This is a genomic window from Microbacterium caowuchunii (assembly GCF_008727755.1).
GTDB classification, from domain to species: domain Bacteria; phylum Actinomycetota; class Actinomycetes; order Actinomycetales; family Microbacteriaceae; genus Microbacterium; species Microbacterium caowuchunii.
The window spans coordinates 1134368-1190904 of the sequence record NZ_CP044231.1 but is presented as its reverse complement, the minus strand read 5'-3'; the positions used below and the strand labels follow the sequence as shown (position 1 = coordinate 1190904).

The window sequence follows — 56537 nt, the reverse complement described above, 5'->3', positions numbered from 1 at the left end:
CAGCACGGTCGCCACGACCGCCGCGGCCACCCCCACGGCGATCGCCTGGCGTCCGCGCAGCCGCGGCCACAGGAGGGCGAGGAAGGCGGCGGCCGCCGCGGCATCCAGCCCGTAGGCGCGCGGGTCCCCGAGGACGTCGCCGAGGAGCGCACCGAGCAGCGTCGAGAGGTTCCACCCCACGTAGATGCCGATACCGGTGACCCAGAACCCCCACGCCCGGGACCGTGGCGTGGGCTGCGCGAGCGCCACGGCAGTCGACTCATCGATCGTGAACATGGCCGCCGCGGCCTTGCGCCGGAAACCGCCGCCGACCACGGGCGACATCCGCATGCCGTAGGCGACGTTGCGCACGCCGAGGAGCGCCGCCGAGGCGATCGCCGCGGGCGCAGCGGCGAGTCCCCCGGAGGCGATCACCCCGACGAACGCGAACTGGGAGCCACCGGTGAACATCAGCAGACTCAGCACGCAGGTCTGCCAGATGTCCAGGCCCGAGGCGACGCCGAGTGCGCCGAAGGAGATGCCGTAGGCACTGGTCGCGAGCGCCACGGCCAGCCCCTGACGGACGGCACGCCGGTGCTCCGGATCCGGCCCGCGTCCCATCCTCCGAGGATATAGCGATCCGCCGCCCTCCCCCGCGAGGTGGGAGCGGACGGCGGATGCGCTACGGCCGGAGCCGAGGATCAGACGTTGGCGTCCTGGCGCTTGAGACGTGCCGTGGCGCGGCCGCGCTCGGTCGCGTCGAGGACGACCTTGCGGATGCGGACGACCTCGGGGGTGACCTCGACGCACTCGTCCTCGCGGGCGAACTCGAGGCTCTCCTCCAGCGACAGCTGCCGGGGCGGCGTCATCGACTCGAACGTGTCGGAGCTCGCTGCACGCATGTTCGTGAGCTTCTTCTCCTTGGTGATGTTCACGTCCATGTCGTCGGCGCGCGAGTTCTCGCCGATCACCATGCCCTCGTAGACCTCCTGCGTCGGCTGCACGAAGAACGACATGCGCTCCTGCAGGGCGATCATCGCGAAGGGGGTCACGACACCGGAACGGTCCGCGACGATGGATCCGTTCTGGCGGGTCACGATCGAGCCCGCCCAGGGCTCGTAGCCGTGCGAGATCGCGTTGGCGATACCGGTGCCACGGGTGGTCGTGAGGAACTCGGTACGGAAACCGATCAGGCCGCGCGAGGGGACGACGAACTCCATGCGCACCCAGCCGGTGCCGTGGTTCGTCATGTTGTCCATCCGGCCCTTCCGGGCGGCGAGGAGCTGCGTGATCGCACCGAGGTACTCCTCGGGGACGTCGATGGTGAGGTGCTCGAAGGGCTCGTACACCTTGCCGTCGATCTTCTTCGTGACCACCTGGGGCTTCCCGACGGTCAGCTCGAAGCCCTCACGACGCATGTTCTCGACCAGGATGGCGAGGGCGAGCTCGCCGCGACCCTGAACCTCCCACGCGTCGGGGCGTCCGATGTCGACGACCTTGAGCGAGACGTTTCCGATGAGCTCCCGGTCGAGGCGGTCCTTGACCATGCGGGCGGTGAGCTTGTGCCCCTTCACCTTGCCGACGAGCGGAGACGTGTTGGTGCCGATGGTCATCGAGATCGCGGGGTCGTCGACGTGGATCATCGGCAACGGACGGACGTCCTCCGGGTCGGCGATGGTCTCGCCGATCGTGATGTCCTCGAAGCCGGCGATCGCGACGATGTCACCGGGTCCGGCTTCTTCCGCGGGGTAGCGCTCGAGCGCACGGGTCTTCAGCAGTTCCGTGATGCGGGCGTTCTGGTGGGTGCCGTCGGCACGGACCCAGGCGACGGTCTGGCCCTTCTTCAGCGTGCCGTTGAAGACACGCAGGAGCGCGAGACGGCCGAGGAACGGGCTCGAGTCGAGGTTCGTGACCCAGGCCTGCAGCGGGGCGTCGTCGTCGTACGACGGTGCCGGCACGTGCTGGAGGATCGCCTCGAACAACGGCTCGAGGTCGTCGTTGTCGGGGAGCGAGCCGTCGGCGGGACGGTTGCGCGACGCCGCGCCCGCACGACCGCTGGCGTAGACGACGGGGACGTCGAGCAGCGCGTCGACGTCGAGGTCGGGGACATCGTCCTGAAGGTCGGAGGCGAGACCCAGCAGCAGATCCTGGCTCTCCTCCTCGACGGCGGCGATGCGCGCGTCGGGACGGTCGGTCTTGTTGACCAGCAGGATGACGGGCAGCTTCGCCTCGAGGGCCTTGCGCAGCACGAAACGGGTCTGCGGGAGCGGGCCCTCGCTCGCGTCGACGAGCAGGACCACGCCGTCGACCATGGACAGGCCGCGCTCGACCTCGCCGCCGAAGTCGGCGTGACCGGGGGTGTCGATCACGTTGATCGTGACCGGCACGTCGGAGTGCTTGCCGTTGTAGGTGATCGCCGTGTTCTTGGCGAGGATCGTGATGCCCTTCTCACGTTCCAGGTCGCTCGAGTCCATGGCGCGTTCTTCCATGTGCTCGTGCGAGCCGAACGACCCCGTCTGGCGCAGCATGGCGTCAACCAGGGTGGTCTTGCCATGATCAACGTGAGCGACGATCGCGACGTTTCGCAGATCGGAGCGGAGGGCGCGCGCCATACGGGGATTCCTTGCAGTGGAGGTTTTTTCCGGGATTCCGGACGGTCCACCCTACCGCAGGCGGCTGCGAGCACCCCGAGAGGACCCGATCGGGGTCCTCCCGGGTCCGTCCGCACGCACGGCAGCGGGCCCGGTGGATCGCTCCCCCGGGCCCGCTGCCGCCGTCTCGGACGGCCTACTTCATCCATCCCACGTTCTCGACGGGCTGCAGCCCGAACAGGTCGAGACCGGTGTAGGTCTCGGGCGTGAGGTTGGCGAGACCCTCCGTCGCCGCGGCGATCCACGGTCCGGCGTACAGGGGCAGGATGCCCCAGGTCTCGGCCATGATCTCCGACTCCAGCGCGATGCCGGCGGCGGTCTGCTCGTCCTGGGTGGGCAGCGCCGCGACCTCCGTCGCGATCCGCTCGTCGATCTCCGCGGTGCCGGTGCTGGACAGGTTCAGCCCGCTGTCGGAGCAGTAGAGCTGGCACATGTAGGCGACGCCGTACGGGTCGCTCGAGGAGAACCCGAGCATCACGAGATCCCAGTTCTTCGTGGTGAGGTCGCTGGAGAAGTCCTGCGACGGGCGGATGTCGATCTCGAGGTCGAGTCCGATCTCGGCCAGCTGCGACTGGACGACACGGGCACGCGCCTCGGTGATGGGATCGTCGCCGAACACCGGCAGCACGCCCGCGAGGCGGACGCCGTCCTTCTCCCGGACGTCGTCGTCACCCGCGACCCAGCCGGCGTCGTCCAGGAGCGCGTTGGCCGCATCCACGTCGTAGGACCAGCCCGCCTCGGTCAGCGCGTCCTCGTAGCCGTCCTGGAAGGGGAACAGCAGCAGCGAGCCGGAGTCGGGCTCGGTGTAGTTGAGGTTGTTCCACACGACGTCCTTGATCTGATCGCGGTTGATCGCCCTGAAGATCGCCTCGCGCACCTCCAGCTCGGAGAACTGCGGCTTCGTCGCGTCGATCTCGAGCAGGTTCGTCGAGGTGCGCTGCGAACGGTAGATCTCGATGCCGTCCATGTCCTCGACCTGTGCGAGGTTGTCGGCGGTCAGGTTGTCGGCGTAGTCGATCTCGCCGGCACGGAAGGCGTTGAGCATGGCCGTGTCGTCGAGCTGGCGGAACGTCACCGTCTCGAGAAGCGGAGCGTCGCCCCACCAGTTCTCGTTCGGCACGAAGGAGACCGTCCCGCCGTTCGCGTCGAACTCGTCGATCGTGAACGGCCCGGCGCCCCACTCGGGGTGCGGGTCGCCGAGGTAGCCCTCGTTGAAGATCTCCGGGGTGTTCACCGCGGGGTGCAGGATGTGCCAGAAGAGGCCGTCCGTCCAGGGATAGACCTGCGAGAAGGTCACGACCGCCTGGCGCTCGTCGTCGCCCTGGACGACGGACTCGATGAGCGAGTACCCGTCGGTGGTGTTGGGCACGTAGCCCTCGTCGATGGACCGGTTGGCGATCCAGGTCTGTTCGTAGGACTTCCATGTCATCGGCGTGCCGTCGTTCCACACGGCCTCCGGGTTGATCGTGTACGTGACCACGGTCTTGCCGTCGACTTCCTCCGTCGTCCAGTCGGTGAGGTAGTTCGGGTTCGCCGAGACCTCCCCCTCGGGGGACATGAGGATCGTCTGGGGGTTGTACCACTCCCAGATCCGGGCCGTGTCCACCGACCCGTCGGAGTGGTTGACGTTCAGCTGCGGGGTGATCTCGCTGATCGGGAAGGTGACGTCGCCGCCCTCCTGCAGGTCTTCCCTGGCCTGCGGGTTGTAGTCGGCACCCTCGATCGTGGTGGCCTCTCCACCTTCGCCGCCGCCGTCGGACGCGCCTCCGCCGCCACCGCCCGCGCATGCGGTGAGCGCGAGGGCGAGCACGGCTCCGCCGGCGAACAGCCCGACGATCTTTCGTTGCACTCTCATGGAGTGCTCCTTTCTCTCATGGTGTTGCTGTTCAGGGTCTGCGGCTGCCGGTAGTGGCAGGCGTTGGCGTGATCCGGGGAGGTGGCGACGAGGGCGGGGCGATCCTCGCGACACCGCACCCGGCGGGACTCGTCGAGCTCCTGATAGAGCGGGCATCGGGAGACGAAGGGGCAGCCGGGCGGGTCCTCGGTGGGGCTCGGCAGATCTCCGGTGAGCACGATCCGCTCGCGCGAGCGCTCCTTCTCGGGGTCCGGGATCGGGATCGCCGACAGTAGCGCCTGCGTGTACGGATGCTGGGGGTCGTCGAAGATGCCGTCCACATCCCCGTACTCCACGAAGGTGCCGAGGTACATCACTGCGACCCGGTCCGCGATGTGGCGGACGACCGAGAGGTCGTGGGCGACGAACAGGTAGGAGATGCCGAGCTTCATCTTCAGCTCGTCGAGCAGGTTGATCACACCCGCCTGGATCGACACGTCCAGCGCGGACACCGGCTCGTCGAGTACGACGACCCGGGGATTGGTCGCGAGTGCGCGGGCGATGCCGATGCGCTGGCGCTGCCCACCGGAGAAGGCCGAGGGGAACCGGTCGCTGTGCGCCGGGTCGAGGCCCACGAGTGCCATCAGTTCGTCGACGCGCTCGTCTACCTCGTGTCGCGGCGTGCCGATGGCCCGCAAGGGTTCGCCGATGATGTCGGCGACGGTCATGCGCGGGTCCAGCGAGCCGATCGGGTCCTGGAAGACGATCTGGATGTCCCTCCGGACGTCGCGGACGTCCTTGCCCCGCGAGATGTCCGAGACGCTGCGGCCGCCGAGCCGGATGTCGCCGTTCTCCTGGGGGACGAGATCCATGATCTCGAGCAGCGTGGTGGTCTTGCCCGACCCGGACTCGCCGACGATCGCCAGGGTCTCGCCCTCCCGGATGTCGAAGCTCACACCCCGCACCGCGTGCACGTCCCCCACCCGACGCTTGAACAGGGAGCCCTTCAGCAGCGGGAACGTCTTCTGGAGGTTGTCGACCTCGAGCGTGATGGGACGAGCCTCCCGGGGGATGCGGACCAGCTCGCTCTCGGGGATCACCGGCGGCAGGAACACCGGTGCCCCGTCGATCCGGCGGTTCGAGATCTCGTCCGCCCGGATGCACGCGGCGCGGTGCGCTCCCCCGCCGGTGGACACCGGGAGCAGCGCCGGTTCGGTCTGCCAGCAGGCGTCCACCCAGATCGGGCAACGCGGCGCGAACGGGCAGCGCTCGGGCACGTCGATGAGCATCGGCGGGTTGCCCTCGATGGGGATGAGCGGCGCCTTCTCCGACTTGTCGATGCGCGGGATGGCTCCGAGCAGGCCGATCGTGTACGGCATCCGCGGCTCGGCGAAGAGCTCGCCGACCACGGCCTGCTCGACCGGCTTGCCCGCGTACATGACGATCACGTCGTCAGCGGTGCCCGCGACGACCCCCATGTCGTGGGTGATCATGATGACCGCAGCGCCCGTCTCCTCCTTGGCCGTGCCGATGAGATCGAGGATCTGCGCCTGGATGGTCACGTCCAGCGCCGTCGTCGGCTCGTCCGCGATGATCAGCCGGGGATTGTTCGCCATCGCGATCGCGATGACGACGCGCTGGCGCATACCGCCGGAGAACTCGTGCGGGAACGCCTTGAGCCGGCGTGCGGGATGCGGGATGCCGACGAGCGTGAGCAGTTCCACCGCCCGCGCCTGCGCCGCACGGCGCGAGATCCGGTTGTGCGTCTGCAGCGCCTCGACGATCTGATCGCCGATCGTGAAGACCGGGGTGAGCGAGGTCAGCGGATCCTGGAAGATCATCGCCATCCCGTTCCCGCGGATCTGCGACATCTGCCGATCGGTCTTCCCGATCAGCTCCTCGCCGTCGAAGACGACGGATCCGGTGATGGTCGCGTTGTCGTCGAGCAGACCCATGACGGCGAGCGAGGTGACCGACTTTCCCGAGCCGGACTCGCCCACGATCCCGAGCGTGCGCCCGGGCAGGAGGTCGAAGGAGACTCCGCGCACGGCGTCTACCCGGCCGGCCTCGGAGGGGAAGCTGACGTTGAGGTCGCGAACGGACAGGACGGGGACGGTCATGCGCGTCCTCCCGCCGCGGAGGTCGGATCCAGCGCGTCGCGCAGTCCATCCGCGACGAGGGCCATCGACACGGTCAGCAGGGTGAGTGCGGCCGCGGGGAAGGCGAACAGCCACGGGGAGCTCGTGATCGTCGCGGAGCCGACGCCGATGAGCGAGCCGAGGGAGACATCGGGCGCCTTGACCCCGAACCCGAGGAAGGAGAGCCCGGTCTCCGCCTGCACCGCCGCGACGACACCCAGGGTGAAGTTGATGATCAGCAGCGACCCGATGTTCGGCAGCATGTGGCGCAGCACGATCCGGAACCCGCCGACGCCCATGTACCGCGCGGCGGCGATGTACTCGCGCTCACGGATCGACAGCGACAGCGTCCAGATCGTGCGTGCGGTGAAGAACCAGCTGACGAAGATCAGCATCACGGCGATGATGCGCCAGTCCCCGCCGGAGTCGTTGGAGATCATCGCCAGGACGAGGAAGGTCGGCACGACCATCAGGAAGTGGATCACGAGCAGCGCGAGCCGCTCGTACCAGCCGCCGAAGTACGCGGCCGTCGTCCCCACCAGAGCCGCCAGCACCGTCGTGCCGAGCGACACGGTCAGGGCGATCATGAGGGAGCGCTGCAACCCCACGACGACCTGGGCGTACAGGTCGTTCCCGGCGTTGTTCGTACCGAACCAGTGCTCGGCGGAGGGCGCGTCGCTCAGCGCGAGGAAGTCCAGCTCGACGTGGTCGTACTGCTGCGTGAACGGCCCGAGCAGGGCGAAGAGCACGATCAGTACGAAGACCACGGCCCCGGCGACCGCCGTGCGGTTCCGCGCGAAGCGGCGGCCGTACAGTTGCACCTTCGACAAGCGCTTGCGACGGGCGCGCGGCTCGTCCGGCTCGAGGGGCAGGTTGTCGCCGTGCTCGAGGGGATCGACCATCTCGGCTATGGACATCAGCTGACTCGCACTCTGGGATCGAGGATGACGACGGCGATGTCGGCCAGCAGTGCGCCGATCGCCGTCATGACAGCGCCGAAGGCCGCGATCGCGACCGTTCCGTACACGTCGTTCGTGGACAGGGTCTGGGTGAAGTACTGCCCCATGCCGCGCCATCCGAAGATGGACTCCGTCAGGATCGCGCCGGTGAAGATCGCCGGGACGGAGAAGGCGACCTGGGTGGTCACCGGGATGAGCGAGGTGCGCAGGGCGTGCCGGCGGATCGCCTGCTGCTTGGTCAGGCCCTTGGCCCGCGCCATCCGCACGTAGTCGGCCTTGATGTTGTCGAGCAGGAGCGAGCGCTGCAGGAAGTGGATCCCGGCGTATCCGACGAGCACGAGGGCGAGGGTGGGCAGGATCAGATGCTGGAGCGAGTCGACGAGGACGTTGAAGAACCCGCTCACGCCCGGGCTCGCGGCCCCGGTCACGTAGAAGATCCGCGCACCGAGCGCGCCGTTCACGCTGATGGCCATCAGCACGATGGCGAGCGCCGCCACCACGATGGGGACGTTGAGGGTGATGATCGAGGTCGCCGTGCCGATCCGGTCGGCGAGCTTGTACTGGCGAGATGCGGTGTAGACGCCCAGGGCTATACCGAGGACCGTGGTGATGACGGTGGCTCCGAGCACGAGTTCCGCACTGACCCAGATGCGGTAGGAGATCTGCTCGTTGATCGACTGGCCGACCGGGCTCACACCCCAGTCCCATCGCGTCACGATCCCGGAGAGCCACGTCCACCAGCGTTCGATGAGAGGCGTGGCGTCACTGAGGTTGCGCGGCGTGAGGAGCGCCTGGATCTGCGGTTCGCTGAGCGGCGGCCGTCGACCGACGTAGTTGCTGCGCGGGTCCAGGTACGCCCAGGCGAGGAAGAAGACGAGGTTCGTCGCGACGAAGATCATCGCCAGCCAGCCGGCCGTGCGGCGGGCGAGGTACTTGATCACGCGATCGTCCGGTGCAGGACGGGAACGGTCATCGGCGCGACTTCCGGGCGCGCAAGGACAGGGGGCACAACGTCATCGTGTGGGGCCTTCGGGGGGTGGGGGGGATGTGGCACCGGCGTCGCGGGACGCCGATACTGCCACGTTCCGTTCACCCGATCGGTGCGACCCTAGTCCTCCGGATCATCGTCGATCGGCGGGGGAACGTACAGTTTCCACGAACGTAACACTGCGGGCCCATTCCGCAAAGTGTTCGTCACATCCTGTGGATAACTCGCATTACGCTGAGCCGGACCCCGATACGATGACCGTTGCGACAACCGCGCCCAGAACGAGGACGAGCAGCGCGAGGAGCGCCGGGAGGTCCCAGCTGCGCGCGACGGGTCCCGCCGCCGCGTCCCCGTCGAGCGCCCGTTCCCAGTCCGCCCGGATCAGATCGAGGTCCCGGAGGGCGTTCGGCATCCGGTTCCCGTCGTCCCGTCCGGGCAGCCGACGCGAGCGTCCCGAGACCGGGCCGCCGAAGCACGTCACCCGACTGCCGTCCTTGGTCGTGACGATGAGCTGGTAGCGCAGGACGATGTCGTCCACCGCGCCCCAGGGCACGCGGGTGCGCCGCAGGAAGTTCTGCACCGTGATCCCGGACACGTCCGTCGTCACGGCGGAGGCGAAGAGCAGGACGTACACGGCCCAGAGCAGGAGCAGCACCCACGGGGCCAGCAGCAGCGTCGAGCCGATGCCGGCACGCACGAAGGCGTCTCCGAGGAGGGATGCCGCGACGACCGCCGAGATGATCACCCCGGCGGTCGCCGACGACGACCGATAGACCTTCCGCGTCAGAGCGCGCCTCCGAGCGGGATGGAGGCACCCGGGATGGCGTCCAGCAGACGCCGGGTGTACTGCTGGGACGGATTCGCGAAGATCTCGTCGACGGTCCCCTGCTCCACGATCCGGCCCCGCTCCATGACGGCGACCAGGTCGGCCACCACGCGGACGACCGCGAGGTCGTGCGTGATGAACAGGTACGTCAAGTCGAGCTCCGCCTGCAGCTCGGCGAGCAGCTGCAGGATCTGGTCCTGGACGAGCACGTCCAGGGCCGAGACCGCTTCGTCGAGAACGACGATGTCGGGCTTGAGCGCGAGCGCGCGGGCGATCGCGACGCGCTGGCGCTGGCCGCCGGAGAGTTCGTTCGGGTACCGCGTGGACAGCTCCTGCGGCAGCGAGACCTGGTCCAGCAGCTCGCGGACACGCGCCCGGCGGGATGACTGGTCGCCCACCTTGTGGATGTTCAGCGGCTCGGCGATCGTGTTCCCGATGTTGCGCATCGGGTCGAGAGAACCGTACGGGTCCTGGAACACCGGCTGCATCCGCCGGCGCAGCGCGAAGGCGTCCCGGTTGGACAGCTTGGCGATGTCCGTCCCGTCGATCTCGATGGAACCGGACGTCGGCTCCTCGAGCTTGAGCACCATCTTGGCGACGGTGGACTTGCCCGATCCGGACTCGCCCACGAGCGCGAGCGTCTTCCCCCGCGGGATCTCGAACGAGACCGCGTCGACGGCACGGAACGGCTCGCTGCGGAACCCGCCCTGGCGGATCTTGTACTCCTTGACGAGGTCCGTCACGCGGACGGTCGGAGCAAGACCGGCGAGGTCGTCCACCGTCTCGATGCCGCGCCGTTCGGCGCCCGCCTGGATGCGCTGGGACGCGATCGAGGGCGCTGCCGCGACGAGTCGCTGCGTGTACGGGTGCACCGGGTTCTGCAGGATCTCGCGGCTCGGCCCCGCCTCCACGATCTCGCCCTGCTGCATGACGATGATCTTCGACGCACGCTCGGCCGCAAGGCCGAGGTCGTGCGTGATCAGCAGCACGGCGGTGCCGCGCTCACGGGTGAGCGAGGCCATGTGATCGAGGATCACCCGCTGCACGGTCACGTCGAGAGCCGAGGTCGGCTCGTCGGCGATCAGGAGCTTGGGGTCGGCCGCCAGTCCGATGCCGATCAGGGCGCGCTGCCGCATCCCGCCGGAGAACTGGTGCGGGTACTGATGCAGACGCTTCTCGGCGTCGGCGAGACCGGCCTGCTTCAGCACCTCGATGGCGCGGGCGTTCACGTCCTGCCGGCCCGAGGCGATCCCGTTCGCCCGGATGGCTTCCTTGACCTGGAAGCCGATGCTCCACACCGGGTTCAGGTTGGACATGGGGTCCTGCGGGACGTACCCGATGTCCTGCCCGCGCACCTTCTCCATCTGACCGGGGGTCAGCTCGGTCAGTTCGCGCCCGTCGAGGGTGATGCTGCCGGAGGTGACGTGACCGGTCCCGGGGAGGAGGTTCACGACCGCGGAGGCGGTGGTGGACTTGCCCGATCCGGACTCCCCCACGATGGCGACGGTCTCGCCGGGGAAGACGTCCAGGTTCACTCCGTGCAGGACCTCACGGCTGCCCTCCTGCGTGTCGAAGGCGACACGCAGGTTGCGGATGCTCAGCAGCGGCTGTGCGGCGGTGCCACTCATCGGCGTGCCCTCGCTCTCGGGTCGAGGGCGTCACGGATGAGTTCGCCCAGCAGGATGAACGCGAGGACCGTGATGGTCAGCGCGATCGACGGGTAGATGAGGGCCATCGGCGCGACGCGCAGGGACTGCTGCGCCTGGCTGATGTCCGCCCCCCAGGACATGGTGCTCGATCCGAGACCCACGCCCAGGAACGCCAGGGTCGCCTCGGCGACGATCGCGGCGGCCAGGCTGAGGGTGGAGACCACCAGCAGCGGGGCGATGGCATTCGGGATGACGTGCGAGAGCAGGGTCTGGAAGCGCGACTGCCCGAGGGCACGCGATGCCGTCACGAAGTCCGCCTGTCTGACCCGGAGTACCTCGGCTCGCACGACGCGGGCGGTCGAGGCCCACGCGAAGCCACCGATGGCCAGGGCCAGAGTGAAGACGTTCCGGTAGTTCGCGAACACGCTCATCACGACCACGGCGGCCAGGATGTAGGGGATCGCGAAGAACATGTCGCCGATGCGGGAGAGCACCGAGTCCAGCCATCCGCCGTAGAAACCGGCGAGGGCGCCCATGATCAGTCCGATCGTGGAACCGATGAGGGTGGCCATCAGACCGACGGCCAGCGACGTGCGCGTGCCCCAGACGATGCGGGCCCAGATGTCGCAGCCCTGGAACGTGTAGCCGAGCGGGTGCCCGGCGGCCGGGCCCCCGTTGCTGTTCGCGAGCTGGCAGTCGCTGTTGGGCGGGGTGAGGGTGAACAGCGTCGGGAAGACCGCCATGAGCAGCACGACGAACACGATGAGCACCGACAACCAGAACGTCGGGCGCTTGCGGAGGTCGCGCCAGGCGTCGCCCCAGAGGCTCGCCGGCTTGGCGTCCACCTTGACGGCGTCGACCGTGACGACGGCCTCCTTGACGGGGGCGACGAAGTGCGTGGGCAGTTCGGAATTACTTGACATAGCGGATCCTCGGGTCGAGCAGACCGTAGAGCAGGTCGATGACCAGGTTGACCAGCACGTACAGGATGACGAACACGGTGACGAACGACACGATGGTCGGGCCTTCGTGACGCAGTGTCGCCTGGAAGAGGGTGTTGCCCACCCCCGGCACGTTGAAGATCGCCTCCGTCACCGTGGCGCCGACCAGCAGCACGCCGAAGTTCGTGGCGGAGTTCGTGATCACCGGGATGAGGGAGTTTCGCAGCACGTGCACCGGGATGACCCGTCGCCGGGACAGGCCCTTGCTGTAGGCGGTGCGCACCCAGTCCTGGTTGAGCGTGTCGATGACCGAGCCGCGCATGAGCCGCATACTCGTCGCGTAGAGACTGACGCCGAGGACGAGGGCCGGGAGCCACAGATCGCCCCAGTCGTTCTGGGACCCCACCGTGGGCTTGAACCAGCCCAGCTGGATCGCCAGGAAGTACTGCGCCAGGAAGGCGAGGACGAAGATCGGGATGGCGACGAACACCAGCGAGATCACGAGCGACACGTTGTCGAAGATCTTGCCCTTACGCAGCGCCGAGACGGTACCGATGATGATCGACAGCACGAACTCGATCGCGATCGCCATGACGGCGAGGCGCCCGGTGACCGGCAGCGTGCGCCCCAGGACGTCGTTGACCGACTGACCCGAGAACGTGACGCCCATGTCGCCCTGGAAGATGCCCAGGAGGTAGTAGAAGTACTGGACGATGAACGGCTGGTCCAGGTGGTACTGCGCCTCGAGCGCTGCCAGGATCGCCGGGCTCGGGGTCTTGTCGCCGAACAGGCCGAGGATGGGGTTGCCGGGCATGGCGAACACCAGGAAATAGATGAGCAGCGTCGACCCCAGGAAAACGGGGATCAACTGCAGGATGCGTCTGAGGATGTATCCGAGCATCCTCACTCCCTCCGATTACGGGATCCCTCCACGCGTTGGCGCGGGCGGGTATCCGTTGAGAGCATCGTGCCGTGTGTTCGACGCGGACGCGAGCTTTACATGGACAAGCCGCGAGGCGGTGACTGATCGTCACCGCCTCGCGGGTGCGATACTTCGGGATCAGCCCTTGGTGATCGCGTAGTAGAGCGGAACCGAGTTCCAGCCGAACTCGACGTTGTCGACGGTGTCGGCGAAGCCGCCGTTGACGTTCGAGTACCAGAGCGGGGTGGCCGGGAGGTCCTGCAGCAGGATCTCCTGAGCCGCCTGGAACTTGGCGTTCGCGTCACCGAGATCGGTGCTCGAGATGCCCTCGTTCAGCAGCGTGTCGAACTCGGGGTTCGAGTAGTCACCGTCGTTCGAGCCCGCGTTGGTCGCGTAGAGCGGTCCCAGGAAGTTGTACAGACCCGGGTAGTCGGCCTGCCATCCGGTGCGGAACGCGGTCTGGATGACGTCGGTCGTGACGTCGGTGCGCAGCGAGGCGAAGTCGACGTACGGGGCTCCGGACGCGTCGATGCCGAGCGTGTTCTTGATCGAGTTCGTGACCGCGTCGACCCAGGACTGGTGTCCACCGTCGGAGTTGTACGCGATCTGGAACGAACCGGTCCACGGCGAGATGGCGTCGGCCTGGGCCCACAGCTCCTTCGCCTTCTCCGGGTCGTACTCCAGGACCTCGGCACCGGTCAGGTCGTCCGACCAGCCGGCGATGACCGGGGAGGTGAAGTCGCTGGCGGGGGTGCGGGTGCCCTGGAAGATCGTCTCGGTGATCTCCGGACGGTTGATGGCCATCGACAGCGCCTGACGACGCAGCTGACCCTCTTCACCCGAGAAGTGCGCGAGGCGCTCCGGGATGGTGAAGGACTGGAAGATCGCGGCCGGCTGGTTCACGGCACGCTCGCCGAGGTCCGACTCGTAGGTCGCCAGTGCGGAGTCCGGGATGGCGTCGAGGACGTCCAGGTTGCCGGCGAGCAGGTCGGCGTACGCCGCATCCTGCGAGGCGTAGAAGATGATGTCGAGCCCGGCGTTCTGCGCTTCACGGCCGCCGGTGTAGTCCTCGTTCTTGACGAGGTTGATCTCGACGTCGTGCTTCCAGGCGTCGTCGGAGGCCAGCTTGTACGGGCCGTTACCGATGGGGCTCTCGCCGAACGCGTCCATGTCCTCGAACGCGACGTCGGGCAGCGGGTAGAAGGCGGAGTAGCCGAGACGCAGCGCGAAGTCCGACGCCGGCTTGTTCAGCGCGATCGTGAACGTGTATTCATCGATCTGCTCGAGGCCGGTGAGCTCCGAGTCCTCGTCCCAGCTGAAGCCCTCGATGTCCTCGAAGAAGTAGCTGGAGAGCTGCTCGTTCGACAGCAGCGCGCCGTAGTTCCACGCGTTGATGAAGTTGTCGGCAGTGACCTCTTCGCCGTTCGTGAACTTCTGGCCCTCCTTGAGGGTGACCTTGAGGTTCTGCGGGTCGACGACCTCGATCTCTTCGGCGACGTCGTTGACGGGCTCGCCCTCGGCGTCGTAGTAGATGAGGCCGGCGAAGATCTCATCGATGATCTTTCCGCCACCGGTCTCGTTGGTGTTGGTGGGGATCAACGGGTTCTGCGGCTCGGAACCGTTGGCCGTGATGACCGCGCCGGCGTCGCCGGTCGGTTCGGCGGACCCGCCGCTCGCGCAACCGGCGAGAGCAAGAGCCCCCACGCCGGCGAGCGCGACGCTCGAGAGAGCGATTTTGCTGCGCTTCACTATTCCTCCTGTGCAAGGGGTGGTGCGAGCATGACGAGACGAGTCGTCGTCATGTCGCGGATACGAGAACGATAGGCTCGCGATTCGCCATGGTCAAAACGGTTGATGGAATAGTTACATACCTTTTATGCCGGGCGGGCCACATCGAGCACATTGCTCAGGATCGGCGCCGACACGCTGCTCATCGCTCTGAAACCGAGTCCCAACGCGCCGGATACCCGGTCCCGCCAGCAGCGGGCAGGGCGGCCGCACCCGCGCCTCCCGCGAGCGACCAGGCCGGGTAACCGCGCAGGACCGCATCGGCGGTGGACGACGCGGGAACCCCTTCGACCGCATCCGACCACACGGTGAGCACCGGCAGATCGAACAGCGGGACGGTCCAGGCCTGGTCCGCGACGGCCGCGTCGAGCTCGGCGAGCAGCTCGGCACGCCGGGTCTCATCCCGCTCCGCGCCGAGCGCCGAAACCAGGGCATCCACCCGGTCGTCGGACCAGCCGTAGGCGTTCTGCGCGGCGGCGGTGTGGAATCCGGCGGCCAGGGCGATCGGCGCGGAGGGGTCGGCATCCCAGGCGAAGACCGCCGCGTCGTAGTCCTCGGGCCGATCGGTGAGCACCGTGGTCCACTCCGAGCGCACGACCGCCTCGACCGTGATGCCGGCCTCGGCCGCGGAGTCGGCGATGGTCTCCGCCGCCGCCGCACGGCGCGGGTCACCGGACGGCACCAGAATCCGCACGACGGGGTCGACCACCTTGGCGTCCGCCAGGAGACGCACGGCTCGGTCGATGTCCGGTTCCCCCGTGCGCAACGGGTCGGCCGGATCCGCGCGGTCGGATGCCGCGCCGGCCGTGTCGTCGGCGTCCTCTCCCGCATCGGGCGCCACCGGCGACGGCGCGCGGACCGCGGAGTCGCGCGGTTCCGCATCCGGGGCCAGGGGTGCCACGAGTTCGGCCAGCAGCGCGGCGCGGGGGACGGTGGCGAGGAAGGCCTCGCGGACCGCCTGCGCCGTTGCCACGTCGCCGCCGTACGCGGCGGGGTCGAACACGCCTCCCCCGGCGGTCTGCAGGTCGATGTGCTCGAACCCGGTTCCGACGTCGACGGAGTGTCCCCCCGCCCGCGCGGCGATGCCCACCAGCTCCTCCGTGGCCGCGGACGCGGCGATGTCCACCTCGCCCGAGACGACCGCGCGGACGCGCTCCCGCGGATCCGCGACGGCGCGGATGGTGAGGCGCTCGGCCACCGGGGACGGCCCCCAGGCGAAGTCGGTGTTGACGCGCAGGGTCACCTCCGTCCCCTCCTCGTCGATGTCGTCGATGACGTACGGCCCGGTGGTGACGCGGGCGGTCTCGGGCAGATCGCCGTCGAGGGCGTAGTCCTCCCGGAAGGCGCGGGAGACGGGTGCGAGCCAGTCCAGGTCGCCGTCCTGGACGGCGACGAGGAACGCGGACTTCGCCGCCTCGGGGTCTTCCGCCTCACCCGGGCGTCCGAGCATCGTGACGCCGTGCGCGGGTACCGCGGGAACGTCGAAGAGCGTCTCGGCATCCGCCACCGGCGAATCGAAGACCAGGGTGATGCTGCGGCGGTCGGCGCTGATCCTGGGCACCCGGCTGACGAGGTCCAGACCCCAGCCGACCCCGGCGCCGGTCCCCCAGCGCGTCCGCGGCAGGCCGTCGGCGTCCGTACCTCCGCCCGTGCGGTGCGTGGTGCCGGCCGCCCACGCCAGGAGGAGGTCCGCGGCGTCGACCGGTACGCCGTCGGACCATCGCACGTCACGGTTGATCGTGTAGGTCAGGGTGAGCGGGTCCTCGCCGTCTACGTGAACGCGACCGAACTCGGGCTGCGCGACCCTCTCCCCACCCGCATCCTGGCGCCAGAACCCGGCGCCGGTGAGGGCGGCCAGACCCGCGTCGGCGGCGGTGTCCTGTCCGAGGACCGCGGGGTTGAGGGACGTCACGGGGGCGGTCTGGGCGATGGTGAGCTCCGTGCCCGGGACGACCCGGTCGACGTGCTCGGGAACGCAGGCCGCGAGACCCACGGCGAGGGTCGCCGCCAGCACGATCGCCGCTGCTCTCGTGCGCACCCGCATCCGTCCTCCTCGGTACCCCGCTCGCGCGGCCTTCCGTCCGGAAGGCCTCCGACACCCTATGCGCTCCCCCTGAACGATCCCTCGTCCCGCTCGGCCGCCCCATGCGCTATGGCAGGCTGACGGGGTGACGACGTCCGCGCCCCGCCCTTTCGGCGTGTTCGACCCCTCCCCTGTGACCGGGCCAGCCCGCACGCGCGTGCGGTGGGAGATCTGGCTCGTGCTGGCGGTGTCGGTCGGCCAGTCGGCCCTCTACTCGGTGCTGTCGTTCATCCGGACGGTGCAGCGGTCGCTCGAAGAGGGACAGCCGGTCAGCAGCCAGCAGACGCAGCTGAACCCCAGCCGGGACTCCGCGGCCCTCTGGGACGCGCTGTACCAGTTCCTCTCCGTGTTCTTCTCCCTCGCCCTCGTGGCCCTCGTGGTGTACCTGCTCTGGGAGCCGGGCTCCAACGCGCTGCGCCGACTGGGCCTCGACTTCCGCCGATTCGGCGGCGACCTCGGCCGCGGCGTGCTCCTGGTGCTGGTGATCGGCGTGCCGGGGCTCGCCCTGTACGTCGCCGGGCGGCTGCTCGGGATCACTGTGGGGGTCGTCGCCTCGCCGCTCGACGCCGCCTGGTACACCGTTCCGCTCCTCGTGCTCGCGGCGGTGCGGGCGGGACTCATCGAAGAGGTGGTGTTCGTCGGATACCTCTTCGACCGGCTGCGCCGCCTCGGCTGGGGCTGGTGGACGATCATCCTGACCACCGCCGCCCTGCGCGGGGCCTATCACGCGTACCAGGGCATCGGTTCGGTGATCGGCAACGTCGTGATGGGGATCGTGTTCGGCTGGTGCTACCGCCGCTGGGGCCGCGTGATGCCGCTCGTGCTGGCGCACACGATCATCGACGTGCTGGCGTTCGTGGGCTATCCCCTCGCCGCCTCGCTCTTCCCCGACGTGTTCTAGCCCCGTCCCCGGTCTTCTTTCCCGCGAGACTGCATAGCCGGCACGAGACTGCGGCTGGTTACATCCGTCTCGTGGCGTGCGTGCAGTCTCGCGGGTGGGGCGGGCGGGGCGGGCGGGGCGGGGGCGGGGGCGGGGCGGGGCGGATCGTCTCCTGCACAGGCCGGGTGGGGCGGGCCGGCATCCACCGACGAGGGGAACGACACGCGCACGGACCGTCGACCGGCGCAGCATCGGCGAATGCCGCACCCCATCCCGTTGCATCCGCACACCGTCCCCGCGCTGGTCCCGAGCCCCGTGCCGCTCATCGGCCGGGACGACGTGCCGCGCCCCGACCTCGCCCTCCGACGCGGTGAGCTGATCCGCATCCGCCGCGGCGTGTACGCGCCGACCGCTACGTGGGCCGCCACCACGCCGTGGGAGCGTTACCTCACGCGCGTGCACGCGGTCGCCCTGACCGTGCCGGATGCGGTGTTCTCCCACGAGTCCGCGGCCGCCCTCCGCGGACTCCCGATCATCGGCGACCCCGGTGCCGTCCACGTGCTGCGGAGCACTCAGGGCACGTCCCGGGAGAATCGCGGTCTGCGCGTGCACACCTCGGCGGCGCCCGCGGACATCGAGCCCGTGGACGGCCTGCTGCTCACGGGTCTGGCCGAGACGGTCGTCGGCATCGCCCGTCTGCGGCATCCGGCATACGGATTGGCCGTGGCGGATGCCGCGCTGCGCGCCGCGGACACGCTCACGGTCGAGGCGCTCGTCGCGCACAACGAACTGGGCGCCTCGAGCCGTGGCCGTCGGAACGCCCGATGGGCGCTGCACCGGGCGACGGCGCTCGCGGAGACGACGCTCGAGTCGATCAGCCGCGCCGCGATCGAGTGGCTCGGTTTCGAGGATCCGGTCCTGCAGGCGGGGTTCGTCGCGGACGACGGCACGGTGGACCGGGCCGACTTCGCGTGGCCGTCCTGCGCGGTGGTGGGCGAGGCCGACGGAGCGCTCAAGTACGACGGGCGCTACGGCACCCCGGCAGAGGTGGTGCGGCGGGAGAAGCGTCGGGAAGACCGCATCCGGCGCGGCGTGGCCGGCTTCGCGCGCTGGGGTTGGACCGAGCTGCGGGATCCCTGGCAGCTGGATCGGATCCTGCGCGCGGCCGGAGTGCCCTGCGTCCGACCTGCGCAGACGACCCCGCTCTACACGCTGCAGTCGATGCTGGGCGCCCCGCACCGCTGACCCGCACGCCCCCGCTCGTCCCCCGCCCGTCCCCCCGCACCCCTCCCGCGAGACTGCACGCAAACCACGAAACAGACGTAACCAGACGCAGTCTCGTGCTGACTATGCAGTCTCGCGGGAAGAACACGGCCCGAGACCCGGGTGCACGGTCCGAGACCGGGACGCGGGGCGGGGCCGCGGGTCAGGCGAAGGCCTCGGGCGGCGGGCAGGCGCACACGAGGTTGCGGTCCCCGTAGGCGTTGTCGATCCGGCGCACCGGGGGCCAGTACTTGGTGCGCACGAGCGAGGGCACCGGGTAGACGGCCTCCTCGCGCGTGTACGGATGCGGCCACTCCCCCGCCACGACGGACTGCGCCGTGTGCGGCGCGTGCACGAGCGGGTTGTCGTCGGCCGGCCAGCGCCCGGCGGCAACGGCCAGGGCCTCCGCCTTGATCTGGATCATCGCCTCGATGAACCGCTCGATCTCGGGCAGGTCCTCGGACTCGGTCGGCTCGACCATGAGCGTGCCCGCGACCGGGAACGACATGGTGGGCGCGTGGAAGCCGTAGTCGATCAGGCGCTTGGCCACGTCGTCGACGGTGATCCCGGTCTCCTCCCGGAGGGGCCGCAGATCCAGGATGCACTCGTGCGCGACGAGCCCCGCCTCTCCGGCGTACAGCACCGGGTAGTGCTCCCGCAGCCGGAACGCGATGTAGTTCGCCGACAGCACGGCGGCACCGGTCGCCTCGCGCAGGCCCTCGAGACCCATCATCCGCACGTAGGCCCACGAGATCGGCAGGATGGACGCCGACCCGTAGGGCGCACCGGCGATGGGCCCGCCGTCGAAGATGTGACCGCCCGCGTGATCGGCGCGCTGCGCGAAGGGATGCGAGGGCAGGTAGGGCGCGAGATGCGCCTTGGCCCCGACCGGTCCGACGCCCGGCCCGCCCCCGCCGTGCGGGATGGCGAAGGTCTTGTGCAGGTTCAGGTGGGACACGTCGCCGCCGAGGTCGCCGAACCGGGCGACCCCGAGCAGGGCGTTGAGGTTGGCGCCGTCGATGTACACCTGTCCGCCGGCATCGTGCACGGCCTGGGTGATCTCCAGCACGTCGTGCTCGTACACCCCGTGCGTGGACGGGTAGGTGATCATGAGGGCGGCGAGGGATGCCGCGTGCGCGGCGATCTTCGCCCGGAGGTCGCCCAGGTCGACGTTCCCCGCCTCGTCGCAGGCGACGACCACGACCCGCATCCCGGCGAGCACCGCCGATGCCGCGTTCGTCCCGTGCGCGGACGACGGGATGAGGCAGACGGTGCGTTCGGTCTCGCCGTTCGCACGGTGGTATCCGCGGATCGCGAGGAGCCCGGCGAGCTCGCCCTGGGACCCCGCGTTCGGCTGCACCGAGACCGCGTCGTACCCGGTGACCTCGGCCAGCCACGTCTCGAGCTGCTCGATCATGGCGAGGTAGCCGTGCACATCCGCCTCGGGGGCGAAGGGATGCACGCGGGAGAACTCGGGCCAGGACACCGCCGCCATCTCGGTGGCCGCGTTCAGCTTCATCGTGCACGAGCCGAGCGGGATCATGCCCCGGTCGAGGGCGTAGTCGCGGTCGGCGAGCGTCTTCAGGTACCGCATCATGGCGGTCTCGGAGCGATGCTCCCGGAACACCGGATGCGTCAGATACTCGTCCTCCCGGCGAAGCGTCGGGGCGACCCCGGCGAGCACGGGAGCGCCGGCGGAGTCCAGCCGCGGCTCGCCCTCGCCGGTCTCCGAGCCGCCGAACGCCGCCACCACCGCAGAGAGGTCGGCGTCCGTCGTCGTCTCGTCCACCGAGATCCCGACGGTCGCCGCATCCGCCCAGAACAGCTGGTAGCCACGCGCCCGAGCCCGCTCGACGATGCGCTCCGCGGTCCCCGGGACGACCACGCGGATGGTGTCGAAGAACGCGTCGTGCCGCACCGTCAGCCCGTACGCGCGCAGTTCCGCGGCGAGCGCCTCGGCCTTGCGGGAGACGCCCTCCGCGATCGCGCGGAGGCCTTCCGCGCCGTGGTAGACGGCATACATCGCGGCCATCACGGCCAGCAGCACCTGCGCGGTGCAGATGTTCGAGGTGGCCTTCTCCCGGCGGATGTGCTGTTCACGGGTCTGCAGCGCGAGCCGGTAGGCCGGATGCCCGCTGGCGTCCTGGGAGACGCCGACCAGCCGGCCGGGCATCTGACGTTCCAGACCGCGGCGCACCGCGAGGTAGCCCGCGTGCGGCCCGCCGAAGCCGAGCGGCACGCCGAATCGCTGCGTCGTGCCGACGGCGATATCCGCACCCAGCGATCCCGGCGAGCGCAGCAGCGTCAGCGCCAGCAGGTCGGCGGCGACGACCGCGACTCCCGCCTGCTCCTGCACCTGCGCGATCACGACGGACGGGTCCCAGACCCGCCCGGATGCGGCCGGGTACTGCACGAAGACCCCGAACGCCTCGGTGTCCGCCGGGAGCCCGGCATCCGCGAGTGCCACCTCACGGAGCTCCACACCGACCGCGGCCGCGCGGTGCCGCAGGAGCGCCTTGGTCTGCGGCAGTGCGTCGGCGTCGACGACGAAGACGTCGGAGCGGGACGTGGCTGCACGGCGGGCGAGCAGCATGCCCTCCACCACGGCGGTCGGCTCGTCGAGCATGGACGCGTTCGCGGTGGCCAGCCCGGTGAGGTCGGTCACCATCGTCTGGAAGTTGATGAGCGCCTCGAGCCGGCCCTGCGAGATCTCCGGCTGGTAGGGCGTGTACGCCGTGTACCAGGACGGGTTCTCGAAGACGTTCCGGCTGATCACCGAGGGGGTGTGGGTCCCGTAGTAACCGAGACCGATCAGCGACGTCGCGGGACGGTTCGCGGCGGCCAGTTCCCGGAGCTCGGCGAGCGCTTCGGCCTCGGTGGCGGCCGGCGGCACGTCGCTGGTCGCCCGGGGCGTCGTGTGGATGGATGCGGGGACCGCCTGCGCGACGAGGGCGTCGACGCTGTCGTATCCGAGCGCGTCGAGCATGACCGCCTGCGCGGCGGCGTCCGTGCCGATGTGCCGGTCGGCGAAGCGGGCGCTCACGCGTCCTCCCCGGTGAGTGCGACGTACGCGGCGCGGTCCAGGAGGCCCGTGGGCTGGACGTCGCCGAGGTCCACCTTGACGAGCCATCCCGCCCCGTACGGGTCCGCGTTGACGATCGAGGGGTCGGCGTCGACGTCGCCGTTGACCTCGATGACCCGGCCGGACAGCGGCGCGTAGAGCTCGCCCACCGACTTGGTGGATTCGATCTCCCCGCAGACCGTTCCGGCGGCGAGTTCGGAGTCCGCCGCCGGGAGATCGACGAACACGACGTCGCCGAGCTTCTCGGCGGCGAAGTCCGTGATGCCGAAGGTCGCGACGGTGCCGTCGATGCGCACCCATTCGTGCTCGGCCGTGTACGAGAGAGCGCTGAGATCGGTCATTTCTTCCTCCGGTAGAAAGGCAGTGCGGTGACGGTGGTGGGGATGCGGGTGCCTCGCACGTCGATCGCGAGTTCGGTGCCGGGCTCGGCCAGGTCGGGACGGACGTACGCCATGGCGATGGGGTGCCCGAGGGTCGGGCTCAGGGCACCGCTGGTGATCTCGCCCACGGGCGTGCCGTCGGCGTCGACCACCGCGTAGCCGGCGCGGCCGGCGCGCCGCCCCTCTGCCACGAGTCCGACGAGCACGGGGGCGTCCGCGGCGGGCTCGGTGGCGTCCTTGCCGACGAAATCGTCCTTGTCCGCCGCGACGGTGCGACCGAGCCCCGCCTGCGCCGGCCGGATCCCGCGGCCGAGTTCGTGCCCGTAGAGGGGCATGCCCGCTTCCAGTCGCAGGGTGTCGCGGGCCGCGAGGCCGGCCGGTACGAGGCCGAGCGGCTCTCCCGCCGTGAGGAGGGCGTCCCACAAGGCGACCGCCCGGCGATCGGGGACCATCAGCTCGAAGCCGTCCTCGCCGGTGTACCCGGTGCGGGCGACGAGCACCCGCTCGCCGTCGAAGCCCGCGCTCGCCCAGGCGTAGGAGCCGAGTTCCGCGAGCGCCGGTTCGAACCCGTCCAGTCCTGGGGTCGCCTCCAGCACGGCGCGGGCGCGCGGTCCCTGCACGGCGATCAGGGCGAACTGATCGGAGACATCCTCGACGACGGCGATCCCGGACACGCCGGGGATGTGCGCGAACGAGGTCGCCCCGCCGTCCGCGTCCGAGCTCTCCCGGAAAGTGGCCGCGACCGGTGAACGCTGCGCCCGTTCCGCGAACGCCGTCGCGACGGCGTCGCGGTTGCCCGCGTTGGCGATCACGAGGAACCGGTCGTCCGCGATGCGGTACACGATGACGTCGTCGACGACACCCCCGTCCTCGGTGAGGACCAGCGAGTACTTCGCCTTGCCCACCCGCATCGTCGAGATGCGGCCGGCGAGCGCGTAGTCCAGGAAGGATGCCGCATCCGCACCGGTGACGAGGAACTCGCCCATGTGCGAGATGTCGAAGAGCCCGGCAGCGTCGCGCACGGCGTGATGCTCGGCGAGGTCCGAGGAGTACCGCACCGGCATCATCCAGCCGCCGAAGTCGGTGAAGGCCGCGCCGCGTTGCTCATGGCGTTCGCGAAGCGGGGTGTAACGGAGTTCGGTCATGAGTTCTCCCCGGATAGGTGCGGGCAGGCGGATGCCTGTAGAACTCCCCCTCTGTCATCGGCCTGAGAGTTTCACCGCATGATCCGGGCGAACGGATGCTGCGGTTTTCACCGTCGGCGGATCCCGGAGGATCGCTTTCCAGAGTGGCCCGACCGCGGCGGTACGCGTACCTGAGAGATTGGCGGGGAGGCTTGCTCCTTCGGTGCCCGGCACAGAAACTGCCGAGGCTCTCCCGCAACGATCGTGGGGCCGATGTTCACGTGTGGCGCCCAGCATAGCCGCCGGGGTGTCCGAACGCGATCAGTCCACGCAGGATCCGGTGGGCACGCTCTCGGAAAGGGTGGGCGCGGCATCCACCACCGGTCGCAGCGGAGCTGTCGTCATGGCGTACCCCACCTCCGTGCCGTCGTCGGCACGGGCGAACACGACCCCCACGACGTCGCCGGCGGCGTCCAGGAGCGGACCCCCGGAATTTCCGGGGCGCACGTCCGCGGCCAGCGCGTACACCTCGCGGAGCGCGGACGCAGAATCGTAGATGTCCGGCACGGGCACGACGCCGACGGAGAGCACCGACGCCGACCCCATCGTGAAGGGTCCGCCGTAGGGATATCCCTGCACGACACCCGATCCGCCCAGCGGCAGGTTCTCCCCCACCGCGAGGGCTCCCGCATCCAGGCCGTCCACGGCGATGACGGCGAGGTCGGTCCCCGCGTCGAAGTACACCACGCGTCCCTCCTGTGCGATGCGACCGGGCAGCTCCACGACGGGGGCCGCGACACCGGCGACCACGTGCGCATTGGTGACGACGCGGTCCGGGGCGACGACGAACCCGGTACCGGTCAGGCTGCGCCCGCAGGAGTAAGCGGTCCCGGCGATGCGGGCGACGGACTGGGCGGCCCCGCTGAGGGCGGGATCCGCCAGGTCGACCGGCGGCGACGCGGTGACGGACGGCAGCGCGTCGAAGAGCTCCCCGAGCCGCGGGAGGCCGTCGTCGATGACGATCGCGCGCACCTGCGCGAGCGCCTCGTCGACGGGGCGGGGCGTCACCGAGTCGATCGTGCGGAGCACGGTGGACGACCCCACCGCCTCCGAGACCACCGGCATACCGGTGGCGGCGACGGACTGCCCGACGAGCGAGAGGGCGAGACCCACGACGCCGACGTTCACGACCGCACCCAGCGCGCGGTCGAGCCATTTCAGGCGGATGCGGTCCGCACCCCGGCGCAGAGTCGAGCCCACGGCACCGCCGAGCGCCGCGCCGCCGAACAGCAGCACGGCGACGACGCCGAGGATGGCCCAGCCCCGCCACTCCGGCGCCTGCACGAGTCGACCGACCACGGGCACCAGCCACCACGCCGCGAGACCGCCCAGGGCGAGTCCGGCGATCGCACCGAGACTCGCCAGTAGCCCGCGACGGATCCCCTGTACCAGGGCGAGCACCAGCGCCAGCACGCACACTACGTCCAGCGCGATCGCGATCATTCCCGTCCTCCTCCGTTCAGCGTACGGGCCCGGCCTGGAGCCCCGCCGGGGCGCGGGACCCCGGTTGCGGTTCTGGTCAGGGTGACATTAAGATCGAGTCGAACTTAGAGTCACGATGACACGAACCCGAATCCCCGCCTCCGCCCCCGACGTCGAGTCCGACGTCACGCGGGTCGCCGTGTCCACCGTCATCTTCAGCCTCCGCCGCGATGCCGCGGACTGCCCGAGACTGGTACTGCCGCTCGTCCGCCGCACCCGCGACCCCTACGACGGCCTGTGGGCGCTGCCGGGCGGTTGGCTCGACATCGCCGAGAACCTCGACGACGCCGCCTCCCGCACGCTCGCCGAGACCACCGGGCTGACGCCGAGCTACCTGGAACAGCTCTACGCGTTCGGCGACGTCGCCCGCTCCCCCACCCGGGTCGTCTCGATCGTGTACTGGGCACTGCTGCGCGCGGACGAGGTCGACGCGCAGGTCGCCGCCCATGCCTCCGGCGGAGATGCGCCGGAGAACGTCGCCTGGTTCGAGGTCAACGATCTGCCCACGCTCGCCTTCGACCACAATCAGATCGTCGACTACGCCCTGTGGCGCCTGCGCAACAAGGCGGGCTACAGCAGGGTGGCGCACGGGCTCATGGCCGACACCTTCACCCTGGCGGAACTGCGCGAGGTCTACGAGGCGATCCTCGGCAGACGCCTCGACCCGGCGAACTTCCGCCGTCAGGTCGAGAACTCCGGGACCCTCGTGCGCACCGACTCCTTCCGCACCGGCAGCCACCGTCCGGCACGTCTGTACCGTCCGCACCGGGACGTCGAGCTGGCCGACCGCGGCCCCCTCGCCGCCACCTCATCCACGCACGAATCGAGCACGACATGAGCACTGTCTCGCTGACCCTGCAGCCCCGGCCGATCGATCCCTCGGTCGATCACGAGATCCAGGCGATCGTCGCCGGATCGGGCACCGGTTCGACCTGCAACACGGACCTCGCCGCGGGCCCCTGGGACTTCGACGCACGCCCCGGCTACGGCCCCGGCGCATCGATGGGCGACGTCATCCCCACCGGCGCGCCCCGCCAGCCGCAGCTCCCCCAGGAGTACCGCGACGCGTCGGACGAGGAGCTGGATGCCCGCATCCGTGCGGCGAAGCAGACGCTCGGGGACCGCGTCGTCGTGCTGGGGCACTTCTACCAGCGCGAGGAGGTCGTCCGGCACGCGGACTATGTGGGCGACTCCTTCCAGCTGGCCAACGCTGCGAAGTCCCGCCCCGACGCCGAGGCGATCGTCTTCTGCGGCGTGCACTTCATGGCGGAGACCGCCGACCTCCTCTCCGGAGCGGACCAGGCCGTGATCCTGCCGAACCTCGCCGCCGGCTGCTCGATGGCGGACATGGCCAGCATCGACCAGGTCGAGGAGTGCTGGGAGACCCTGGAAGACGTCTTCGGTGACATGGACACCCCGGATGCGGACGGGCTCCTCCCGGTCATCCCGGTCACCTACATGAACTCGTCCGCCGCGATCAAGGGCTTCGTCGGGCGCCACGGCGGCATCGTCTGCACCTCCTCGAACGCGCGCACGGTCCTGGAGTGGGCGTTCGCCCGTGGGCGTCGGGTGCTCTTCTTCCCCGACCAGCACCTGGGCCGCAACACCGCCAAGGCGATGGGCGTGCCGCTCGAGCAGATGCCCATGTGGAACCCCACCCGGCCCTACGGCGGAACCGACGAGGCGACCCTGCGCGACTCGCGCGTGATCCTCTGGCACGGGTTCTGCTCCGTGCACCGCCGGTTCACGGTCGACCAGATCACCCAGGCGCGCGCCGAGCACCCGGGCGTCGAGGTGATCGTGCACCCGGAGTGCCCCATGGACGTCGTCGACGCGGCTGACTCGGCCGGCTCCACCGACTTCATCCGGAAGGCCATCGCGGCGGCCACGGAGCCGACGACCTTCGCGATCGGCACCGAGATCAACCTGGTCCAGCGCCTCGCGGCGGAGCACCCCCAGCACGAGATCTTCTGCCTCGACCCGGTCGTCTGCCCCTGCTCCACGATGTACCGCATCCATCCCGGGTACCTGGCGTGGGTGCTCGAGGCCCTCGTGGCCGGCACGGTGCTCAACCGCATCACGGTCCCCTCGTCCGTCGCGGACCCGGCCCGCGTCGCGCTGGAGCGGATGCTGGCGGCAAAGCCCGCCGGGGCGCCCGCGTGACCAGGCACGTGGTGGTCGTCGGCAGCGGCATCGCCGGCCTCACCGCCGCCCTCCGCGCCGAGAGAAACGGCGCGGAGGTGACCCTGGTGACGAAGGGCGATCTCGACGAGACCGCCACCCGGTCCGCCCAGGGCGGCATCGCCGGGGTGCTGACGGCGTCCGACACCACCGCGGCGCATCTCGCCGACACACTCACCGCGGGGGCGGGCCTCGCCGACCCGGCGGCGGCCCGCATCCTGGTGGAGGAGGGCCCCGCCCGCATCCGTGACCTGATCGAGGCCGGCGTCCCGTTCGACCGCGACGACGACGGGAACCTGCGCCGGGGACTCGAGGGGGCGCACTCGCACCCCCGCATCCTGCACGCGGGCGGAGACGCCACCGGCGCCGCGATCGAGCGGACCCTGCTCGACGCGCTCGAGCGGAGCACGGTCACCGTCCTGGAGCACGCCTTCCTCCTCGACGTCGTCCTCGTGGACGGCCACGCCGCGGGAGTCGAGGTGCTCGTGTCGGGCGCACGGCGCACGATCACCGCGGACGCGGTCGTGCTCGCCACCGGTGGCGCCGGGCGGCTGTACCCGCACACCACGAACCCCGCGGTGGCCACCGGCGACGGCATCGCCGCCGCCCTCCGCGCCGGAGCCGCCGTCGCGGACCTCGAGTTCGTCCAGTTCCACCCGACCGTGCTCGCCGTGGGCGCCCCCTTCCTGATCTCCGAAGCGGTCCGCGGGGAGGGCGCCGTCCTCCGGGATGCGGATGGCCGGCGCTTCGCGCTCGACGCCCACCCGGACGGGGAGCTCGCCCCACGGGACGTCGTGGCGCGTGCCATCGCCGAGCAGGACGGCCCCGTCGTCCTGGACGCGACGGGCCTCGGCGCACCGGACACGGCCGCCTTCCTGGCCGCGCGGTTCCCCACCATCGACGCGGTCCTCCGCTCGCGCGGCCTCGACTGGTCGCGGGAACCCGTCCCGGTCACACCCGCGGCGCACTACATGATGGGCGGAGTCAGCACCGACCTCGCCGGCCGGACGACGGTGCCCCGGCTCTACGCCGTCGGCGAGACGGCCCGCACCGGCGTGCACGGCGCCAACCGCCTCGCCTCGAACTCGCTGCTGGAGGGGGCCGTGTTCGGCGCACGGGTGGGCGACGCCGTGCTCGCGGATGCGGGCACCCCCTGGGCCGGCCCTGCCGCCGGCACCCCGCTCGCCGCCGTCGAACCGTCCGCGCCGGACGCTCCCCCGTTCACCCGGGCGGCGCTGCAGCAGCTCATGTGGGACCACGCCGGTCTCGTCCGGGACGAGTCCGGCCTCGCCCGCGCCACTGCCGTCCTCGCCGCCTGGTCCCGCTCCGGCACCGACCGGCCGGTCGACGTCGCCGCCCGCGAGGACGCCAATCTGCTGCGCGTCGCCGTCGAGGTCGTCGCCGCGGCCCGCCGCCGCCGCGGGTCGGTCGGCGCCCACGTCCGGCGTGATGAGACCCCGTCCGTTCCGGAGATGCAGGAGGCAACCGCATGCTGACCCGTGCCACCATCGACCGTGTCGTCGCATCCGCCCTCGAGGAGGACGCCCCCTGGGGCGACCTGACGAGCGCATCGCTCATCCCGGCCGCAGCGCTCGCGAGCGCCGAGCTGATCGCCCGGGAACCGGGCGTCTTCTCCGGCGGCGAGGTCTTCGCGGCCGCGTTCCGGCTCGTCGACCCCGACGTGCGCGTCGACGTCCTGGTGGACGACGGCGACCGCTTCGCCGCGGGTGACCGGCTCGCCGTCGTGGACGGCCCCGCACGGTCCGTCCTCACCGCGGAACGCGTCGGACTCAACTTCGTGCAGCGGATGTCCGGCATCGCCACGCTCACCGCCGCGTACGTCGCCGAGGTCGCGCACACCGGCGCACGGATCGCGGACACGCGCAAGACCACCCCGGGGCTGCGCGCGTTCGAACGCCACGCCGTCGTCTCCGGCGGCGGGCACAACCATCGGTTCTCGCTCTCGGATGCCGTGATGGCCAAGGACAACCATCTGGCGGTGCTCACCGCATCCGGGCTCTCGGTGACCCAGGCCCTCGAAGCGGCGATCGCCCGCCTGCCGCACACCACCCACGTGGAGGTGGAGGTCGACCGGCTCGACCAGATCGAGGCCGTGCTGGCGGCGGGCGTGGACACGATCATGCTCGACAACTTCTCCCTCGATGACCTGCGCCGCGGCGTCGAGCAGATCGCCGGACGGGCCATGATCGACGCGTCCGGGGGCGTGAACCTGGACACGGTGCGCCGGATCGCGGAGACGGGCGTGGACGTCATCTCGGTCGGCGCGCTCACCCACGCGGCGCGGGGACTGGACCTCGGGCTCGACGTCCGGGTGGCGCTCCCCGACGTGGCCTGACATGGCCCTGCGCTATTTCGACAACGCCGCGACGACCGCCGTGCGGCCCGAGGTGCTGGAGGCGATGCTGCCGTACTGGACCCAGGTCTACGGCAATCCCTCCAGCCACCACGAGATCGGCGAGCAGGCGGCGCACGCCCTCGCCGACGCCCGGGCCCGCGTGGCCGCGGTCCTCGGTTTCCGCACCGGCGACGTCGTCTTCACCTCCGGCGGCACGGAGGGCAACAACCTGGCGGTGAAGGGCATCGCCGTGGCCGCGCTGCTCGGCCGGGGCGCACGGCACGTGATCACGACGCCGATCGAGCACGAGTCCATCCTCGGATCGGTCGCCGCCCTGGAGCGGGTGCACGGCTTCGAGGCGAGCGTCGTCCCCGTCGACGGGACCGGCACGGTGGATCCGGAGGCCGTGTCCGCGGCGCTCCGCGAGGACACCGCTCTGATCAGCGTCGGGTACGCCAACAACGAGATCGGGACGGTACAGGACGTCCGCGCCATCGCGGCGCACGCCAGGGCCCGTCGCGTGCCGCTGCACGTCGATGCCGTGCAGGCGGCGGGCTGGCTGCCGCTGACGGATCTCGGGGCCGACGCGCTCACCATCGCCGGGCACAAGCTCGGCGCTCCCAAGGGCGTCGGGGCGGTGGCCGTGCGCGGACGCATCCCCCTGGAGCCGCTCCTGCACGGCGGAGGGCAGGAACGCGGCCGCCGCAGCGGCACCGAGAACGTCGCGGGCGCCGTGGGACTCGCTGTCGCCCTGGAGCTCGCCGAGGCCGAGCGGGTCGAGTCCGCCCGCCGCGTGGCCGTCCTCCGCGACGCGTTCGTCGAGCGGGTCCTCGCCCGGGTCCCCTCCGCCCGCCTGACCGGGCACCCCACCATGCGCCTGCCCGGCACGGCGAGCTTCACCTTCGCGGGCACCTCCGGGGAGGCGGTCCTGCTGGAACTGGAACGGCGCGGCGTCGTCTCCTCCAGCGGCTCGGCGTGCGCCGCCGGCAGCGACGAGCCCTCGCACGTGCTCACCGCGGTGGGGATCGATGCCGCCCTCGCGCAGACGGCCGTGCGCTTCACGTTCCCGCACGATCTGGACGCCGCCCTGGACGACGTCGCGGACGCGGTCGCCGCCGCCGTGACCGTCCTACAATCAGGCGCATGAGCTCCCCCGCCCTCGTCACCGTCATCGTCCCCGGCTTCGATGTCGCCGCCTGGGCGGGCGAGGCTCTCGACTCCCTCCGCGCGCAGACCCTCACCGGGTGGGAGGCGATGCTCGTCGACGACGCCTCCACGGACGAGACCGGCACGCTGTTCGAGGCGGCGGCCGCCGCCGACCCGCGTTTCCGGGTGATCCGGCAGGACCGGCGCAGGGGTCTCGGCGCCGCCCGCAACGCAGGTCTCGCGTCGGTGACGACGCCTTTCGTCGCCTTCCTGGATGCCGACGACGTCCTGCTCCCGACGGCGCTCGCACGCATGGTGCAGGTGCTGGACGAATCCGGCAGCGATTTCGTCGCGGGCGCGTACACCCGGCTGCGCCCGGACGGGACCGGCGGATACGTGGCCGGTGCCGTGCAGCCGTGGGTGTCGGCCGCGACCGCGCCCGAACGCCGCGGCCTCACGATCGACGAGCACCCGGACGCCACCGCCAACGTCGTGGCCTGGTCGAAGGTGAGCCGCACCGCGTTCTGGGAGCACGCGGGCCTCCGGTTCCCCGAGGGCCGTCTGTACGAGGACCAGATCGTCGCGCAGCTGATGTACGCCCGCGCCCGCCGCTTCGACGTCATCCCGGATGTCATCGTGCAGTGGCGCGAACGAGCCGACGGCTCCTCGATCACACAGCACGAGGAGCGCTTGGACGTGCTCCGCGACTGCCTGGACGCCATGGACGAAGGCCTGCGCGTGCTCGACGGCACCGATCACCCCCGCGCCGCGCGCGCACGGATCGGCCAGATGCTGCGGATGGACGTGCCCCGGCTCGCCCGGATCGCCGCGTCCCATCCGGACGACGCGTACCGCCGCGCGGTCGGGGTGTTCGCCCGCACCCTGTGGGAGCACCCTCAGGCCGTACGCGCGGACGTGCCTGCGGACGCCCTGCCGCTCCTGGCGGCCGCGCGCCTGTGGTGAGACCGCGTTCCGGTCCGCCGGGTCAGAGCTCCGCCTCATCGGCGGCGACGCGTGCCGACGCGAGCTGCTCGGCGGCCAGGTCCGCGTAGAGCCCGCCCGCGGCGAGGAGCTCGCGGTGGGTGCCGCTCTCGACGATGCGGCCGCCCTCCAGGACGTGGATGGCGTCCGCGCCGATGACGGTCGACAGACGGTGCGCGACGGTGATGGTCGTGCGGCCGCGCGCGGCCGTGTCGAGCGCCGCCTGCACCAGCCGCTCCGAGACGGTGTCCAGCGCCGAGGTCGCCTCATCCAGCAGCAGCACCGGAGGGTCCTTCAGCAGCACGCGAGCGATCGCGATCCGCTGCTTCTCGCCGCCGGAGAGCCGATAGCCGCGCTCGCCCACGATCGTGTCGTAGCCGTGCTCGAACTGCTCGATGACGTGGTGGATGTTGGCGGCGCGGCAGGCTGCGACGATCTCCTCCTCATCCGCGTCCGGCTTGGCGTAACGCAGGTTCTCGCGCACCGAGGCGTGGAACAGGTAGGTCTCCTGGGAGACGATGCCGACACGGTCCACGATCGAGGCCACGGTCAGGTCACGGACATCCGCACCGGCGAACAGTACGGCGCCCGCATCCGCTTCGTACATGCGCGGGACGAGGTACAGCACGGTCGTCTTGCCCGCGCCGCTCGGGCCCACCAGGGCGATGTGCTCCCCCGGCTGGGCGGTGAACGACACCCCGTCCAGCGTCGGGCGCGAGTCCGCCGGCGCCCCCGGGTAGCGGAACGACACGTCGCGCAGCTCCACGCGGCCGAGCGGACCGGGGGCATCGGCGACGTCCATCGCCCCTTCGCGGTCGGTGATCGCCGGGCGCAGGTCGAGGTACTCGAAGATGCGGGAGAACACCGCGGCCGATGTCTGCAGGTCCAGGGCCACCCGCATGAGTCCCATGAGGGGCTGGAGCAGACGGGCCTGGACGGTCGTGAAGGCGACGATCGTGCCCGCGGTGATCGTGTCGTCGACGCCGCCGGCGAGGAAGAGCCCGGAGACGAGGTAGATGACCGCGGGGACGCTGGCGACGATGACCCCGACGACCGCGAAGAACCCCTGACCGCTCATCGCCTGACGCACCTGCAGGCGCACCTGCGTCACGTTCTCGGCCCGGTACCGCCGCGACTCGTCCCCCTGACGGTTGAAGGACTTCGACAGCAGGATCCCCGAGACGCTGAGGCTCTCCTGGGTGATGGCGGACAGCTCGGAGAGGGATTCCTGGGTCTGGCCCGCGATCCGCGCGCGCACCTGTCCCACCCGCCGCTGGATGAGAGCGAGGATCGGCATCATGAACACGGCGATGAGGGTCAGGCGCCAGTCGATCAGGATCATGGCGACGAGCGAGGCCATCACCGTCACCGTGTTGCCCAGGATGCTCGTCACGGTATTGGTCAGCACGTCCGAGACCGCGCCCACGTCGTTCTGCAGCCGGGACTGGATCGCTCCGGTCTTCGTGCGGGTGAAGAACCCGAGCTCCATGGCCTGGAGGTGCTCGAACAGGCGCACCCGGAGATCGCCCGTGACGTTGTTGCCGACCGTCGAGGTCAACCACGTCTGGAGCACCTGCAGTCCCGCGGAGAAGAAGAACAGGGCGATCATGATGCCGACCAGCCGGGCGAGCAGGGGGACGTCCGCCGATCCCCCGCCGACGGGGAACAGGGCGTCGTCGAAGACGCGCTGCACGATGAGGGGCGGGATGACGGCGATCGCGGCGCCGAGGACGACGAGCCCCGCCGTGAGCGCCAGCCGGGTGCGGTACGGCCGGAAGAGCGCCGCGACGCGCCGCCCGAGGTCGTCGATGCGAGGGGCGCGTGCGTTCTCGGCCCGCTGCGCCGACGCGTCCCCGCGTCGGAACGCGGGGGGACGGTGACCTCCGGCCGGCATGCTCACCCGATCAGCCTAGATCCGCCCGAGAGGGGTGGACCTCGCTATTGTGGGGGCATGACGTCGACGCCGGAAAACAACGACCCCCTGCGCAATGAGGCCCTCGAGGATCTGAAGAAGCAGGACATCGACTCACTGATCACGCCCGACGAGATCGTCTTCCAGCAGATCAGCGAACCTGAGCCGACCGACCCGATCGGTTCCGAGGAGTGGCCCGGAGCGCCGGAGAAGCACCACCGCCACGAGAAGTGACACCGGGGCGCTCCCGCCCCTTCTGCCCTGACCTTCACGACGCCGTGTCCGTTCCGGATGCGGCGTCGTGCGTTTTCCCTCGCCTGGCCGGATCGTTCCGCCGGATCGGGAATACTGCGGCCACACCGTCCGTTGCGTTCCTCGTTCGCCGGTCTCGGCAGCCATCCCCGTCCCCCACCCCTGACAAGGAGACGACGTGCCCGCCGATGCCGTCATGACCGGTTCCGTCCCGGTCCACACATCCTCGAATCCGGTCCCCCGCAACGACGACCGGGTCATCTGGTTGCTGCTCGCCGCCGCGTTCGTCGCGATCCTCAACGAGACCACGATGGGCGTCGCGATCCCGCACCTCATCACGGATCTGAGCATCGACGCGGTCCTCGCCCAGTGGCTGACGACCGCGTTCATGCTGACGATGGCCGTCATCATCCCCATCACCGGGTTCCTCCTGCAGCGCCTCACCACGCGTGCGGTGTTCGTCCTGGCGATGTCGCTGTTCACCGGGGGAACGCTCATCGCGTTCCTGGCGCCCGGCTTCGAGGTGCTGCTGGTCGCCCGAGTCGTCCAGGCCTCCGGCACGGCGATCATGATGCCGCTGCTCATGACGACCGTGATGACCCTGGTGGCGCCGCGTTCACGCGGACGGATGATGGGCCGGATCAGCATCGTGATGGCGCTCGCCCCCGCGATCGGCCCGACGCTCTCCGGTTTCATCCTGGACACGTTCAGCTGGCGCTGGATCTTCGGCGTCGTGCTTCCCATCGCCGTGGTCGCACTCGCGGTCGGTGCGCGCTGGATCCACAACGTCGGCACGCTGCGGAAGGCGCGGGTGGACGCCCTGTCGATCGTGCTGTCCGCCTTCGGTTTCGGTGGCGTCGTGTACGGTCTCAGCCAGATCGGCGGCGGCTCCTCGCACGGCGGAGGCGCGGCCGCCGAGGCCGCCGCGTCCACGCTCGCCACCATGACGCTGTGGATCTCGCTCTCCGTCGGCATCGTCTCGCTCGCCCTGTTCGTCTGGCGTCAGCTCTCCCTGCAGAAGCGGGACGACGCGCTGCTGGATCTGCGCGTGTTCCGTTCCGCGAACTTCTCGATCTCGGTCGCCCACTTCGCCGTCATGTCCCTCGCGTTCTTCGGCACGCTGACGGTGCTCCCGCTGTTCGCACAGAACGCGATGGGTCTCAGCCCGCTGGAGACCGGCCTCATCGTGCTGCCCGGATCCGTGCTCATGGGTCTGGCCGGTCCCGTGATCGGTCGCATCTACGACTGGCGCGGACCGCGGATCACCCTGCTCCCCGGGTCGATCATCGTCGTGGTGGTGCTGTGGCTGCTCACCACGCTGACCGCCGACACCCCGGTCTGGGAGCTCCTGGCCCTGCAGACCGTGCTGTCGCTGGGCCTCGCGATGTCCTTCACCCCGCTGTTCACGGCGTCACTGGGCTCCCTGGAGCCGCGCTTCTACTCGCACGGCAGCGCGATCGTGAGCACGGTCCAGCAGGTGGCCGGCGCGGCCGGGATCGCGGTCATGATCACGATCATGAACGCCGGGTTCGTCGCGGGCGCCGCCACGGAGCAGGCCGCCTGGGCGGCCGGGGCACGCAACGCGTTCCTGTTCGCCGGCATCGTCGCCATCCCGACGATCCTCGGCGCGATCCTCATCAAGAAGCCGGCCGACGGTCCCGACGAACTGCCCATGGCGCACTGACCGAGGGGCACCGGGACTGTCAATCCCGCAGCCGCGGTCGTGACCGTCGCATAACGTGGCGGTCATGACCGACCTCACCGACAAGAAGATCGCTTTCCTGGCAACCCACGGCTACGAAGACAGCGAGCTCCGGTCCCCGTGGGACGCGGTGCGCCTGGCGGGTGCCACACCCGTCATGGTCGCTCCGTCGAGCGGGCGGATCGAGGGCAAGGACGGCCATCTGCACGATGTCGACGTCGTGACCGCCGAAGCGGTCGCGGACGACTACGACGCCCTGGTGCTCCCGGGCGGCGTGGTCAACGCCGACCACCTGCGGATGGACGAAGCGGCCGTCGCCTTCGCCAAGGAGTTCTTCGCGCAGCACAAACCGGTCGGCGCGATCTGCCACGCCGCATGGACCCTCATCGAGGCAGGGGTGGTCGAGGGCCGCACCCTGACCAGCTACCCGAGCCTCAAGACGGATCTCGTCAACGCCGGCGCCACCTGGGTGGACGAAGAGGTCGTCGTGGACGAGGGACTCGTGTCCAGCCGCACGCCGGACGACCTCCCCGCCTTCAACGCGAAGGTCATCGAAGAGGTCGCAGAAGGACGCCACGCGGGCCAGACCGCCTGATCGACGACAGTGCCGCGCGGCGCGGACCTCGCGCGTCGTGGACCACCGGTCCGAGGACGCGCGAGGACTCTCGCTACGGGGTCAGTTGCCGCCGCAGGCGGTGCCGCCGCAGCATCCGCCCGTGCTCTCGGCGATGACGGGAAGGACGCTCTCCCCTTCGGCGGGGGCGGGCTGGAGCTGGATGGGCTGCGAGGTAGTCATGCCGCCATGCTATGCCCGGACGCGCCCGCCCGGCTCCGCCCCGCGCGCTTTCCGGCCTACTTCCCGCGGCCGAGCGGCTCGGGGGACGGCGATAGGGTGACAGCGTGATCGCACGCACCCTGACCGACGACGCAGTTCTCCGCGTCGCCCGCCCCGGAGACCAGAACGGCATCCTCGCCTGCATCACGGCCCTCGCCGTGTACGAGCGGGAACCGGATGCGGTCGAGAACACCGCGGAGGCGATCGCCGAGACCCTCTTCGGCGCGGAGCCGCGCGCCTTCGCGCACGTCGTCGAACGCGACGGCGTGATCGTGGGCATCGCGATCTGGTTCCTCACCTACTCGACCTGGACGGGTCGGCACGGCATCTGGCTGGAAGACCTGTTCGTCGACGAGGACCAGCGCGGACGGGGTTACGGCAAGGCGCTGATCGCCTCGCTCGCCGAAGTGTGCGTCGAACGCGGGTACAGCCGCCTGGAGTGGACGGTCCTGGACTGGAACGCACCGTCCATCGCGTTCTACCGCAGCATCGGCGCGGTGCCGATGAGCGAATGGACGACGCAACGCCTCGTGGGCGCCGAGCTCACGGCCCTCGCCACCGCGGTGTAGCGCTCCCGGCACGCGGGCCCTTCCCCCTGGGCTCGCGAGCCCTGCCGCCGCCGTCTCCTGCGCCGCGCGAGGGACTTCCGCGAGGCGGAAGATCACCCCGCCGGCGCTTGTTTTCGGCAAACCGAAACTATAGGTTTTCGGTATGCCGAAGTCCTCCACCTTCCCGTGGCCTGCGGCGGTGGGACTGGGACTGAGCTCCCTGCTCCTGACCGGATGCGCGTCCTCCGTCTCCTCCGCCTCGGATGACGAGCGTCCGGTCGTGCTGACGACGTTCACGGTGCTTGCGGACATCGCCCAGAACGTCGCCGGCGACCACCTCGTGGTCGAATCCATCACCAAGGCGGGCGCGGAGATCCACGGCTACGAGCCGACGCCGGGAGACATCCGCAGGGCCGCGGGCGCCGACCTCATGCTCGACAACGGCCTGGACCTCGAGCTGTGGTTCTCCCAGTTCGTGGAGACGGTGGATGTCCCGCACGTGGTCGTCTCCGATGGTGTCGAGCCGATCGACATCGCCGCTGACGCCTACACCGGAAAGCCCAACCCGCACGCCTGGATGAGCCCGGCGAACGTGCAGATCTACGTGGACAACATGGTGGATGCCTTCAGCGAGCTCGACCCGGAGCACGCGGACGACTTCGCCGCCAACGGCACCGCCTACCAGCAGGAGCTGCAGGCGATCCAGGACGAACTGGTCGCGGAGCTGGAGACGCTCCCGGACAACGAACGCGCGCTCGTCACCTGCGAAGGTGCGTTCTCCTACCTCGCCCGCGATGCCGGCCTCACCGAGGTGTACATCTGGCCGGTCAACGCCGAGCAGCAGGCGACGCCGCAGCAGATCGCCGCGGTGATCGAATACGTGGACGAGAACCGCGTACCCGCCGTGTTCTGCGAGTCCACCGTGTCCGACAAGCCCATTCAGCAGGTGGTGGATGCGACGGATGCCGACTTCGGCGGCGTGCTCTACGTCGACTCGCTCTCCGAGGCGGACGGTCCCGTCCCCACCTACCTCGACCTCATCCGGTACGACACCGACACGATCATCGCCGCGCTGACCGGACGACGATGACCGCGGCGATCGATGTGCAGGGCGTCACGGTCCGCTACGGCGACGTGACGGCACTCGAGCAGGTCTCGCTGCGCGTCGAGCCGGGGCGGGTGACGGGCCTCATCGGGATGAACGGATCGGGGAAGTCCACGCTGTTCAAGACCGTCATCGGGATGCTGCGCCCGCAGGAGGGCCGCGTGCTGGTGGAAGGCCGCACGCCGACCGCTGCCCGGAAGGGTGGCGCGGTGGGCTACGTCCCGCAGAGTGAGGACGTGGACTGGGCGTTCCCGGTATCGGTCTGGGATGTCGTGATGATGGGCCGGTACGGCGGGCTGGGACCCACCCGTCGCCCGCGCGCAGCGGATCGGGCGGCGGTCGCGGAGGCACTCGAGCGCGTCGAGCTCACCGACTTCGCGGACCGGCAGATCGGACAGCTCTCCGGCGGCCAGCGCAAACGCGCCTTCGTCGCCCGCGGGATCGCTCAGGACGCGCGCGTGCTCCTGCTCGACGAGCCGTTCGCCGGCGTCGATCTGCGCTCCGAGGCGACGATCTCCCGGCTGCTGCGCGAACTCGCCGACGACGGTCGCGCCGTCCTCGTCTCCACCCACGATCTGCATGCGCTGCCGCAGCTCGCCGACGAGGCGATCCTGCTCCTGCGCCGCGTGGTGTTCCAGGGCGCCGTGGCGGAGGCGCTCGATCCCGCGAACCTCGCGCGGGCGTTCGGTCTCGACGTGCTCGGCAGAGAGGAGTCCGCATGAGCATCCTCGATCTCCTCCTCGAGCCGTTGCAGTACGAGTTCATGCAGCGCGCCCTCGCCGCCACGGTGATCGCCGCCGTGGTCTGCGCCCTCCTCTCCTGCTGGCTGGTGCTGATCGGCTGGTCGCTGATGGGGGACGCCGTCTCGCATGCGGTCCTGCCTGGCGTGGTCATCGCCTACGCCCTGGGGGCGCCGTTCGCGATCGGCGCCCTCGTCTTCGGGGTGCTCGCCGTGGCGCTCATCGGCCTCGTCACGGGGACGAGCCGGGTGAAGGAGGATGCCGCGATCGGCATCGTCTTCACGACGCTCTTCGCCCTCGGCCTCGTGCTCATCTCGGTGACCCCCAGCCAGACCGACCTGAACCACATCATCTTCGGCAACATCCTCGGGGTCTCCCCCGCAGACCTGCTGCAGATGGGCATCCTCGCCGCGGTGGCCTTCGCCGTGCTGCTCGTGAAGCGGCGGGACCTGACGCTGTACGCGTTCGATCCCACGCACGCCTTCGCGATGGGTCTGTCGCCGCGGATGCTGAGTGCGCTGCTCCTCGGCGTCCTCGCACTCACCGCGGTGGTCGCCCTGCAGGTGGTGGGGGTGGTGCTCGTGGTCGCGATGCTCATCATCCCCGGCGCCACGGCGTACCTGCTGACGGATCGATTCGGACGGATGCTGATCATCGCGCCCGTGATCTCCGCCACGTGCTCCGTCCTCGGGATCTACCTCAGCTACTGGGTGGATGCCTCATCGGGCGGCCTCGTGGTGCTCGTCCAGGGCGTGGTCTTCGCTCTCGTCTACCTGTTCAGCCCCCGCCAAGGGGTGATCGGCAAGCGCCTGCGCCGCCGGTCGAGGGAGGGAGTCTAGCCTCCCGATACCGCGCCGGTCGAGCACCTGCGCGGAAGGGATCCACTGAACGATTCTGGGGACTCCCCCCGTCGATCAGAGGAGACGACATGTACTTCCACGTCCAGCAGCTCATCAACGAAATCGAGCAGGACGAGCCGGATCCGGCAGCCGCGAACGCGCTCCAGGAGGGCCTGGGCGGACAGTTCGGCGAGATGCGGACGATGATGCAGTACCTCTTCCAGAGCATCAACTTCCGCGGCCCCTCCGCCAAGCCCTACAAGGACCTCATCCAGGGCATCGGCACCGAGGAGATCAGCCACGTCGAGCTCATCGGGACGACCATCGCCCGCCTCCTCGACGGCTCGCCGCGCTACAACGGCAAGCCGACGGACCCGGTCGACAAGCCGGGCTCCGGTGGCGCCACTCCGCTGGAGATCGCGACCCACGAGAGCAACATCCACCACTATCTCGTCGGCGCCCAGGGCGCACTCCCCGTGGACGCGGCCGGGAACCCGTGGCTGGGCAGCTACGTCTACAACTCCGGGAACCTCGTCCTCGACCTGCTCTACAACCTGATGCTCGAGTCCACGGGGCGCCTGCAGAAATGCCGCCTGTACGAGATGACGGACAACAAGACGGCGCGCAGCACGATCTCCTATCTCATCGTCCGAGACCAGGCGCACGAGAACGCCTACGCCAAGGCTCTGGAGACGCTCGGGGTCAACTGGCGCACGGCGCTGCCGATCCCGAAGACCAACGCGGAGAAGTTCCCCGAGGTCGCTCGGCTGGTCGAGATGGGGCTGCAGAGCAAGCAGTACTCGTTCGATCTCACCAACCTCTCCGAGGCCGGCAAGATCTTCCAGGGCATGTCCCCCTCGAACGACGGCACGCAGCTCGACGCGAGCCAGCAGGCGCCGGAGGGCGTGCCGATGACGATCGCACCGGAGCGGTTCGAGGAGTTCGCGCCGGGCGCGGACCCCGAGCTGCGTGCGCTGATCGAGGCGACGGCTGAGATGGAGATGGCGGACATCGAGGCCACCTTCGGCCGGATGTAGCGCTCCCCCGCTGCGGGTCACCGAGGGCCGCGACCCTGGGTGACCCGCAGCGCTGTCAGGTGCGGCCCGAGCCCGTACTGCCGTCGTCCGCGGTCTGCGGCCCGTCGTTGTCCACCGCGGTCTGCGGAGCGTCCTTGGCCGGCCCCACCCCGAACGGGACGCCCGCTTCCGGGTGGTTCATGTCGAAGGCGGGGCGCTCGCTCCGGATGCGCGGGATCGAGGTGAAGTTGTGCCGCGGCGGCGGGCAGGACGTCGCCCACTCGAGCGACGCCCCGTAACCCCACGGGTCGTTCACCGTGATCTTCGGGGCCTTCCGGGCAGTGATCCAGACGTTCAGCAGGAACGGGATCATCGACGCCGCCAGGATCATCGACCCGAAGGTGGACACCTGGTTCTGCCACGTCCATCCGTCCTCGGCCGAGTACGTGGCATAGCGACGCGGCATACCGTCCGCACCCAGCCAGTGCTGGATGAGGAACGTCATGTGGAAGCCGATGAACAGCAGCCAGAAATGGATGTAGCCGAGGCGCTCGTTCAGCATCCGTCCCGTCCACTTCGGCCACCAGAAGTAGAACCCGGCGAACATCGCGAACACCACCGTGCCGAACACGACGTAGTGGAAGTGCGCGACCACGAAGTACGAGTCGGTCACGTGGAAGTCCAGCGGAGGCGACGCGAGGATGACGCCGGTCAGACCACCGAAGACGAACGAGACCAGGAACCCGAGCGCGAACACCATCGGGGGCTCGAAGGTCACGGACCCTCGCCAGAGCGTGCCGATCCAGTTGAAGATCTTCACCCCTGTCGGCACCGCGATCAGCATCGTCATCAGGGCGAAGAACGGCAGGAGCACCGCGCCGGTCGCGTACATGTGATGCGCCCAGACCGCCACCGAGAGGACGGCGATCGCGATCGTCGCATAGACCAGGGTCTTGTACCCGAAGATCGGCTTGCGGCTGAACACCGGGAAGATCTCCGAGACGATACCGAAGAACGGCAGCGCGATGATGTACACCTCGGGGTGACCGAAGAACCAGAACAGGTGCTGCCAGAGCAGCACGCCACCGTTCTGCGGGTCGTAGATGTGCGCACCCAGTACCCGGTCCGCGGCCGCAGCGAACAGGGCCGCTGCCAGCACCGGGAACGCGAGCAGGATCAGGATGCCGGTCACGAGGGTGTTCCAGGTGAAGATCGGCATCCGCCACATCGTCATGCCGGGAGCGCGCATCGTGATGATCGTGGTGATGAAGTTCACCGCACCGAGGATCGTCCCGAAACCGCTCATCCCGAGGCCCAGCATCCAGAAGTTGCCGCCCACGCTCGGGGTGAAGGTGAAGCTCGCCAGGGGCTGGTACGCGGTCCAGCCGAAGCCCGCAGCCCCTTCCGGCGTCAGGTATCCCGCTACCGCGATGAGGGAACCGAACAGGAAGAGCCAGAAGGACAGCGCGTTCAGGCGCGGGAACGCGACGTCCGGCGCCCCGATCTGCAGAGGCATGATGGCGTTCGCGAACCCTGCGAACAGCGGCGTCGCGAACATCAGCAGCATGATCGTGCCGTGCATCGTGAACAGCTGGTTGTACTGCTCCTTCGTCGGGACGATCTGCATCCCCGGCTCGAACAGCTCCGACCGGATGATGAGGGCGAGGACGCCGCCGAAGAGGAAGAACACCAACGCGGCGATGATGTACATGTACCCGATCGTCTTGTGATCGGTGGACGTCAGCCAGCGGACGAGCAGGTTGCCCTTCTGCTCGACGCGCGTCGAGCTCAGCAGCGCCGCCTGCCGTGGCGGCATGGTGCGGGTCATCTCCGACGTGCCTCCCGAGCCGGCGTCCGGTGCGGTCATTTCGTCCCCTCTCGCAGACCCGAGCCCGTCGACCCGTGGCCTCGTGCGGCACCGTAATGAGCGGGGATGCCGCACCGATACGGGCTTGCTCCGCGGCGCCGGAGGAGGTATGCGGTCCGCGTGCGGACCGAGGGACGAGCACGGGGGCATCGCGAGCTCCTCGGAAGTCAACCCCCATCCCCGCGAGCCGATCGTTTCCGACAATCTCCTCGCGGTCTCAGCGTCGCGATGCAGGAGGGAGGCCCGTGTGTCGAACGATCGCCGCTCTCGCGCGGCCGAGCAGCACACCCAGTTGATCGGCGTCGGCCCCGGGGCCTGGTGCGTGTGCGACGCCAGCGTGCCGGAGAACGACGCCCGTAGGCTGATCGCCTACCTCGAACGCGTCGACGGTCACGTCGAGGTGGTGTGGGTGCACGAGAGGCGCCCCCCGGCCCGGTTCGAGAGTCTGACCTTCGCCTTCGACGCCGTGCGTGACGTGCTCACCGGGATGCGATCGTGAGTACTCCCTCGAGCGGGCAGGAGGACTCCGCCTTGAGGCAGCCCGCCGGTGACAACGGAGTCACTGGCGGGTCTCCCAGCGATCCGCCTGCGGCGCCGGTGCCTCCTCGGGTTGCGTCTCGGGCGGGTGCATGAGTCGGGACGCCAGGCGCCCCAGCTCCTCCACCACGGCAGCATTGTCGGGCCCGTCGATCTCAGAATTGGTGGTCCGGGTGAGCAGGGGCGTGCTGGGCGTGAGCAGGAAGGTCACATCGACCAGGCTGCCGTGTTCGTCGAGAGCACGAAGCGTGACGACATCGCTCCGACCGGCGTCGGCGAGCGCACGGGCATACTCCATGAGCGCATCCGCTGCGTCATCCCCCATCAGATGGGGCTTCTCTGCGTAGACGATGTGTTTCACGCGGACACCCTCTCGGCTGTGCTGCCCCGGACACAGACCCTTGACATCCGGCGGTCCGATGGGCGACCTTCGAGGAGGACGCGGATGTTTCGCACGCGCCCGAACGTAACGGGACCGTTTGGGTCAGCGGGCGCACTCCGGGAACTCCGGCAGCTTGATCCGGAGCGGACGAGCGAGGAGGCCCGGTGGGCAAGTTCCTTTTCGAACAGCAGCTCAGAGTGGATTTCGACGACCGTCTGCTCGCGCACCTGGAACGCGTGATCACCGCCAAACTGCGCCGCGGTGAATCCTTCACCTTCACGTGGAAGGACGACGCGAGCATCGGCGACGGCAGGACGACGATCTGGCTGCATCCGCGCTCGGTCATCATCTTCAAATTCCACGGAAGTCGGCGGCCGCTGCTCAACAAGGCGTGGCTGGAGGCGCTGAGCTACACCGCGAACGGACCCAACGGGCTGTACGTCGTCCCGGAGCCTCCCCCGCAGACCTCAGGAACGGAGACCCTCTCGTGAAGCGCATCGACCTCGTCTACGGGGGGCGCGACTACTCCGTCAGCGGACGTGAGCTCGCCGATCTGCAACAGGAGATCGAGTCCGCGCTGACCTCGTCCGGCGGTGGCTGGCTGCGGGTCAACGTGGGTGAGGGTGCGCCCCGAACGACCTATCTGCTGGTCTCCCCCGGCGTCCCCCTCAGCCTGATCCCGATCGACTCCGGCGCAGCCTGAGCCGGTGAACGCGCCGGCCGGGACGGACGATCAGGACGAGACGATGGCATCCACGATCTTCTCATCCCCCTTGTTGACCGCCTTGACCACGGCGTCGTAGTCGCCCTTGTCGAGGGCTTTCGCCACGTTCCTGGTTGCTCCCGCGAAGGCCTTGTCGACGCGGTCGAGGTAGACGTCGTCGACGACCGCGACGATGGCGGACGACCCGGCGGGAAGCCATTCCTCGGCGTCGACGCCGATGCCCCGCTCCTCGGATCGCTTCTCGATCTCGGCGAGGCCGGCACCCAGACCCGCGCCGAGAGCCGTCGTCAGACCGGCGACGATGACGCCCGAGGCCAGGAGAGGCGCCGCGAAGAGCCCGACGACCAGGCCCGCGACCGCACCGATGCCCGTGCCATACGCGACGATCCTCCCCCCGTGCTCGTGCACGGTGACCTTTCCGTCCGGATCGCGCGAGAGCACGATCGCCGCGACGACCCGCAGGTCGTCCTCCGCCTTCATGGCCGTGAAATCGGTCTGCGCGGACTCCTGGTCGTCGTACGAGGCGACGAGCAGGGAGTAGTCGGGATCAGTCATCGGTGGGCACCTTTCTGTTGCTGCCACCCTTTGCCACCGGTCGGAGGTCCACTAGGGCTGGAGGTCCCCTGCCCCTCGCCCGACTCGCACCCGGCGATCCGGCACGCGGCATACGCAGGCGCACCCTGAGACAATGGACCCGGCCCGCGGACGCTCCCGGGGCGGCGCAGCTCCTCGGGATCCTCTCCCGGCCGCAGCGCGCGGACCGAAGGAAGGCACCTGTGAACATCACCCTGCTCAAGCGGTTCGTCGTCGCCGCCGAGGAGTTGCACTTCCCGCGTGCGGCCGATGCCCTCGGCATCCCCCTCGCGTCGCTCTACTCCGCGATCGAGAAGCTGGAGGCTCAGGTCGGCCACCCGCTCTTCGCCCGCGAGGGCGGCAAGACGCGCCTGACACCCGCCGGGACGCTGCTGCTCGACGAGGCGAGGGAGCAGATCGCCGCAGCCCCGGCACCCCCTGCCAAGCCGGTCGTGCCGGCCGGGGGCAAGGCCAAGGCATCCAAGGGAAAAGGACGCACTCCGGTGGTGAAGGGCCAGCCGAAGCCGTACAAGAAGCGCCAGGGCAGATAGCGGCGGCAGCCCGCCCGGGAGGCCGCTCAGCCGCCTTCCGGCGGCAGGAAGGCGTCGAACTCGACCTCGACCAGTTGCCCGGGATAGGCGAGCACCGTGACCCCGACGAGCGTGGCGGCGACGTCGACGCCCGCCAGCAGGCGCGCGAACGCCGTCCATGCCGCGAACAGCTCACCCCGGTCCGCGGTCGCGACGGAGATGCGCGCCCGGATGACGTCGGAGAGCTCCCCGCCGGCCTCGGCCAGAGCCGCCGAGGCGAGCTCCACCACTCGTTCCAGCTGCCCGGTCACATCCCCCGGATGCAGCAGCGCACCCTCCGCGTCGATCGGCGACAGGCCCGCGAGCACCACCATCCGGCCGGCCTCCGGCAGCACCACGCCGTGGATGTAGGGCGTGTCCCCGAGGGCCGGGGTACGGAACGGGCGGACGGATGCGGTCATCGGTGGCCTCTCGGTCGGGTGGCTACCTCTCCGGGATACCACCCTGACAGCTCGGGCAGTACTGCGCTTCCGTACCGCCGAAGGCGATGTCCGCGATCGTTCCACCACAGTCCGGGCATGCCTCGCCACCGCGTCCGTGTACAGCCATCGCGGCTGTCTTCGCCGCCTTCATGTCCGCCAGCGGAACGCTGCGGCGCGCGGTGACCGCCTGGCGGATGACCCCGGTGGTGGCCGCGTAGAGACGGTCCAGGGTCCGGTCGTCCAGCGCCGACGCATGGACGGTCGGCGCGATGCGTGCGGCGTGGAGGATCTCGTCCGAGTAGGCGTTGCCGATGCCGGCCAGCGATTCCTGCTCCTGCAGGATCGCTTTGACCTGCTTGCGACGGCCCCGGACCGCGCGCGCGAAGTCCCCACGCGTGAAGCTGGCGTCGGCGGGATCCGGGCCGAGCTTGGCGACGCCCGGGACGTCCGACACAGCCGGCACGACCCACACCCCCAGCGACCGGAACGACCCGCTGTCCACGAGGTCGAAACCGGCTCCGTCCTCCATCGCGAGCCGCGCCACCACCTCCGGCCCGTCGGGCTCCGTCGGCAGGAGATCATGCCAGAGCACCCATCCGTGCCGTCCCAGACTGCACACCACATGGCTGTGGCCGGCGTCGATGTCGATGTACTTGCCGAACCGGAGCACCCCGTTCACCCTCGCCCCCGCGGGGTCCGCCGCGGTGACCGCCTTCCGGACCCGACGGTCGCGCACATCGAACGATCGGATGCGCCCGCCCAGCATCCGTTCCGCGAGGAAATCGACGACGGCCTGCACCTCGGGCGACTCCGGCATGCGTGCATCCTGGCACGGGACACGGCGCAGCGATACGGTCCCGGGGGCACGGGACCGCGGTACGGCCGCCCCCCGCTTCAGGAAAGGGAGAGGAACATCTTCTCGAGCTCGGCCAGCGATGGCCCCTCTGCGGTGTCGCCGGGCTCGACGAGGCAGTCCCGCATCGCGGACGCGATGATCTGGAACCCGGCCTTGTCGAGCGCCGAGCTGACCGCTGACAGCTGTGTGACCACGGAACGGCAGTCGCCCCCCGCTTCGACGGCGGTGATCACACCCGCCAGCTGGCCCTGTGCCCTCTTGAGTCGGTTGAGGATCTTCCGCTGGGTCTCCTCGTCTGTGCCCGCCACGTCTCTCCCTGGATGTCGGCTGATCGCTTCAGCATACCCCCTAGGGTATCCTGAACATACCCCACCGGGTATCGACCAAGGAGAATCACGATGTGCCGATCGGCGACATGCAAGACCTGCGGGAAGACGACCTGGGCGGGCTGCGGCCAGCACGTCGAGTCGGTGCGCCGCACCGTTCCCGCTGCGCAGTGGTGCGGGGGGCATCCGCAGGCGGCGAAGCAGGCCGGATTCTTCTCGCGACTGTTCCAGCGATGAGCGCCGTGGACCCGCGCAAGGTCGTCATCGTCGGCGGAGTCGCGGGCGGCATGTCCGCCGCCACGCGCCTGCGGCGCCTCGACGAGTCCGCTCGGATCGTCGTCTTCGAACGCGGCCCGGAGGTCTCGTACGCGAACTGCGGACTGCCCTACTTCGTCGGCGGTGAGATCACGGACCGCTCCGCGCTGCTCCTGCAGACTCCCGCGTCCCTGCACCGACGCTTCCGCCTCGACGTGCACGTGCGCCACGAGGTCGTGCGCATCGACACGGTCGCCAAGACGCTCGAGGTCGCCGACCTCGACAGCGGCGCGCGCCGCACCGAGTCCTACGACACGCTGGTCCTCGCCCCGGGGGCGCGACCCCGGCGCAACGAGCCGGATTCGCCCATCCGGACGCTGAGCCTGCGCACCGTCGCGGATGCCGATGAGATCCACGCCGCGCTAGGCCGGACCGGGATCCCGGTCGTCGTGATCGGTGGCGGGTACACCGGCCTGGAGGCCGTGGAGAACCTGGTCGCCCGCGGCGCGCGGGTCACCCTCGTGCAACGCGGTCCGCACCTGTTGTCCCCCCTCGATGCGGAGATGGCCGGTCCGGTCGCGGCGGCCGTCCGTGCGCACGGGGTGGACGTGCGCCTGAACTGCCGGGTCGACCGGATCGAGGAGGGAGAGGTCGTCCTCACCGACGGAACGGGGATCCGGAGCGAGCTCATCGTCGACGCGTCCGGCGTCGTTCCCGAGACCGCCCTGGCCGCGGATGCGGGGCTGCGCATCGGCGAGACCGGCGGGATCTGGGTGGACGAGACGTGTCGCACGAGCGACCCCGATGTGTTCGCCGTCGGGGACGGTGCGGAGAAGTCGGACCTCGTCGGCGGCGACGCGGCCCTCGTCACGATGGCCGGGCTGGCGAACCGCCACGGCCGGATGGTCGCCGATCTGATCGCCGGCAGGCGCGCGTCCGCCCGTCCGGCGCTCGGCACCGGCATCGTGAAGGTCTTCGACATCGTGGCCGCGAAGGTCGGCTGGAGCGAGAAGCAGCTCCGGAGCGCCGGCCGGGACCACTACGTGGTGCATGTGCATCCCGGCTCGCACGCCGGCTACTATCCGGGAGCCGAGACCCTGTCCATGAAGCTGCTCGCCGAGCCGGGTTCCGATCGGATCCTCGGCGCCCAGATCGTCGGCCGCGACGGCGTCGACAAACGGATCGACGTGATCGCGACGGCGATGCACGCGGGGCTCCCCGCCGCGGAGCTCGCGCAGCTCGAGCTCGCCTACGCGCCGCAGTTCGGCTCCGCGAAGGATGCGGTGAACATCCTCGGCTACGTCGCGGAGAACACGCGCACGGGCACGACACCCTCGGTGCAGTGGCACGAACTGGATGACGCTCTCGCCGCCGGCGCGACGCTCGTCGATGTGCGCAGCCCGGAGGAGTTCGCCGCCGGCGCCATCCCGGGATCCGTCAACGTGCCACTGGACGAACTGCGCGAGCGCTCCGGCGAGCTTCCCGACGGAGCGATCGTCGTGCACTGCCAGGTGGGCCTGCGCGGACACATCGCCACGCGCCTGCTCACCCAGCGCGGATTCGACGTGCGGAACCTCGACGGCGGCTACCGCACCTGGATCGCCGGTACCGCGGCCGCCGCTTAGGCCGGTGCGCAGGGGTGGTCGGATTCCGCCGTCAGGGCCTACCCTTGCCGCATGGCGACGCTCGACGACGTGGTCCGGATCGCCGAGTCCCTTCCGGACGTGACGATGAAGCCCGCGTGGGGGAACCGGATGTGGCGCGTGCACGGCAGGGGGTTCGTCTGGGAGCGCCCGCTGAACCGCACCGATCGCGCCGCGCTCGGTGATACGGCCCCGGAGGGCGAGATCGCGGCGGTGCGCGTCGACCACGAGCTCACCAAGATCGCGCTCGTGGAGTCCGAGCCGGACCGGTTCTTCACCATCCCGCACTTCGACGGGTACGACGCGGTCCTGATCCGCCTCGACGCGATCGACGTCCCGCAGCTGCGCGAGCTCATCGTGGATGCGTGGCTCGACCGGGCGCCCACCCGGCTGGCGGAGGCATACCGGGGCGAGCACCCGGCCCCGGGCGATCAGCCCGCCTGAACGCGTGCCGGGGTGTCGCCTACAGCTCCGTGACGAGGCCCGCGTCGACGTGCCAATCGCGGTCGGTCCGGACCGTCGCCAGCATCCGCCGATCGTGCGTCACCAGCAGGAGCGTCCCGTCGTAGGTCTCGAGGGCCTGCTCGAGCTGCTCGATCGCGGGAAGATCGAGGTGGTTGGTGGGCTCGTCGAGCACGAGCAGGTTGACGCCTCGCGCCTGCAGGAGGGCGAGGCCGGCGCGCGTGCGCTCGCCAGGAGAGAGCTCGTCGACCGGACGGTTCACGTGGTCGGCTTTCAGACCGAACTTCGCCAGCAGGGTCCGGACCTCGCCGGAGGCCATGTCGGGCACGAGCGCCTCGAACGCGTCGGCCAGCGGTCCGGACCCGGTCAGCAGCGAACGGGCCTGATCGACCTCGCCGACCTGGACGCTGGCACCGAGACTCGCCGTGCCCTCATCAGGATCCTGCCGGCCGAGCAGTCCCCGGAGGAGGGTGGATTTGCCCGCGCCGTTCGGTCCGGTGATGCCGATCCGCTCCCCGGCGTTCACCTGCAGCGACACCGGCCCGAGAGTGAACGACCCCTGCCGGAACACGGCGCCGCTGAGGGTCGAGACGACGGAGCTCGAGCGCGGCGCTTGACCGATCGTGAACTGGAGCTGCCACTCCTTGCGCGGCTCGTCGACCTCCTCGAGCCGCGCGATGCGGCTCTCCATCTGACGCACCTTCTGCGCCTGCTTCTCGCTCGACTCGGTCGACGCCTTGCGCCGGATCTTGTCGTTGTCGGGCGACTTCTTCATCGCGTTGCGCACGCCCTGGCTGGACCACTCGCGTTGCGTGCGGGCGCGCCCGACCAGGTCGGCCTTCTTGTCGGCGAACTCGTCGTACTTCTCGCGCGCCTGCCGGCGCAGCGTGGCCCGCTCCTCGAGATACGCGTCGTAGCCGCCCCCGAACACACGGTTGGCACCCTGAACCAGATCGAGTTCCAGCACGCGGGTCACGCAGCGGGCGAGGAACTCACGATCGTGGCTGACGAGCACCACTCCCCCGCGGAGCCCACGGACGAACGTCTCCAGCCGCTCGAGGCCGTCGAGGTCCAGGTCGTTGGTCGGTTCGTCGAGGAGCACGATGTCGAAGCGCGAGAGCAGGAGGGCGGCGAGGCCGACCCGGGCGGCCTGCCCGCCGGAGAGGCCGGACATGAGGGCCTCCTCCGGCGGCGTCCCGCCGAGGTCGAGACCGAGGTCCGCCAGCACCACCGGCAGCCGCTCGTCGAGGTCGGCCGCACCGCTGGCGAGCCAGCGGTCGAGCGCCGTGGAGTACACGTCCGCGGGATCCGTCCCCGGTGCTGCCAGGGACGGATCGCCGAGCGCTGTGGCGGCCGCGTCCATCTCGGCGGTCGCCTGGGCGCACCCGGTGCGGCGCGCGATGTACCCCGCGACGCTCTCCCCTTCCCGGCGCTCGTGCTCCTGGGGCAGCCAGCCGACGAACGCGTCCGACGGAGCGAGCGTGACGGACCCGCTCTGCGGTTCGTCGACCCCCGCGAGCAGGCGGAGCAGCGTGGACTTGCCCGCCCCGTTCGCGCCGACGACCCCGACGACGTCGCCCGGCGCGACCGTCAGATCCAGCGAGTCGAAGAGCGTGCGGTGGCCGTACCCGCCGGCGAGTCCCTGGGCGACGAGTGTTGCGGTCATCCGTCCATCCTCCCACCGACCGGAACCGGATCCTGCCGCGCACCCGGCGCCGGCCACGCCCCCCGGTGCGGAGACGCTCGGTACGCACGGCATCTTCCCAAGCCCGGTCCGGCGGTGCTTGAATGACCGGGTTCAGCGGAGGGCTGCGAAGCGGCGGCCCTGCGGCACGACCGGCTCTCGTCCCCCAGGCCGACCGTCTCGAGCGCGAGAGCCGCCACAGAGACAAGGATCCCCCACCGTGCTCAACCTCCCACGATCAGCGACCGGCACCGCGCTCATCAGCGCCGCCGCGCTGGCCCTGGTCGCGACATCCGTCGCACCGGCCGTCGCCGATGACCATCTGAACCTCCCCGGAGAGCCCACGATCACCCTGCCGATCAACGACAGCGAGGCCGGCGGCACCTATGACCAGGACTTCGTCCAGGCATACGGGGGCACCACGCCCGACGGAACGCCCGTCTACATCTACGTTCCGGCGGGCACACCGCTCGACGGCCGCGCGCCGACCGGGGTCTCGAGCCTCGACCCGGCGTTCGACCCCACGCCGGGGGACGAGTTCGTCCCCTGCGCCGACGCCGGCGCGGACGACTACACGATCACACAGGCGCAGATCGATTACATGGGCGACCAGCTCTCGAACCAGATCGTGGCGGTGGACGAGGAGCACTTCGGCCTCATGGACGCCGCGGACCCGGAAGAGCCCGCGAGCGACTCCCTCGTCATGGTCGTCTACAACGTCCAGGACGCGAACTACTACGACTGTGCGGAGACGAGCTACACCGCCGGGTACTTCGCCCCGGACTACGTCGATTCGGCCGGCATGAACGTGATCGTCATCGACGCGATGGACTGGGCGAACCGGGTGGGGCCCGCGGACTCCGAATGGAACGACGACGACCCGGAGAACGACCAGCCGACCCTCTACGAAGGCGTGATCGCGCACGAGCTGGAGCACCTGCTGCACAACTACAGCGACCCGGGCGAGCTGTCCTGGGTGGACGAGGGTCTCGCCGACTTCGCCGTGTTCCTCAACGGCTACGACATCGGCGGTTCGCACCTGACCTACCACCAGGTCTACTACGCGGACACCTCGCTGACCCGCTGGGCGGGCGGCCTGCAGAACTACGGTGCCGCGTACACGTACTTCCAGTACCTCTGGGAGCAGGCGGGCGGGAACGGCGACGGAACCTTCACCCCCGACCTGCAGTACGACGGCGCGGGCGGCGACCTGCTGATCAAGCTGATCTTCGAGAACGAAGCGGACGGCATGGACGGCGTGCAGGCCGCGATCGACGCGTTCAACGGGCAGACGGGTGCCGGGCTCCGGTCGGCGCAGGAGCTCTTCCAGGACTGGGCCGTGGCCGTGTACCTCGACGACGAGGACTCCGACCGCTTCGACATCAAGGCGGCCGACTTCGGGGATCCGGCGTTCACGAGCTGGACGATCGACATCGCCGACGACCTGTTCTGGAGCGGGCGCGGCTCGAACCAGGGCGCGCAGCCGCCGGCGAAGTGGGAGAAGAGGACGAACGGGCAGAGCTCCGTGGCGGTCCCCTTCGGCATCCAGGTGGAACGGTTCCGCAACCCCGGTCCGACCGTGACGGTCGACCTCGACGGCGAGGACGCCACCCAGGTGGTGCCCCACAGCGGCGACACGCAGTGGTACGCGGGCTACGAGAGCCAGGCGGACAACGTGCTCGACGTGGACGTGTCGGGGACGGCGAGCTCCCTCGACTTCTGGACGTGGCACTTCATCGAGGAGGGCTGGGACTACGGGTTCGTGGAGGCTCTGGTCGACGGCGAGTGGGTCACCGTGCCGCTCGTCGACGACGCGGGCACGGTCGTCACGAGCGATGAGGACCCGCACGGGGCCAACCCCACCGGCAACGGATTGACCGGCACCTCGGGCGGCGAGTACTTCGTGGACGAGCCGGAGTACGTGCACTACACCGCGCAGCTTCCTGCGGGCGCCACGGACGTGCAGTTCCGGTACTCGACGGATGCCGCTTACCTCGACACCGGGTGGTTCGTGGATGACGTGACGGTGAACGGCGCCCCGGCCACGGTGTCGTCGGACGACGGCGAGTGGGTCGAGACGAACGGACTCCAGGACAACAACTGGACGTTGCAGATCGTGGCGACCTGCGACCTGACGCCCGGTGTCGATTCGCCGTTCGAGATCAGCGACGGCGCGGGCAACTACGTCTACCGCCTCGAGGGTGACGCGATCTCCCAGCCGGGGTTCAACACCAAGTGCGCGAACGGCAACCAGCGGGACTTCGCGACGCTGGTGTCGAACCTGCCCAGCGGTGACCTCGCGTTCCTCGACGCGGGATACGCGCTGGGGGTGAAGAACACCGGCAACGGCAAGAAGAAGTAGGTCCGTCCAGCCGAGCGGCGGTCCGCGCCAGGGGCGCGGGCCGCCGCTCGCGTCTCGGCCCCTCAGCGCGCCCGTACGGCTGCGGCGTCCAGTGCGGCTACCGCGGCTCGGCGGCCCTCGGCGATCAGCCGCGGCACGTCGGACATCATCCACTGCGCCATCCCGCCCATCTCCGGCTGGATGAGGATGACGGACGGGTCGGCGACGAGGTCGGCGGTCCGGGTGACGGTGCGCATCATCCGGACGTTCTCCCACTTCGCGTGCAGGCGCACGACGATAACGCGCTCGGCGCCGAGCTCGCGGGCCGCGGCGACCGGAACGTTGTCCACCATCCCTCCGTCCGCCAGCAGCCGTCCGTCCACCCGCACCGGCGGCAGGAGCCCGGGAACAGCGATCGAGGAACGCAGCGCGACGCTCAACGGTCCCCGGTCGAGCGTCACCCCCCGCCTCGTCCGGAGGTCCGTGGCGTAGGCGCCGAAGCGTCGCGGCAGGTCCTCGATCAACGGGTCCGTTCCGAGCGCACGGCCGACCGCGTCGGTCACGACACGCGTGTCCAGGAGTCCCCACCGCGGCGCCCAGGACCACCGCGCGATCGCGCTCCACCGGAAGCCGCGTACGGCGCGCTCGATCTCCGCCGCGCCGACCCCCGCGGCGTAGGCGGCGGCGATCAGCGCACCGGAACTCGTCCCCGTGGCGATCCCGGGATGGATGCCGCGTTCCTCGAGCACCTGCAGCACGCCCACGTGCGCGGCACCGAACGCACCGCCGCCGCCGAGCGTGAGACCGAGAGTCCGGTCGTCTCCGGTCGTATCGAACCCCGCACGGACATCGCTCATGCCGCTCCCCCCTGCTCGCCTACCCCGGAAGTGACGCTAGCAGGGGGCGTTGATGCGCCGGCTGGGCGCTTCCGCTGCGCGGGCTGGGAACCGCGCCGCGGCGGTCGGTGCGATGCGAGCTCAGAACTCCACCCAGACGATGTCGCCGAACTCCGACCGCAGCCGCTCACGGATCTCCACCAGCTCCGGCCACTCCCACATGAACGCGATCTTCGCCGCGACGCGACTTTCGCCGGGGTCGGACGGACGGGGCTCCGCGACGAAGGCGGTGAACACCTCGGCGAAGTCCTCGCCCACGTTCGTCGCGGCGTACTCACTGACGAAGTCCTCCTCGTGGTCGGCGTAGAAAGCGGCCGTGACCGCATCGTCCGCCTCCTGATAGGCCGGCGCCTCCTCTCCGTAGGAGGCCCAGAAGCGCGCATGGAAGGCGGCCAGGTACCCCCCGTCCTCGGCGCACGGGGCCGACGCCGGCCGGGCGAGGCAATCGCCCGACTCATCCGTCTGCCCCGGCCCCATCGACAACAGATGGGCGTACTCGTGGATGAGCGTCAGCAGCAGCAGCTCCTCGTCCTCGGCAGCCGACAGGTTGACCGCCAGATTCCACAGCTCCGGATCCTCCTCGCTCTCCACCACCCAGGCGAGCAGGTCGGAGTCCGGGTCGTCACCGACCTTGTACCAGAGGATCCGCTCGGCGGCGTAGGCGGGGGTGACGACGCGGCGGAAGAGATCCCACACCTCCGCGTCGAGACCGGCCGCCGCGGGCACCAGCTCACCGGCCGTGTCCACCTCGTACACGGTGAGTTCACCGAGATCCTCGTCCTGCTCGATGCGGGGCACGTCCGGGCTCGACGGATCCTGCTCCAGGAGCGCGCAACCGGACAGGGCGATCACCAGGGCGATGACACCGGCGAGCGCGGAGGCGATGCGGGACGGGACGGTTCGGGACATCTGTGCACACTATCCGTGCGCGGACGCAGCGTCCGCGGTCATCCTCCGGCCGCGAAGGCGCGGCGCAGATACTTCGGCGCTTGCACACGCCATCCCTCGGTGACGAGCTCGGCGAGATGATCCTGGTCGATCGCGGCCATCCGGAAGGCGACCTTCGGCTCCCCCCAGCTGGTCGTCGTGCGCAAGAACACCTCCGGCTGCATCTCGACGAGTGCCAGGGCGTCGACGCGATCGGCCACCTTCACACCCACGACGAGTTCGGCCGCGATGATCGCCCGCGTGTCGGCCGGGATGCTCGGCCACGGATGGCACTCCCACGCGTACAGCTTGTTGCGCACGAACCACGCCGCTCCGCCCGTCGTCTCCCGCTCCTCGCTGCCGGGGAGTCCAGCGGCGATGCGGCGGACGTCGTCGAGAACGGGCATGGCGCCAGCCTAGGCCGCGCACGCGACACGGTCCGGTGGGGATCCCCGGAGCGGGGTCGGAGGCTCAGTCCCAGCCCAGGTAGTCCTCGATCGCTCCGGCCGTCTCGACGGGGTCGGTCATCACGAACAGATGCCCGTGCCCTTCGATGCGGCTCGAGCTCACCCGCTCCGGTGCCAGGTCCCGCAGGGCGTCGCCGTTGGCGGGCGGCATCACCTGGTCGTCCGATCCCTGGATGATGAGCACCGGGAGGCCTGCGGGCAGTGGCGCCCACGCCTGCTCCGGCGTCGCGGCCAGAGCCGCGCGCTGCATCGGCATCACGGCACGGTCGCGGGTGCCGGAGAACAGCCGCCACGCCAGTTCGAGGTCGTCCGCGTCCCCGGCCAGCACGCGCATCGCCTCGAGTCCGTCGGCGTCGTCCGTATCCGAGAACGCGGTACGCAGTGCCTGCGTCGCGTCCTCGCTCATCGGTCCGGCCGCCGCGACGCCGAGGAGCAGGACTCCGCTCACCCGCCCCGCGTGGTCGTGCGCCACGGTGCGTGCGACGGCACCGCCGAAGCCATGCCCGCCGACCCAGGATTCGGCGGGCAGGCCGATCCGGTCCATCACCTCGACGACGTCCTGCGCCAGATCGTGCATCGTGACCGGCGCCTCGTCACCGGACGGGCGGCGGTTGCCGATGCGGACCACCCGGAACCCCTCCTCGACCAGGACGCTGGCCAGCATCCCCAGGGAGGCGATGTTCAAGCCCTCCGCGGGCAGGAGCACCACGGTGAACCCCTCCCCCTGATCGAGGTACGGGATGGCGCGGCGGTCGGGTTCAAAGATCTCGAGCTTCGTCACCGAACCAGCGTATAAGCCCGCTGCCGTCCGCATTCTCAGCGGAACACCGGCTGAGGTCCGCCGCCCGGGCCCGCAGGACCGCGCGAACTCCGCGCACCGCAGCCACGGCATCCCCCGCGCGTCAGCGCGTCAGCACCGCCATCGACGCAGCGCCCTCAGCGC

General features: G+C 70.1%; 52 protein-coding genes and 2 riboswitches (1 of these 54 cut by a window edge). Of the genes, 24 read left to right on the top strand and 28 right to left on the bottom strand.

Features of this window, described 5'->3' with window-relative positions:
* The 12 genes from F6J84_RS05630 to F6J84_RS05575 all read right to left on the bottom strand — a co-directional run.
* Window positions 1–600, bottom strand: the 5' portion of a protein-coding gene (locus F6J84_RS05630; RefSeq protein ID WP_150972082.1) for an AzlC family ABC transporter permease. Its footprint begins 117 nt before the window's first position; only the first 600 of its 717 coding nucleotides appear in the window; the start codon lies at window positions 598–600; its stop codon lies beyond the left edge, outside the window.
* Window positions 601–680: 80 nt separating this feature from the next.
* Window positions 681–2591, bottom strand: coding sequence for a translational GTPase TypA (gene typA, locus F6J84_RS05625; RefSeq protein WP_150972080.1), 1911 nt, complete (start codon window positions 2589–2591; stop codon window positions 681–683).
* A 175-nt stretch (window positions 2592–2766) separates the two neighbouring features.
* Window positions 2767–4485, bottom strand: coding sequence for an ABC transporter family substrate-binding protein (locus tag F6J84_RS05620; RefSeq protein WP_150972077.1), 1719 nt, complete (start codon window positions 4483–4485; stop codon window positions 2767–2769).
* A complete protein-coding gene (locus F6J84_RS05615; RefSeq protein ID WP_150972075.1) occupies window positions 4482–6584 on the bottom strand; it encodes an ABC transporter ATP-binding protein in 2103 nt (700 codons plus the stop codon). Before F6J84_RS05615 ends, F6J84_RS05620 begins: the two co-directional genes overlap by 4 nt.
* Window positions 6581–7519 carry an ABC transporter permease gene (locus F6J84_RS05610; protein WP_238702607.1) on the bottom strand — a complete coding sequence of 313 codons (939 nt, stop codon included), beginning with the start codon at window positions 7517–7519 and terminating at the stop codon, window positions 6581–6583. Before F6J84_RS05610 ends, F6J84_RS05615 begins: the two co-directional genes overlap by 4 nt.
* Window positions 7519–8502 carry an ABC transporter permease gene (locus F6J84_RS05605; protein ID WP_150972073.1) on the bottom strand — a complete coding sequence of 328 codons (984 nt, stop codon included), beginning with the start codon at window positions 8500–8502 and terminating at the stop codon, window positions 7519–7521. Before F6J84_RS05605 ends, F6J84_RS05610 begins: the two co-directional genes overlap by 1 nt.
* A 276-nt stretch (window positions 8503–8778) precedes the next feature.
* Complete coding sequence (locus tag F6J84_RS05600; protein WP_150972070.1) at window positions 8779–9294, bottom strand: PH domain-containing protein; 516 nt, start codon at window positions 9292–9294, stop codon at window positions 8779–8781.
* Between the two features lie 38 nt (window positions 9295–9332).
* On the bottom strand, window positions 9333–11003 hold the full coding sequence (locus F6J84_RS05595) for a dipeptide ABC transporter ATP-binding protein (protein ID WP_150972068.1): 1671 nt from the start codon (window positions 11001–11003) through the stop codon (window positions 9333–9335).
* Window positions 11000–11947 (bottom strand): ABC transporter permease, encoded by a 948-nt coding sequence (locus F6J84_RS05590; protein WP_150972065.1) that lies wholly within the window; start codon window positions 11945–11947, stop codon window positions 11000–11002. Before F6J84_RS05590 ends, F6J84_RS05595 begins: the two co-directional genes overlap by 4 nt.
* Complete coding sequence (locus tag F6J84_RS05585; protein WP_150892121.1) at window positions 11937–12866, bottom strand: ABC transporter permease; 930 nt, start codon at window positions 12864–12866, stop codon at window positions 11937–11939. The genes F6J84_RS05590 and F6J84_RS05585 overlap by 11 nt, the downstream gene beginning before the upstream one ends.
* A 159-nt stretch (window positions 12867–13025) precedes the next feature.
* Window positions 13026–14636 carry a peptide ABC transporter substrate-binding protein gene (locus tag F6J84_RS05580; protein ID WP_150972063.1) on the bottom strand — a complete coding sequence of 537 codons (1611 nt, stop codon included), beginning with the start codon at window positions 14634–14636 and terminating at the stop codon, window positions 13026–13028.
* Between the two features lie 181 nt (window positions 14637–14817).
* Entirely contained in the window at window positions 14818–16719 is a 1902-nt protein-coding gene (locus tag F6J84_RS05575; RefSeq protein WP_150972061.1) for an ABC transporter substrate-binding protein, read from the bottom strand.
* A gap of 124 nt (window positions 16720–16843) precedes the next feature.
* On the opposite strand from F6J84_RS05575, the gene F6J84_RS05570 reads away from it, so the two are divergent.
* Window positions 16844–17659 (top strand): CPBP family intramembrane glutamic endopeptidase, encoded by an 816-nt coding sequence (locus F6J84_RS05570; protein WP_420846177.1) that lies wholly within the window; start codon window positions 16844–16846, stop codon window positions 17657–17659.
* Window positions 17660–17896: 237 nt separating this feature from the next.
* On the top strand, window positions 17897–18883 hold the full coding sequence (locus F6J84_RS05560; protein ID WP_150972057.1) for a hypothetical protein: 987 nt from the start codon (window positions 17897–17899) through the stop codon (window positions 18881–18883).
* Between the two features lie 181 nt (window positions 18884–19064).
* Here the strand turns inward: F6J84_RS05560 and gcvP are convergent, their stop codons facing one another.
* The 4 genes from gcvP to F6J84_RS05540 all read right to left on the bottom strand — a co-directional run bounded on the left by gcvP (window position 19065) and on the right by F6J84_RS05540 (window position 24990).
* A complete protein-coding gene (gene gcvP / locus F6J84_RS05555) occupies window positions 19065–21944 on the bottom strand; it encodes an aminomethyl-transferring glycine dehydrogenase (protein WP_275094029.1) in 2880 nt (959 codons plus the stop codon).
* Window positions 21941–22324, bottom strand: a complete 384-nt coding sequence (gene gcvH, locus F6J84_RS05550; protein WP_150972053.1) for a glycine cleavage system protein GcvH — start codon at window positions 22322–22324, stop codon at window positions 21941–21943. Before gcvH ends, gcvP begins: the two co-directional genes overlap by 4 nt.
* Window positions 22321–23508, bottom strand: a complete 1188-nt coding sequence (locus F6J84_RS05545) for a glycine cleavage system aminomethyltransferase GcvT (protein WP_150972050.1) — start codon at window positions 23506–23508, stop codon at window positions 22321–22323. Before F6J84_RS05545 ends, gcvH begins: the two co-directional genes overlap by 4 nt.
* A 41-nt stretch (window positions 23509–23549) precedes the next feature.
* A riboswitch (glycine riboswitch) is annotated at window positions 23550–23656 on the bottom strand.
* Window positions 23657–23753, bottom strand: a riboswitch (glycine riboswitch). It abuts the riboswitch before it with no gap.
* Window positions 23754–23808: 55 nt separating this feature from the next.
* Window positions 23809–24990 carry a MarP family serine protease gene (locus F6J84_RS05540; RefSeq protein WP_150972048.1) on the bottom strand — a complete coding sequence of 394 codons (1182 nt, stop codon included), beginning with the start codon at window positions 24988–24990 and terminating at the stop codon, window positions 23809–23811.
* A 115-nt stretch (window positions 24991–25105) separates the two neighbouring features.
* Between F6J84_RS05540 and F6J84_RS05535 the strand changes: the two genes are divergently transcribed.
* From F6J84_RS05535 to F6J84_RS05510, 6 genes are read left to right on the top strand one after another with little or no spacing between them, the layout of a single operon-like run.
* Window positions 25106–25867 carry an NUDIX hydrolase gene (locus F6J84_RS05535; RefSeq protein WP_150972046.1) on the top strand — a complete coding sequence of 254 codons (762 nt, stop codon included), beginning with the start codon at window positions 25106–25108 and terminating at the stop codon, window positions 25865–25867.
* Window positions 25864–27192: a quinolinate synthase NadA gene (gene nadA / locus F6J84_RS05530; protein WP_150972044.1), complete on the top strand. Its 1329-nt coding sequence runs from the start codon at window positions 25864–25866 to the stop codon at window positions 27190–27192. Before F6J84_RS05535 ends, nadA begins: the two co-directional genes overlap by 4 nt.
* Window positions 27189–28706, top strand: a complete 1518-nt coding sequence (nadB, locus tag F6J84_RS05525) for an L-aspartate oxidase (protein WP_150972042.1) — start codon at window positions 27189–27191, stop codon at window positions 28704–28706. Before nadA ends, nadB begins: the two co-directional genes overlap by 4 nt.
* Entirely contained in the window at window positions 28700–29566 is an 867-nt protein-coding gene (nadC, locus tag F6J84_RS05520; RefSeq protein ID WP_150972039.1) for a carboxylating nicotinate-nucleotide diphosphorylase, read from the top strand. The genes nadB and nadC overlap by 7 nt, the downstream gene beginning before the upstream one ends.
* A gap of 7 nt (window positions 29567–29573) precedes the next feature.
* Window positions 29574–30713 carry a cysteine desulfurase family protein gene (locus F6J84_RS05515; protein ID WP_150974704.1) on the top strand — a complete coding sequence of 380 codons (1140 nt, stop codon included), beginning with the start codon at window positions 29574–29576 and terminating at the stop codon, window positions 30711–30713.
* Window positions 30710–31675, top strand: a complete 966-nt coding sequence (locus F6J84_RS05510) for a glycosyltransferase family 2 protein (protein ID WP_150972037.1) — start codon at window positions 30710–30712, stop codon at window positions 31673–31675. Before F6J84_RS05515 ends, F6J84_RS05510 begins: the two co-directional genes overlap by 4 nt.
* A gap of 22 nt (window positions 31676–31697) precedes the next feature.
* Here F6J84_RS05510 and F6J84_RS05505 read toward each other — a convergent pair whose 3' ends face one another.
* Window positions 31698–33587: an ABC transporter ATP-binding protein gene (locus tag F6J84_RS05505; protein ID WP_150974703.1), complete on the bottom strand. Its 1890-nt coding sequence runs from the start codon at window positions 33585–33587 to the stop codon at window positions 31698–31700.
* Between the two features lie 57 nt (window positions 33588–33644).
* Here F6J84_RS05505 and F6J84_RS05500 point away from each other — a divergent pair, with 57 nt between their 5' ends.
* The 8 genes from F6J84_RS05500 (at window position 33645) to F6J84_RS05465 (ending at window position 40663) form a co-directional block, all read left to right on the top strand.
* Window positions 33645–33839, top strand: a complete 195-nt coding sequence (locus F6J84_RS05500; protein ID WP_150972035.1) for a hypothetical protein — start codon at window positions 33645–33647, stop codon at window positions 33837–33839.
* Between the two features lie 214 nt (window positions 33840–34053).
* Window positions 34054–35541 carry an MDR family MFS transporter gene (locus F6J84_RS05495; protein WP_150974702.1) on the top strand — a complete coding sequence of 496 codons (1488 nt, stop codon included), beginning with the start codon at window positions 34054–34056 and terminating at the stop codon, window positions 35539–35541.
* Window positions 35542–35605: 64 nt separating this feature from the next.
* The gene (locus tag F6J84_RS05490) at window positions 35606–36154 is read left to right on the top strand and encodes a type 1 glutamine amidotransferase domain-containing protein (RefSeq protein WP_150972033.1); all 549 of its coding nucleotides are present in this window, start codon (window positions 35606–35608) and stop codon (window positions 36152–36154) included.
* A 308-nt stretch (window positions 36155–36462) separates the two neighbouring features.
* Window positions 36463–36963 (top strand): GNAT family N-acetyltransferase, encoded by a 501-nt coding sequence (locus F6J84_RS05485; RefSeq protein WP_420846194.1) that lies wholly within the window; start codon window positions 36463–36465, stop codon window positions 36961–36963.
* A 142-nt stretch (window positions 36964–37105) separates the two neighbouring features.
* Window positions 37106–38032, top strand: coding sequence for a metal ABC transporter substrate-binding protein (locus F6J84_RS05480; protein ID WP_150972029.1), 927 nt, complete (start codon window positions 37106–37108; stop codon window positions 38030–38032).
* On the top strand, window positions 38029–38769 hold the full coding sequence (locus F6J84_RS05475; RefSeq protein ID WP_150972027.1) for a metal ABC transporter ATP-binding protein: 741 nt from the start codon (window positions 38029–38031) through the stop codon (window positions 38767–38769). The genes F6J84_RS05480 and F6J84_RS05475 overlap by 4 nt, the downstream gene beginning before the upstream one ends.
* Window positions 38766–39626 carry a metal ABC transporter permease gene (locus tag F6J84_RS05470; protein ID WP_150972024.1) on the top strand — a complete coding sequence of 287 codons (861 nt, stop codon included), beginning with the start codon at window positions 38766–38768 and terminating at the stop codon, window positions 39624–39626. The genes F6J84_RS05475 and F6J84_RS05470 overlap by 4 nt, the downstream gene beginning before the upstream one ends.
* Before the next feature lie 89 nt (window positions 39627–39715).
* A complete protein-coding gene (locus tag F6J84_RS05465) occupies window positions 39716–40663 on the top strand; it encodes a manganese catalase family protein (RefSeq protein ID WP_150972022.1) in 948 nt (315 codons plus the stop codon).
* A gap of 55 nt (window positions 40664–40718) precedes the next feature.
* Here the strand turns inward: F6J84_RS05465 and ctaD are convergent, their stop codons facing one another.
* Window positions 40719–42470, bottom strand: a complete 1752-nt coding sequence (gene ctaD, locus F6J84_RS05460; RefSeq protein ID WP_150974701.1) for an aa3-type cytochrome oxidase subunit I — start codon at window positions 42468–42470, stop codon at window positions 40719–40721.
* A 286-nt stretch (window positions 42471–42756) separates the two neighbouring features.
* Between ctaD and F6J84_RS05455 the strand changes: the two genes are divergently transcribed.
* Complete coding sequence (locus F6J84_RS05455; RefSeq protein WP_150972020.1) at window positions 42757–43008, top strand: hypothetical protein; 252 nt, start codon at window positions 42757–42759, stop codon at window positions 43006–43008.
* Window positions 43009–43068: 60 nt separating this feature from the next.
* On the opposite strand, the gene F6J84_RS05450 is transcribed toward F6J84_RS05455, so the two are convergent.
* A complete protein-coding gene (locus F6J84_RS05450; protein WP_150972018.1) occupies window positions 43069–43407 on the bottom strand; it encodes a hypothetical protein in 339 nt (112 codons plus the stop codon).
* 185 nt (window positions 43408–43592) lie between these two features.
* Between F6J84_RS05450 and F6J84_RS05445 the strand changes: the two genes are divergently transcribed.
* A complete protein-coding gene (locus F6J84_RS05445; protein ID WP_150972016.1) occupies window positions 43593–43919 on the top strand; it encodes a DUF7882 family protein in 327 nt (108 codons plus the stop codon).
* Window positions 43916–44131: a hypothetical protein gene (locus F6J84_RS05440; RefSeq protein WP_150972014.1), complete on the top strand. Its 216-nt coding sequence runs from the start codon at window positions 43916–43918 to the stop codon at window positions 44129–44131. The genes F6J84_RS05445 and F6J84_RS05440 overlap by 4 nt, the downstream gene beginning before the upstream one ends.
* 30 nt (window positions 44132–44161) lie before the next feature.
* On the opposite strand, the gene F6J84_RS05435 is transcribed toward F6J84_RS05440, so the two are convergent.
* Entirely contained in the window at window positions 44162–44707 is a 546-nt protein-coding gene (locus F6J84_RS05435; protein ID WP_150972012.1) for a DUF1269 domain-containing protein, read from the bottom strand.
* A gap of 221 nt (window positions 44708–44928) precedes the next feature.
* Here F6J84_RS05435 and F6J84_RS05430 point away from each other — a divergent pair, with 221 nt between their 5' ends.
* Window positions 44929–45276 (top strand): LysR family transcriptional regulator, encoded by a 348-nt coding sequence (locus F6J84_RS05430; RefSeq protein ID WP_150972010.1) that lies wholly within the window; start codon window positions 44929–44931, stop codon window positions 45274–45276.
* Between the two features lie 26 nt (window positions 45277–45302).
* Here the strand turns inward: F6J84_RS05430 and F6J84_RS05425 are convergent, their stop codons facing one another.
* From F6J84_RS05425 to F6J84_RS05415, 3 genes are all read right to left on the bottom strand, one after another.
* Entirely contained in the window at window positions 45303–45716 is a 414-nt protein-coding gene (locus tag F6J84_RS05425; RefSeq protein WP_150972008.1) for a Rid family hydrolase, read from the bottom strand.
* A gap of 22 nt (window positions 45717–45738) precedes the next feature.
* The gene (locus F6J84_RS05420) at window positions 45739–46554 is read right to left on the bottom strand and encodes a DNA-formamidopyrimidine glycosylase family protein (RefSeq protein WP_150972007.1); all 816 of its coding nucleotides are present in this window, start codon (window positions 46552–46554) and stop codon (window positions 45739–45741) included.
* Window positions 46555–46631: 77 nt separating this feature from the next.
* Window positions 46632–46901 (bottom strand): metal-sensitive transcriptional regulator, encoded by a 270-nt coding sequence (locus F6J84_RS05415; protein WP_150892097.1) that lies wholly within the window; start codon window positions 46899–46901, stop codon window positions 46632–46634.
* Window positions 46902–46991: 90 nt separating this feature from the next.
* On the opposite strand from F6J84_RS05415, the gene F6J84_RS15455 reads away from it, so the two are divergent.
* Genes F6J84_RS15455 through F6J84_RS05405 form a run of 3 tightly spaced genes read left to right on the top strand, consistent with a single transcriptional unit; the run spans window position 46992 to window position 49261 of the window.
* On the top strand, window positions 46992–47156 hold the full coding sequence (locus tag F6J84_RS15455) for a hypothetical protein (protein WP_191905763.1): 165 nt from the start codon (window positions 46992–46994) through the stop codon (window positions 47154–47156).
* The gene (locus tag F6J84_RS05410) at window positions 47153–48799 is read left to right on the top strand and encodes an FAD-dependent oxidoreductase (RefSeq protein ID WP_150972005.1); all 1647 of its coding nucleotides are present in this window, start codon (window positions 47153–47155) and stop codon (window positions 48797–48799) included. Before F6J84_RS15455 ends, F6J84_RS05410 begins: the two co-directional genes overlap by 4 nt.
* Window positions 48800–48850: 51 nt before the next feature.
* Complete coding sequence (locus F6J84_RS05405) at window positions 48851–49261, top strand: MmcQ/YjbR family DNA-binding protein (protein WP_150972003.1); 411 nt, start codon at window positions 48851–48853, stop codon at window positions 49259–49261.
* Between the two features lie 19 nt (window positions 49262–49280).
* On the opposite strand, the gene F6J84_RS05400 is transcribed toward F6J84_RS05405, so the two are convergent.
* Window positions 49281–50945, bottom strand: coding sequence for an ABC-F family ATP-binding cassette domain-containing protein (locus F6J84_RS05400; RefSeq protein WP_150972001.1), 1665 nt, complete (start codon window positions 50943–50945; stop codon window positions 49281–49283).
* A 238-nt stretch (window positions 50946–51183) separates the two neighbouring features.
* On the opposite strand from F6J84_RS05400, the gene F6J84_RS05395 reads away from it, so the two are divergent.
* Complete coding sequence (locus F6J84_RS05395; protein ID WP_150971999.1) at window positions 51184–53325, top strand: immune inhibitor A domain-containing protein; 2142 nt, start codon at window positions 51184–51186, stop codon at window positions 53323–53325.
* 62 nt (window positions 53326–53387) lie between these two features.
* On the opposite strand, the gene F6J84_RS05390 is transcribed toward F6J84_RS05395, so the two are convergent.
* The 4 genes from F6J84_RS05390 to F6J84_RS05375 form a co-directional block, all read right to left on the bottom strand.
* A complete protein-coding gene (locus F6J84_RS05390) occupies window positions 53388–54161 on the bottom strand; it encodes a patatin-like phospholipase family protein (RefSeq protein WP_150971997.1) in 774 nt (257 codons plus the stop codon).
* Window positions 54162–54281: 120 nt separating this feature from the next.
* On the bottom strand, window positions 54282–55109 hold the full coding sequence (locus F6J84_RS05385; RefSeq protein WP_150971995.1) for an NADH:ubiquinone oxidoreductase subunit 4 (chain M): 828 nt from the start codon (window positions 55107–55109) through the stop codon (window positions 54282–54284).
* 38 nt (window positions 55110–55147) lie between these two features.
* Window positions 55148–55534: an MmcQ/YjbR family DNA-binding protein gene (locus F6J84_RS05380; RefSeq protein WP_150971993.1), complete on the bottom strand. Its 387-nt coding sequence runs from the start codon at window positions 55532–55534 to the stop codon at window positions 55148–55150.
* Window positions 55535–55598: 64 nt separating this feature from the next.
* A complete protein-coding gene (locus F6J84_RS05375) occupies window positions 55599–56375 on the bottom strand; it encodes an alpha/beta fold hydrolase (protein WP_150971991.1) in 777 nt (258 codons plus the stop codon).
* Between the last annotated feature and the right edge of the window lie 162 nt (window positions 56376–56537).

Excerpts from the sequence above, each read along its gene's own strand:
- F6J84_RS05560 (WP_150972057.1), top strand. The coding sequence starts at position 17,897 with ATGCCGCACCCCATCCCGTTGCATCCGCACACCGTCCCCGCGCTGGTC.
- F6J84_RS05490 (WP_150972033.1), top strand. The coding sequence starts at position 35,606 with ATGACCGACCTCACCGACAAGAAGATCGCTTTCCTGGCAACCCACGGC.
- F6J84_RS05405 (WP_150972003.1), top strand. The coding sequence starts at position 48,851 with ATGGCGACGCTCGACGACGTGGTCCGGATCGCCGAGTCCCTTCCGGAC.
- F6J84_RS05620 (WP_150972077.1), bottom strand. The coding sequence starts at position 4,485 with ATGAGAGTGCAACGAAAGATCGTCGGGCTGTTCGCCGGCGGAGCCGTG.
- F6J84_RS05465 (WP_150972022.1), top strand. The coding sequence starts at position 39,716 with ATGTACTTCCACGTCCAGCAGCTCATCAACGAAATCGAGCAGGACGAG.
- F6J84_RS05385 (WP_150971995.1), bottom strand. The coding sequence starts at position 55,109 with ATGTCCCGAACCGTCCCGTCCCGCATCGCCTCCGCGCTCGCCGGTGTC.
- typA (WP_150972080.1), bottom strand. The coding sequence starts at position 2,591 with ATGGCGCGCGCCCTCCGCTCCGATCTGCGAAACGTCGCGATCGTCGCT.
- F6J84_RS05590 (WP_150972065.1), bottom strand. The coding sequence starts at position 11,947 with ATGTCAAGTAATTCCGAACTGCCCACGCACTTCGTCGCCCCCGTCAAG.
- nadA (WP_150972044.1), top strand. The coding sequence starts at position 25,864 with ATGAGCACTGTCTCGCTGACCCTGCAGCCCCGGCCGATCGATCCCTCG.
- F6J84_RS05400 (WP_150972001.1), bottom strand. The coding sequence starts at position 50,945 with ATGACCGCAACACTCGTCGCCCAGGGACTCGCCGGCGGGTACGGCCAC.
- gcvH (WP_150972053.1), bottom strand. The coding sequence starts at position 22,324 with ATGACCGATCTCAGCGCTCTCTCGTACACGGCCGAGCACGAATGGGTG.
- nadC (WP_150972039.1), top strand. The coding sequence starts at position 28,700 with ATGCTGACCCGTGCCACCATCGACCGTGTCGTCGCATCCGCCCTCGAG.
- F6J84_RS05505 (WP_150974703.1), bottom strand. The coding sequence starts at position 33,587 with ATGCCGGCCGGAGGTCACCGTCCCCCCGCGTTCCGACGCGGGGACGCG.
- F6J84_RS05410 (WP_150972005.1), top strand. The coding sequence starts at position 47,153 with ATGAGCGCCGTGGACCCGCGCAAGGTCGTCATCGTCGGCGGAGTCGCG.
- F6J84_RS05380 (WP_150971993.1), bottom strand. The coding sequence starts at position 55,534 with ATGCCCGTTCTCGACGACGTCCGCCGCATCGCCGCTGGACTCCCCGGC.
- F6J84_RS05575 (WP_150972061.1), bottom strand. The coding sequence starts at position 16,719 with ATGCGGGTGCGCACGAGAGCAGCGGCGATCGTGCTGGCGGCGACCCTC.
- F6J84_RS15455 (WP_191905763.1), top strand. The coding sequence starts at position 46,992 with ATGTGCCGATCGGCGACATGCAAGACCTGCGGGAAGACGACCTGGGCG.
- F6J84_RS05420 (WP_150972007.1), bottom strand. The coding sequence starts at position 46,554 with ATGCCGGAGTCGCCCGAGGTGCAGGCCGTCGTCGATTTCCTCGCGGAA.
- F6J84_RS05510 (WP_150972037.1), top strand. The coding sequence starts at position 30,710 with ATGAGCTCCCCCGCCCTCGTCACCGTCATCGTCCCCGGCTTCGATGTC.
- F6J84_RS05435 (WP_150972012.1), bottom strand. The coding sequence starts at position 44,707 with ATGACTGATCCCGACTACTCCCTGCTCGTCGCCTCGTACGACGACCAG.
- F6J84_RS05475 (WP_150972027.1), top strand. The coding sequence starts at position 38,029 with ATGACCGCGGCGATCGATGTGCAGGGCGTCACGGTCCGCTACGGCGAC.
- F6J84_RS05390 (WP_150971997.1), bottom strand. The coding sequence starts at position 54,161 with ATGAGCGATGTCCGTGCGGGGTTCGATACGACCGGAGACGACCGGACT.
- F6J84_RS05595 (WP_150972068.1), bottom strand. The coding sequence starts at position 11,003 with ATGAGTGGCACCGCCGCACAGCCGCTGCTGAGCATCCGCAACCTGCGT.
- ctaD (WP_150974701.1), bottom strand. The coding sequence starts at position 42,470 with ATGACCCGCACCATGCCGCCACGGCAGGCGGCGCTGCTGAGCTCGACG.
- F6J84_RS05535 (WP_150972046.1), top strand. The coding sequence starts at position 25,106 with ATGACACGAACCCGAATCCCCGCCTCCGCCCCCGACGTCGAGTCCGAC.
- F6J84_RS05480 (WP_150972029.1), top strand. The coding sequence starts at position 37,106 with ATGCCGAAGTCCTCCACCTTCCCGTGGCCTGCGGCGGTGGGACTGGGA.
- F6J84_RS05500 (WP_150972035.1), top strand. The coding sequence starts at position 33,645 with ATGACGTCGACGCCGGAAAACAACGACCCCCTGCGCAATGAGGCCCTC.
- F6J84_RS05540 (WP_150972048.1), bottom strand. The coding sequence starts at position 24,990 with ATGATCGCGATCGCGCTGGACGTAGTGTGCGTGCTGGCGCTGGTGCTC.
- F6J84_RS05615 (WP_150972075.1), bottom strand. The coding sequence starts at position 6,584 with ATGACCGTCCCCGTCCTGTCCGTTCGCGACCTCAACGTCAGCTTCCCC.
- F6J84_RS05495 (WP_150974702.1), top strand. The coding sequence starts at position 34,054 with ATGACCGGTTCCGTCCCGGTCCACACATCCTCGAATCCGGTCCCCCGC.
- F6J84_RS05585 (WP_150892121.1), bottom strand. The coding sequence starts at position 12,866 with ATGCTCGGATACATCCTCAGACGCATCCTGCAGTTGATCCCCGTTTTC.
- F6J84_RS05610 (WP_238702607.1), bottom strand. The coding sequence starts at position 7,519 with ATGTCCATAGCCGAGATGGTCGATCCCCTCGAGCACGGCGACAACCTG.
- F6J84_RS05545 (WP_150972050.1), bottom strand. The coding sequence starts at position 23,508 with ATGACCGAACTCCGTTACACCCCGCTTCGCGAACGCCATGAGCAACGC.
- F6J84_RS05425 (WP_150972008.1), bottom strand. The coding sequence starts at position 45,716 with ATGACCGCATCCGTCCGCCCGTTCCGTACCCCGGCCCTCGGGGACACG.
- F6J84_RS05470 (WP_150972024.1), top strand. The coding sequence starts at position 38,766 with ATGAGCATCCTCGATCTCCTCCTCGAGCCGTTGCAGTACGAGTTCATG.